Below are 57,671 nucleotides of genomic sequence, written 5' to 3' on the forward strand. Positions count from 1 at the left end.
CAATTAATTGTGAAATAGTTTGAGTCATATACGCTCCCTTTACATAAGCCGCATTAGATCACAAAATTAACGGAATTGGTATTAGATAGAGCCGCTGCATTAATTTTCAGCGGCTTTTTCGCGTCTGCAATATAATAATATTATCAACTCCATGGACGTTCGCCGCTGACGAAGTCAGTGCTAGAGTAGAGTCGAAGTCACGGAAAGAGCGACTTAGCCATTGTTAGACGCCTATTTAGAATAAAGCCTCAGTCGAAAAACTGGGGCTTTTTTCGTTTGTGCGCTAAAAATATAATAAGCTCAGGATCGTCGTTGCTAGCGGAGTACAAAAGACAAGATTAATCGTCAACGACGTAGTCGTTACGAGAGCAAGCTTGCAGCCACGCAAAGAACGACTTAGCCATTGCCAATCACCTATTTAGGATAGCGCCCCTGCAGAAATGCTGGGGCGTTTTTCGTATGTGCGATAAAAGTTTCCTCGTCACAGAATGGTAACCGTCAACCTTTTCTCAATATTTTTAAAGCGCAACTTGCCTAAGGATCGTTATGTACTAGACTCAACTAAGGTTACGGTTCTTAATTTTAAAATATCAAGATAAGAAAATAACTGCTGTTGTACGTTAATTATTGGAAGCATGTAAAAGGATTTAATAATGTCTCGTTCGTTTTCTTTATATCTCGATATTATTCGGTTCTTGGCTGCGTTACTTGTCTTTTTGTATCACTCTAATCAAGATTTTCAGTTGTCGAATCCCCTCTTTCATATGGGGCATGAAGCTGTTGTGATATTTTTTGTTATGTCAGGTTTTATCATTGCATTTTGTCGTGATGTTAAAGAAAAACATATCTCAGAATTTATAGTAAATAGGGCATCAAGAATTTATTCAGTGGTATTGCCTGCAATCATACTGACATTGGCTGCAGACTTATTGGGTAATCAAATTGCCCCTGAGTTATATGGCGATCATTATGACTTAATCGCGGTTCGCATATTATCTAGCTTAGCCTTTACCAATGAACTCTGGGTCGTCTCGATCCAATCGTTGAGCAATGTACCATACTGGTCGATAAATTATGAGGTTTGGTATTACGTTATGTTTGCGGTAGTTTTTTATTCGCGCTCATGGGGCGTAGCAATGCTAGTCTGCATCTTGTTTGTGGTTGGGCCTAAAATTGCGATGTTAGCACCTTGTTGGTGGATTGGGGTTTGGCTGTATCGAAAGAACCCTCTTGGTAATTGTTCACTAACATTAAACTCCATTATTTTTATCTGTTCTGTTTTGGCTTTTAGTTTATTTATTAGTTATGGAATTTCTAGTGTTGGCTGGAATATGTTTGAAAGTTGGCTACCGCCCGAGTTGTTTCTCGAATTTGCTTTTTCGCGCAATTTTTTAAGTGATTATTTATTAACGATGATTATTGTTGCTAATTTCGCATCAGCTAGAATTTTGTTTGCTAGTTTTGAGATTACTGAAAATAAAATCACCAGATTAATTAGGCATTTGGCTAACTTCACATTCACGCTGTATTTATTGCACCAACCCTTGATTGAATTATTTACCGCAGTTTTATCTAAGTTTGAATTAAGCGCAGCAGTTAATCACAGCATTACTGTTATTGGTATATTTATATTAATACTCTTTATTGGTCATCCGATAGAAAACAGCAAAAAGTTCTACCGTAACTATTTTAATAATTTATTGCTAAAGCTGCCAATTTTTAATCGAGGTGAGCTGTCATGAATAAAACCAAAGTATTTATTACGATAGATGTTGAAGCGTCGATCGCTGGTTGTTTTAGTGACCCGTCAAGATATAAACCATTACTAACACAGCCCGTTTATGGCTATAAAAATAGTGAGAGCCATGGTTTGGGTTTTATCCTGGCAACGTTAGCCAAACATCAACTAAAGGCTACGTTTTTCACTGAGTCGTTGCAAAGCCGTTACTTTGGCTACGATTCTATGAGCGACGTGGTTGAAAAAATACAATCCTACCAGCAGGATATCCAACTGCATGTACATCCGTGTTGGACTAATTTTGATAATGGTACTGTTGTTTCAACAAAGTACAACGACCACTCGAGCGGAAGGTCGGCACACGAAATGAACGATATTTTTGCAGAAGCGATTGAGCGGTTTATTAAGCTAGGTGCTGATAGGCCGGTAGCAGTTAGAACGGGCAGTTTCTCATGTGATATTGAAACCTTTAAATCATTAGCGAAACTCAAAATACCGTTATCTTCAAATGTTGCTATGGGAATTTCGCCACCGGCATCGGTTAAGCTGCAAAACTACCATGGCTTTCATGAGATAGAAGGTGTGATTGATCTGCCATTGACCACTTTTAACTCTTATTCGGTTCGCGGTAAACCGGTGCCTCGTAGTATGGCCGTTACAGCCTGTTCTGCCAAAGAAATCATAACAATCTTAAATCAGGCTCATCAGCAGCAATTAGATAGCGTGTGCATCTTAACTCATCCGTTTGAATTTTTTAAAATCAGCAATTTTCAGTATCATAATATTTGCAGCAATAAATTAACCCAGCAACGTTTTAAAACAATCTGTCAATTTTTGGCGAATAACACAGAGCGCTTTGTCACCACTGATTTCAAGCAGTTAGCGAATTCTAAAATTAATGTCACGCAACACCCAGTATCGTTACAGGGCAGTTACCCACAAGCATTAACTCGGGCTGGGGCAAATTTTTGCTACGACAGCCTAAAAACTGTTATTTAAATGGAGTCATCATTGAAGTCAATTATAGTGCTAAGTGTAAATACACCGATTGGTTTAACTATCTTGAGAGATTTGGCTGAGCACGGTTACCGAACCATTGGTATCGGTGCCAATGGTTGCATTGGGCATGCTTCAAAGCATTGTCACCAAAGTGAGATTAGAGCATCAACCAAGGAGTTACTAATAGAGCAATTAGTATCACTATCTGAAACATACCCACTGTCTTGCTTAATTGCAATTAGCGAGTCAGACATTGCGCTATTAAATGAGAGCCGGGCTACGCTTGAGCCTAAATTAAAGCTGTTGATCCCACAATCACGCCAAATGGACATTGTGTTAGATAAAGCGTCGACGATAACCTACGCTAAAAGCGTAGGTATCGATTGTCCTAAAACATGGCTGATAAAAGAGCTAAATGAGCTTGATGATATTGCAGCGGAACTAACCTTCCCATTGGTATTAAAGTGGGCTAATCCGTTACAAGTTCAGACTAAGCTGCAACAACAAGGTTTAACTCTTCATAAATTATTGTATGCGCTTAACTATCAACAGCTGTTCGAATTGCTTGCGCCCTATCAGAGCATCGGGTGCTTCCCTCTGATCCAGGCCTATTGTCATGGCGTTGGGCTTGGCCAGTTCTTTTTATGTAAAGATGGTGAGGTTCATCTTGAGTTTCAGCATATTAGAGAACATGAATGGCCGCCTGAAGGTGGCACATCAACGCGGTGCCGTTCGGTAGAGCTATCGCAGCATCAAGCTTGCCTTGAGCAATCAAAAGCATTATTAAAGAAAATTAATTGGCAAGGAGTTGCAATGGTTGAGTATCGATTTTGTGCTAAGCGCCAACAATATATTTTGATGGAAATTAACGGCCGATTTTGGGGAAGTTTAGCGCTGTCATATTACAGCGGTGTTGGTTTTGCGTCTGGCTTAGTTAAATTGTTTGGTGATAATAAATCGGTGCAACAAACTAACTATCGATTAGTGAGCGCGATATACATGATCCCTGAAGTAAAAAGACTGCTGCGAATTTCATTTCAGAAAAAAGCAATTAACGACCCCGTTTTTAAATCTTCGGCCAGCCAAAGTTTATGGTCGCTAATAACCAGTTACTGTAGTTTTAAATGTCATTACTTTGTGTTTAACTGGCAGGATCCTCGCCCCTTCTGGCAAGATATGCGCAACGTATTACGAAAAATAGCACAAGCCAAATAGCTTAAGAAGAACGAGCATTTGCAAAGAGAGTGACGACTTGATTGACCGCTGAGTCAATACGATTAAAACAACTATTGAAATAGGCTTCGCTGTGGGTAAAGGGGTCGTAAATTAACGCGCTACTCGGAGAAGAAAATAAGCCAAGTAAGCTCACTTGAACATCGGAATGTTCTAATACTGATGTGATTTTATCGAGGTGGCGATCCTCCATTACCAAAAACAAATCCCCTGAACTGACAATAAAATCAGTTAAATCTGTGGTTAAATGCTGTGAAAGGTCAACTCCCCGTACCATAGCCACTTTAGCTGCGACCTCATTAGCTGCTTGCCCTGTTGTAGTAGCGTAACCAAGCGAGGCAACTTTGTCTGTGTTCTGCAGGGCTAAATAATGGGCATAAGACGAACGACAAATATTGCCTTGGCAAACAAAAACCAATCGTTTGACCTTGGACCAATCTAGATCTTTTTGTGCCTGATAATAGCCTAATTTATTTTTTACGTTATCTAGATGTGAACGAATAAAACCTCGGTAGGTTCCGTAGTTATTGCTAAACATAATTTATACCTCCAATGTATCAATTAATAATAGCTGGGCTTTTGATAAATGCTGTGATTTGGTTGCTCAATTCCTGTTATTAAAAATTAGGTTTAAACACCAGCGAATTATGATCCTTAATTCGTTAAAATAGACGAGTTAAGGATCTTTTTAATAATCATTAACCCGTCTGTTGGCATTGTTACTATTTAGCGAAAACTACGGTCTTTTTATCGTGGACAAATATTCGATGTTCAATGTGATAACGAACCGCGCGTGACAAAGTCAGGCATTCAATATCACGCCCAGTTGCCGCGAGATCTTTTGGATAACAACAATGATCCACGGTTTCGACGCCTTGGGTAATGATTGGCCCTTCATCAAGATCGTCACTGACGTAATGAGCGGTGGCCCCGACGAGCTTAACGCCCTTATCATACGCTTGATAATAAGGCCGTGCGCCTTTAAAGCCTGGTAATAATGAGTGATGAATATTAATCGCCCAGCCCGATAACTTTTGACACATCTCGCTTGATAATACCTGCATGTAACGCGCTAATATCACCAAGTCAGCGCCAGATTTTTCAATGATTTCCCACGTCTGAGCTTCTTGTTGCGGTTTAGTTTCTTTGCAGATTGGCAGGTGGTGATAAGGTAAACCATGCCACGTTGCTAGCTCTTCTAGATCTGGGTGATTAGAAATGATCGCCATGATCTCAATGTCTAGATCTCCGGTTCGATAACGATAAAGTAGATCATTGAGGCAATGATCATGTTTCGAGACCATGATCACCACTTTAGTTTTGTTGGCTTTAGCGCAGAGCTGCCAGTCCATTTCAAAAGCGGCAGCCTTGTCTTTAAATGTGGCAATAAAATTGGCACGATCAAACTGCTGTGCTTGATCTGGTCTAAATTCTATCCGAATGAAAAAACGATCTTTGTCGGTATCATCAAATGAATGAATTTCGTTAATGTAGCAACCTTGCTGATAAAGGAAACTGGTCACAACATCGACCGTACCTGGTTTGCTTGGACAGCTCGCGGTAATGATCTGCGTTTGTAAATTGGTGGTGGACATATAGTTCTCCGAAAACCGCCAATCAGAAGGCTGATTGGCGGTGTTAATATGGCAGGGCTTGTTTAGCTAAGTTTAGTTTAGCTTTATGATTTCGCGATAGTCAGGCCATATTCTAAGCTAGCTTGCTGGATCCATAACCAAATATAATCAGAAAAACTGCGACGGATCACCAGTTGAAACTCTAACTCACCGGTACGTTTGATAATAGCGCCAGATTGGGCGAATGTCGTGCCAATGACCTTGCCAATTGGGAAACTAGCTAAATGCATGTCATAACCCGTCGATTTTTTCATTAGGTTAATCACATCTTTACCGGCTAAATTGACAATGGTTTGCGCGCCGCTAATATCGCTGACGGCGAAATGGCCGGTTAAGTTTGATCTTAGCTTTGCTTCAACTTCAGCTTCGGTGCCCGATGCGACAATCACTAACCATTCATCTGGCGCTAGCCACAGAATTTGGGTCTCGCCGCTACTAGCGCTTTCGCACGGGTTTACTGGCAAAGCCAATCCCAGTGTTTGCTCTATGCCTGCGACAAAAGCAGGATCTTGAGCATTGCCACGTAAATTTAGGTGACCTAATAATTTGATCTCTTTAAGGATCACTCCACCGTTGCTGGTGTAGGCGGCTAGATTTTCGAGGTCGCCATGGTGCAATGGTGACTGTGCTAAGCTCGGATCATTGATGACATCACTAATAATGGAATTAGACATTTTGACGATCTCCTTTTGGATCATAAAACACCGGGCTGCAAATCTCGGCCTCAGCAGTAGTGCCATCGGCTAGCGGTAAATAAACCGTTTGACCTTGGCGGTTAATGCCGCCTTTCACTACTGCTAATGCGATTGAATAACCCAAGCAAGCACTGTAATAACTAGAGTTGACATGGCCAACCATAGTCATTGGGATCGGTTGATCCTTTTCGAATACGATTTGCGATCCTTCTGGCAATACAAATTTAGGATCTTTCGATTTTAAGCCAACCATTTGTTTGCGATCATCTCGCTGATTATCGAAACGGGTCCATGATCGTTTACCAATATAGCTAAACTCTTTCTTTTTACCAACGACCCAGTTCATGTCTAAATCTTGCGGTGTGACCGAGCCATCAGTATCTTGACCGACAATGATAAAGCCTTTTTCTGCACGTAAAATATGCATGGTTTCAGTGCCGTACGGGGTAATGTTAAATTCTTTACCTGCATCCATCACTGCTTGCCACGTGTGCATGCCAAAGTTAGCCTGAACGTTAATTTCAAACGAGAGCTCACCGGTAAATGAAATCCGGAAGATCCGCGCTTTAACCCCTGCGACAGTTGCATTGATCCAATCCATATATTTAAAGGCGTCGTTGCTAACGTCTTGCTGACAAATTTTCTCTAAAACCTTGCGGCTGTTCGGGCCCGAGATGGTCATGGTCGACCATTGGTCTGTCACGGTTGAAAAGTACACTTCAAGTTCTGGCCATTCGGTTTGATGCCATAACTCTAACCACTGCAATACGCCTGCTGCGCCGCCAGTGGTGGTAGTCATGATAAAACGGTTATCATCAAGACAAGCGGTTACCCCGTCATCAAACACCATGCCGTCTTCTTTACACATCACGCCATAACGACATTTACCAACGGCAAGTTTGCTCCACGGATTGGTATAAACCCGGTTAAGGAATTCACGGGCATCTTTACCTTGGATATCAATTTTACCCAAGGTTGACGCATCTAAAATACCGACACTGTTACGGGTGGCTACACACTCACGCTCTAATGCTTGTTGCATGCTTTCGCCTACATGTGGGAAATACCACGGGCGTTTCCATTGGCCAACGTCTTCGAACTCTGCGCCATTGTCTAAATGCCATTGATGCATTGCGCTAAAGCGCGCCGGATCAAACAAGTGCTTAACATCTGCACCAGCAAGGGCGCCAAAGGTCGTTGGTGTGTACATTGGACGGAAAATGGTGGTGCCGGTTTCTGGAATCGTTTTGCCCAAAGATTTAGCGGTAATGGCCATGCCGTTAATGTTGCCAAGCTTGCCTTGGTCAGTACCAAAACCTAATGCGGTATAACGCTTAACGTGCTCAATCGACTCAAAACCTTCACGGTTAGCCAGTTCAATGCCAGCAGCGGTGACATCATTTTGATAATCAACAAACTGCTTGGGCGCACGGCTGGTCGGTTTGGTGTGCGGAATATGGAATAGCGCCATTGCTGCAGACTCAACCGGATCTTGGGTTTGTGGCAAGGTGCCGCTGTAATGGCCGTTGCCAAAACTTGCTTTTTGGGCGGCAGTTGCCCCGGTAGAAAAGCCTGTTGCAAGTACTTTAGCCAGCGCATAATCGCCGACCAAACCACCGCAAACGTGCTGTTTTTGCACTGTTTCGCCAGGCACAAAGCCGTTAACATCATCGCGCCATACCGGGCGACTGCCAGTATGTGATGACAAGTGAATCACTGGGCTCCAACCACCTGAGCTAGCGACGGTATCACATTTAAGTAATGCAACTGGGCCAGTGACTTGGTCACCTTGAGTGTTGAGCCTGGCAATGTCGACTCCACTGACGCGCTTGCTGCCTTTAACTTCGATAATGCCATGACCAAACTTAATGGTGATGCCACGATCTATTGCTTGTTTGACTAAATCGCCGTCAGCGCTGCTACGTGTGTCGATAATCGCAACCACTTTACGGCCGGTATCATGCCAATCAATCGCCGTTTTGTAGGCGTTATCGTTAGTAGTCATTAACACTAATTCAGTGCCTGGTACTACCGAGTAACGGTTAATGTAGGTTGAAACAGCATTGGCTAACATACAGCCCGGCACATCATTATTGCCAAAGACTAATGGTCGCTCGTGCGAACCAGTCGCTAAAATTACTTGCTTAGCACGTACTTTATGAACGCGTTGACGGGTGCCAGCAACGTGCTCACCAAGGTGATCGGTGCGGCGTTCGTTAATGCCTAAATAGTTATGATCGTAATAACCAAACACCGTACTGCGCGGCAATAACATCACGTTGTCTAAACTGGCTAATTCACTGACGACTTCGTTAACCCACTGGGTCGGCACTTGTTCGCCAATAGCTTGTTTTGAGCATAATAAGTGGCCCCCGAACTCGTTTTGTTCGTCACTGATAATGACACGGGCGCCAGTACGGGCTGCTGCTAAGGCTGCCGCAAGACCTGCTGGGCCGCCGCCAACAATCATGACATCACAGTGGTGATGCATTTTGTCGTATGTGTCAGGATCTGGTTGTTGCGGGCTGCAGCCCAAACCAGCGCCTTTACGGATTAATTTTTCGTAAGACATCCACAGTGATTGCGGATACATAAAGGTTTTGTAGTAAAAACCCGGTGGCATCACGGCACCGCCAACTTTGCCAATCGCCGACATCATGTCGAAATCTACATTGGGCCAGCCATTGGTTGAAGTCGCGGTTAGGCCTTGATACAACTCGGTTTGGGTTGCGCGTGGATTTGGCACTGTCGTTGCCTGGTTAGAACCAACCTGAAAAATAGCATTAGGCTCTTGCGCATCAGCACTGATGATGCCACGTGGGCGGCTGTATTTAAAACTACGGCCGATAACATCAACGCCATTGGCTAACAGGGCTGAAGCGACGGTGTCGCCTTCAAAACCTTGGTACTGCTTGCCATTAAAGGAGAATGTCAGGCTGTTGGCGCGGTTAATTCGCTCGTTGCTGGCATTAATACGATTGACTTGGCTCATTTTTCGCCCTCACTAGTGAAACTTGGCTGTTGGCCAATTTTATAGGATTCGAGAATTTGGTAAGTGGCGGTATTACGGGTCACATTAAAAAACTTGCGACAGCCGGTCGCATGTAGCCATAACTCGTGATGGAGGCCGCGTGGATTTTTACGGAAAAATAAATACTCGGCCCACTGAGCATCGCTGAGCTCTTCAGGGTTTAACGGCCGCTTGATATGCGCCTGACCAGCCGGGGCAAATTCTTCTTCTTCGCGATCTTCTTCGCAATAGGGACAATGGATAAGCAACATAAGATATATTCCCTTTAGTGTGCGACGCCGGCTGCGCCGTGCTCGTCGATAAGTTGGCCAGAGGTAAAGCGGTCGATAGTAAACGGCTTGGCTAGTGGATGTGGTTCGTCATGAGCAATAGTGTGTGCAAAGACATGACCAGCCCCTGGCGTTGCTTTAAAGCCACCAGTGCCCCAGCCGCAGTTAAAGTACAAACCTTTGATATGCGTTTTTGAAATAATCGGGCAGGCGTCTGGACACGTATCAACAATGCCACCCCAAGCGCGATTTAAACGAACGCGGCTAAAGATTGGGAACATTTCAACTATCGCGGCAATAGTGTGTTCAACCACATGGAACGAACCACGTTGGCCGTATCCGACATAACCATCAATGCCAGCGCCGATAACTAAATCGCCTTTGTCAGATTGACTGACGTAACCGTGCACGTGATTAGACATGACTACCGTATCTAAAATTGGCTTAAGTGGCTCAGACACCATCGCTTGCAGTGGGTGAGATTCAAGCGGTAATTCCATACCAACCATTTTGGCGATAACCGTTGAATTACCAGCGGCAACACAGGCAACTTTGGTTGCTGAAATATAACCACGGTTGGTTTCAACCCCAATCACAGCACCATCTTTTTGACGAATACCAGTCACTTCAGTTTGCTGTAATAAATCAACGCCTAAGGCGCTGGCAGCACGGGCATAACCCCACGCGACAGCATCGTGACGCGCTGTACCTGCACGGGCTTGCCATGATGCGCCCATGACTGGGTAACGCGCGTTTTTAGAACAATCTAAAATCGGCACCATTTCTTGAACTTGAGCATTGCTTAATACCTCGCCGTCGATGCCATTAAGGCGATTGGCATTAACTCGGCGCTCGATGTCACGCATGTCTTGCAAGGTGTGGCCTAAGTTAAGCACGCCGCGCTGACTGAACATGAGGTTGTAGTTTAATTCTTGGGCCAATCCTTCCCACATTTTAAGTGAGTGCTCGTACAAGTGTGAGGCTTCGTCCCACAGGTAGTTAGAACGAACAATGGTGGTGTTACGGGCGGTATTACCGCCGCCAAGGTAGCCTTTTTCAACCACTGCAATGTTGGTCATGCCATGTTCTTTTGCTAAATAATAAGCCGTTGCTAAGCCATGGCCACCACCACCAATGATGATGATGTCATAGTGTTTTTTCGCAACCGGATTGGTCCAAACGCGTTGCCAGTTTTCATGAAAACTTAATGAATGTTTTAACAGGCCGAACCCTGAATATTGTTGCATGGTCATACCTTCTTTATCGTGCCTAGCTCGAGGCTATTGTGCTGAAAAATGACTAAATTAATCGGCGCAGCCAATGCATGCGCCAGCGCCGTAAATTATTTAACTGTAAACAGGGTTGGCATCACATAAGCCGAGTACCTTGCTTTTCACTTGCTCGATGACTTGCTCGTTGTTGATGTCATCCAGCACATCACAAATCCAACCTGTTAGTTGCGATACTTCGTCAAGTCCAAAACCTCGACTGGTGATTGCTGGTGTGCCAATACGCAGGCCACTGGTCACAAATGGTGATTGCGGATCGTTAGGCACTGAATTTTTATTAACCGTGATATTGGCGCGACCAAGCGCCGCGTCAGCATCTTTACCGGTGATGCCTTTGTCGATTAAGTCGAGTAAAAATAAGTGATTATCAGTACCGCCAGATACTACTTTATAACCACGTAGTTGAAATACTGAGGCCATTTCACGTGCATTAGCGATAACTTGTGCTTGGTAGGTGACATAGTCAGGGCTCATTGCTTCTTTAAATGAAATCGCTTTAGCGGCAATAACATGCATTAACGGGCCACCTTGGCCAGCGGGGAATACCGCTGAATTTAATTGCTTAGCCAGCGCTTCGTCTCTTGCCAAAATTAAACCGCCGCGGGGACCGCGTAAAGTCTTATGAGTAGTGGTAGTAACAACATCGGCAATAGGCACCGGGTTCGGGTAAAGACCTGCAGCGACTAATCCAGCGACATGGGCCATATCAACAAATAACCACGCGCCAATGCTGTCGGCGATGTCACGAAAACGCTGCCAGTCAACAACTCGTGAGTAGGCCGAGAATCCGGCAATAATCATTTTAGGTTGGTGCTCTTGAGCGAGTTGTGCCACTTGATCGTAGTCGATTTCGCCAGTGCTTTCGTTTAGGCCGTACTGCACCGAGTTATAAATTTTACCCGAGAAGCTGACTTTAGAGCCGTGGGTTAAGTGACCACCGTGAGCCAAGCTCATGCCCAACACTGTTTCGCCGGGCTTAAGCAGCGCCATAAAGACTGCTGCATTGGCTTGCGAGCCAGAGTGAGGTTGGACGTTAGCGTACTTGGCGCCGAATAACTCTTTGGCACGGTCGATCGCCAATTGTTCAATAGTATCGACATGTTCACAGCCACCGTAATAACGTTTTCCTGGATAACCTTCAGCATATTTATTGGTTAACTGGGTGCCTTGCGCCTGCATTACCCGGGCGCTGGTATAGTTTTCTGAGGCAATCAGCTCAACATGATCTTGCTGGCGGCGATCTTCACGTTGAATCGCTTGCCAAATTTGATCATCGAAACCTGCTATCTGGTCATTCTTATAAAACATATCTACTATCTCCGCCGTTAGCCCTGTTAATTGAGTAGGCCAGCCGTTAATTTTTTAGTGATAAGGAGTTATCCCTGATGTACCAAGATACTAGCTTGCGATCTGGCGGTAAATAGTTCCGCCAGCGCCATAATCAAGACTATTTACGACATTGAAATAGCGCTATTTTGTCGTTAATAACCCGAAATCAGTAAGGCTAGTGGAGGCTTATTAGAAATAAATTTGTCGATGATCTGATTGTTTTAGGTTGAAAGTCGGTCGCTGTTGCATTTACAGACTAAACTCTATGGGCATTTATCGTGTGCATGTGAACTTATTTTAGAAATTAAACAGCGCCGCTTTATCTAATTAAATCGGTTATAAAATACAGAGATTAAGCATTCTCAATCCTAGGTACAGTAGTATTTAAAATAGGTAGATAAAACTTTGGTCAGTATTGTTTAAGGTTTGTTTATGGACATCTTCAGTCAGTTACCATCGGTTCGTCGCTTGATGAAAAAGCAAAATTCGAAGCATTTTATAATTATTGCTTTGTTGTGTTTTTTTGCACTGTGGTGGCAAGCAACTACTTGGTATGACACATACTTGGTCGAGCAGGAACGCGTGGAGATTAGCCATCAGCTGAGTCAACACGCCAGTGAATTGTCGCAAGTCATTCACAGTCGCTTTGCCCTGCTGCAAGGGTTAGCATCCTTTGTCGAAACAGACATCGTTCCGCAGGCAAAGATAACGCCGGCAGCTAAGAAGCGGCTGGATACTTTTTTGTCGGGATTGTTTATCACTGGCTCAGGAATTCGTAATTTTGCTGTCGCGCCCAATGGTGTAATAGAGTACATCTCCCCGCTAAATGGTAATAAAGAAGCCTTTGGTTATGACTTATTAAATGATCCTAGCCCCAGTGGTGGCATTGTTTCACGCAGGGCAATTGAGCAGCGTTCTATGGCATTAACGGCCCCGATAACTCTTCGTCAGGGGGGGGTGGGTTTAATTGGACGTCAAGCAATCTACCATAAGCAAGAAACGTGGGGCATCGTCAGTATGGTGCTGGATGTCAAATCGCTACTACGAGATGCAGGCACCCTCGACGCATCAGCACTCGGGCATATTGCGTTACGCGATCTCCGTGGTAATACATTCTTTGGAAGTGAGCAAGTTTTTACTCGGCACACAATTTCTCAACGGATTAAGCTTCCTGAGGGCTACTGGGAGCTGGGGGTCGATCCTTTATTTAAAAAGGAACAATCAAGCAAACAACTTAACGTGTTCAAGATTTCGCTGGCCGCATTTTTTTTATTGGTAACCGGTTTATTTTTTGCTTTTCAGCCAAGAAATTCAAATTTTATTAAACAGCCTGCTTTTCAAGGCGAGGTGGTACAGTCTGAAATCACAAAAGATGGTGGGCCTCCTGCGTGGTTACCACCGGCATTAACGGCCGCTGGGATTATTTGCGCCATAATAGCGTTTTATTTTTTTATGCAACGAAATGATCTTAGTACACAGCAACAAAAGTTAGATAATGCAATGGTGACATTAACAAATACCTTGCAGCGCCGCCTTAAATCACATATTACCTTCCTTAACCTTACGAGCGCACAAATTGCGTTTCAGCACCTGAGTACACCTGCTTTTCAGTCACTAAGTTCCCGTTATATTACCGACCATTCTGGTTTGGCTAAAATTATCTGGGTGAGCCGTGAATTTACAATTCTTGCTATGGCTCCGTATAAACATAATGAATCACTTATTGGAGCCGTTTTGTCGCATTCAGAAGCTAAACGTATTTCTGAGCAGATTAGTCAGCTGAAACAAGTTGTTTATAGCAATAAATACGTTAATGAGCGAGGTGAATCTGTTTTTGAAGTCTATGTACCAATAATCAATGAAAACCAGCTAATGGGTACGTTAGTTGGTGTTTATAGGATTGATACATTACTTGATGGTTTGGTGTCAGAATCACTTCATAGCGCCTATAAAGTTGAGCTATTAAACAGCCAAGGGAAAGTGCTTTATACCGATAATCAAGAAGGAAAAACGCTGCTCACGCAAACAACGGTAGTCAGTCCATTGCAGTCGGATATTTTATTAAGGCTGGGCAGTTATGAGAAAAATTCAAGTCAAAGTATGGTGTTATTATTATTATTATCGATGCTGCTTGCGATGGGGGTGACGATAAGTTTGTGGTTGCAATACCGCCAGAGCTGCAAATACTGGCAGACAGGAAAATCATTGCATGCAAGCCAGCAACACTTTCGTGCGATAGCTCATGGTGCGCCGATGGCTATTGTGATTTCTAGGCCTCGTGATGGCATTATTTTGTATGCTAACGCCCAGGCACAAACATTATTTCAACCTGATTTGTCATCGTCTAATTACGACAGGGCGATAGGTTATTGTGTTAATCGTAAAGATTATCGGAATATGCAAAGAGAGATGATTCGTAATGGTTACCTTGAAAATATTGAATTGGAATTGAAAAAAGGTGACCAAACGATATTTTGGGGGGGCGTATCGGCCAAGCGAGTGAGTTATGGTCAGGACACCGCCATTATTATTAGCGTGAATGATTTAACTGAGCGAAAAAAATATGAGGATCAATTATTTAATCAGGCAAACTTTGATTTATTAACCGGATTACCAAATCGAGGGTTAGCCTTTGAGCGTCTCGAAAGAGCGTTAATTAAAGCGCGTCGAGAAGGTGGCTACTTGGCATTGATGATGCTAGATCTTGATCATTTTAAACAGATTAATGACAACTTTGGTCATGATGCTGGCGATTATTTACTAAAAGAAATTACCAAGCGAATGACTGGATGCATTAGAGCCGGTGACACCGTAGCGCGTATTGGCGGTGATGAGTTTAGTTTATTGCTGCCTGAACTTGGCGACGCGATGGAAGCTGAGTTGATCGCAGAAAAAATAATTGCAGCCTGCGCAGCGCCAGTGCTTTTTTGTCAGTATGAAATGGCGGTGGGTGTTAGCATCGGGATTGCCATTTATCCTGACGATGGTGAGAATCACACCGTTCTATTCAAACATGCCGATATAGCAATGTACAAATGTAAAAATGAAGGCCGTAATAGCTTTCGTTTTTATACCGACAGAATGAATGATCAGGCCTTGCTACAACTTAAAATTGAACAAGAGTTACGTCAGGTTCTCGCACGAAAAGAACTCTACCTTGAATATCAGCCATTAATTAATGTCACTACCAATAACGTTGCTGGGGTTGAAGCATTGCTCCGTTGGGTTAATCCAACCTTGGGGCAGGTTAGTCCGCAAGACTTTATTCCGATCGCCGAACGCATCGGTCTTATCAATGAGATTGGTCAGTGGGTGCTAGAAACAGCTTGCGCTCAAATTAAGCAATGGCAAAATAAACCTGGCATGCCATTGTATGTCGCAGTAAATGTGTCGGCCAGGCAATTGCGCGATGCTGATTTAGTGCAGATTGTTGCGGATGTTTTAGCCAAGTTCAATTTAGAACCCGCCGCGTTAGAGCTGGAAATTACCGAAAGTGTGTTGCTGGGAAATACCGAAAAAAATAGCAAGACCTTGAAACAGCTCCACCAGATGGGACTCAGTTTAGCGATTGATCATTTCGGTATTGGTTATTCGTCACTGAAGTATATTAGACGCTCGCAGTTTGATACGCTTAAAATAGATAGTTCATTTGTTGAAAGTGTCCCTGATGAATTGGCAGCGACTCAATTGGTTAATGCTATGATTTCGATGGCCAATAATTTGGGGTTAAATGTCGTGGTCGAGGGAGTTGAAAATAAACAGCAACTTGATTTTGTAAGCCACAGTCAGTTGGTGCAAGGGTTTTATTTAGCTAAACCAATGTCGGCCGAGAAAATAGAAGCATTTGTTAAGGCTAATCTGGCGTCTGACACCGATCAGTGACAACGACCATCAGCTGGTGGCCGTTGCTATTACAGCTTAATCAGATATATGCCTAGTATTCGACGACAACATCGCCAATAGGTACGCTGCAGCAGGTAAGAATAAATCCGGCTGCGACATCTTCATCGGTGATACCACCATTATGCGACATTTCCACTTCACCGTGGGTTTTTTGCACTTTACAAGTACCACAAATCCCCATACCACAGGCTTTAGGTATATGTAGTCCAACCCTAGATGCTGCGACATGTACTGTTTCACCGGGATTGATTTTAACCGACTTACCCGTGGTGCTAAACTCAACAGAGACCATTGAGTCTGGATCTAGTACGATATTAGCCGCAACTTCTGCTTGTTGTTCAGCGTCTTGTTGCGCTTCTTCTGGTGGCGCGCCAAAGCTTTCTTCATAGTAGTTTGCCATGTCAAAACCAAGGCTTTTTAACATCTTTTTGACGGCGACCATATACGGCGTTGGACCACAACAATAAACAGTGCGCTCCATAAAGTCGGGCGCAATAATTCTTAACTTATCTTCATCGAGGAAGCCGCTGAACCCACTCCAACTTTGGCCAATCTCATAACGTTCACATATAAGATTGAGGTTGAAATTGGTAATTCTTGAGTCCATATATTCAAGTTCGCGGCCAAAAATAATATCACTTGGTGTGCGCGCACTATGGGCAAAAACAATGTCGACATTACCATTGGTATCGAACCACCAACGGGCCATTGACATTACAGGGGTAATGCCCACCCCGCCTGAGAGCAATAACACTTTTTCGCTCGTTATATCAATACAGTTAAATACTCCGACCGGACCGTGAACCGCCAGATGATCACCTTGGCTCAGGTTGTCATGCAGCCAGTTCGATACTAACCCGCCAGGAACACGTTTGACGGTAATCGAAAAACTGTATGGCACTGACGGCGAAGAAGAAATGGTATAACTTCGCATTATTTGCTCGCCTTCGATCTCCAATTCAAAGGTAACAAATTGACCGGGCTTGAAAAAATGCATCACAGGCTCGGTTGATGTAAAGCAATAGGTGCGCACATCGGTGGTTTCATCAATGACTTTTACGCACTCAACATTGTGCCGGCCATTTATCCATGTTTGGGTGTTGATGTCTTGTAAATTACTACTCATAAGGATCCCGTGATTCAGCTCTTTTATCAGTATCAAATATCCGGCACTTAGTGGCCAACTACTTAGCTGAAAACGACACGTTATTAGTTGTTTAAACCAATGAGGAAAAAATTGGCAAAATAGTTTGTGAATTGATCCGGATCAATTTCTGATGCGGTACTCGCCGTTTGGTCGGAATTGACAAATAACACGGTCGCTTTTAGATAAATTGAAGCAGACGCTGAGCGGCAAAATGATAACAATCACCGAGCCATCGATTTTTCGTTATTAATTGAATTGGCCAAGCTTAAAAACGACATCCAGTGACAGACACTGGTTTACGAAAGGAATTAGTCATGGCATGCATTAGCGAACTACAAAACATAAATATTAGTGCGGCTGAAACATTGGCACAGTCAGTTGCTCAGCAGTTAGAAGCCCACCCTGTTTCTTATTCATTACCGCAGCCATTTTATAATGATCAGGCGTATTTTGAACTAGAAATGGAACAAATATTTTATAAAGAATGGCTGTTCGCAGGCATTACTTGTGAAATCCCTGATAATGGTAGTTTTATTACGCTGCAAGTAGGCGACAATCCAATTACGATTATTCGGGATCAAAACGGTGAAGTGAGAGCATTCCACAATGTTTGTCGCCACCGCGGGTCTAAACTGTGCTTGGTTAAGCAGGGCAAGGTGCCTAAATTAGTTTGTCCTTATCATCAGTGGACTTATGAACTCGATGGCAACCTGTTGTTCGCGGGCACCGAAATGGGCGATCAGTTTGATAAGGCTGATTTTGGTTTACACAGTGTCCATTGCCGCACCGCTGGTGGCTATATTTACATTTCACTTTGTGACAATCCAACTAATATTGATGGTTTCTTTGATGACTTAACTAAGTATCTTGAACCCTATGATTTAGATAATGCCAAAGTTGCAGTTGAAAGCACGTTAGTTGAAGACGCGAATTGGAAGCTCGTGATTGAAAATAATCGTGAATGTTATCATTGCAATGGTGCACACCCTGAGCTGCTAAATTCACTATTGGAATGGGATGATACTGAAGACCCACGCGCCAGTGAGCAATTTAAAGCGCAAGTCGCCGCAAAGCAGGCTACTTGGGAAGCCGAAGGCATTCCATATAAGCATGTTGCCCATGGCCATGGTTTGCGTAATCGGATAGTTCGGATGCCGTTGTTGGAAGGCACAGTCTCGATGACTATTGATGGCAAAGCGGCTTGTAAAAAATTAATGGGCCGGATCAAAAATCCTGATATGGGCTCAATGCGAATTTTGCACCTGCCAAACTCATGGAGTCACGCCATGGGCGATCATCTCATTGCGTTTCAGGTCGTACCATTGGGGCCACAAAAAACCCAAGTGACGACCAAATGGTTAGTTCATAAAGATGCGGTCGAAGGCGTAGATTATAATGTCGAGCAAATGCGCCGCGTGTGGGATGCAACCAATGCTCAAGATCGGACCTTGGCCGAAAACAATCAAAAAGGCATTAACTCGATGGCTTATCAGCCTGGGCCTTATTCGCAGACTTATGAATTTGGTGTAGTTAACTTTATTGATTGGTTTAGCGATACGATGCAAAAAAACATCGCGAATTAATCCTTATCAGACAAAAATATCATTCAAAAGCGCTAATTAGCGCTTTTTTATGGCATAATTGGCGCCGATGTCGGTATTTTCCAGCTTTCTTCAGCTTAAGTTAGTCAATATCAGCCCAATAATGACATTTTCATCTTAGTGATTTAAACAAATGATAGATTTAGCGTGGTATGCCTGCGGCTGTGGGTCGTTACGTTATTTATTGTCTATGTATAATTGCAGAGATGCACAAGATTGTCAGCAATCTCTACGTCGGCGCACATATATTATTCCCATCTGTTTTTCTTCATAAAAACGATCACTAAATTATTGTTATTGGTAAAGTTAGGCTCAAATGTTAGTCGGTTGAGGTCCTACCGATGTCGCATATAGATAGCTTGATATGGCACATCTCTGTCTAAATAGTAGGCGCGTTGTGGGTTGTTCACGAGTGAAGAACAAGCGCAATTTATACCAATTACATTAAATTTATGATCTTGTTGTGCGTGGATAAAATTAATTCAGACAAGGCGCTCGATTGAGTAATAGCTAGCTATTAGGAATGAGAGCAACGCCCTATTAATGGGTTTTATCAAGCACAGGTGGTCACTTAATTAATGGGATTGGTATTAGTGGTTATTTACACTAATAGCTGAGCAAAACGTAATGAAAGAATCAGGTTAGTAATTTTATCGCGTTAAAGCTACTAACTAGGTTCTTTGTTTTATAATAACAAATAGAAAAGGCGGTTTTTTCATGACAGCAAATCATGGTTGGTTAAAGGGGATGAATCCCGTAACAACCCTATTTTCAATGGCAATAATTACTGCGTTCGTATTGGCCGGTGTATTTTATACCGAACAATCGGCGACGTTCTTTAATGCTGTTTCAGGTTGGATACTGGATTATCTCAAGTGGTATTACATTGGCATTGTAGCGATATTTTTGTTTTTTTGTATTTGGCTAGCGTTTAGTCGGTACGGGAATTTACGATTGGGCGATGATGACTCGCGTCCCGAATATAGCAATTTCTCGTGGTTTTCGATGTTATTTAGTGCCGGTATGGGCATTGGATTAGTATTTTGGTCGATTGCTGAGCCGATTTATCACTTTCAGAGCAACCCGTTTATTACTGAGGGTTTAACTCCAGAAGCTGCACAAATGGCGATGCGTTTAACGTTTTTCCATTGGGGTCTGCACCCATGGGCCATTTATGTCGTGGTTGGTTTGTCGTTATCGTATTTTTGTTACCGTAAAAAACTGCCATTAACCATTCGTTCTGCATTATACCCGCTAATTGGCGATAAAATGTATGGTCCTATTGGCCATGCCGTCGATATTCTTGCGGTATTTGGTACCGTATTTGGGGTGGCTACGTCGTTAGGTCTTGGTGTTACTCAAATGAATACCGGTCTTAATACGATGTTTGGCATGGAAGTATCACTGAATAATCAAATGATGCTGATTTTCGTTATTTCGGCGATTGCGACTCTTTCAGTAGTATCTGGTGTTGGGCGTGGGGTTAAAATCCTGTCTGAAGTCAACATGTGGTTAACTATCGGTATTTTAGTATTCTTATTATGCTTTGGCCCGACCCGTTATTTACTGGGCAGCTTGTTACAAAATACCGGTGATTATCTTGGTAATGTATTAGCGCTTAGTACGTGGACTGATTCTAACGAAAATAGCAAATGGCAAACGTGGTGGACCGCATTTTATTGGGGCTGGTGGATGGCTTGGGCACCTTTTGTCGGCATGTTTATCGCTCGCATCTCTAAAGGCCGAACTATTCGTGAGTTTATCGTTGGCGTTTTACTGGTACCGACCTTCCTTGGTTTTATCTGGTTAACGTTGTTTGGCAGCACCGCAATTTATATTGAGCTGTTTCATCAGGTGACTAACCAAGCCGGTGAATTAGTAGCGGCGGCAGGTCAAGCAGGCATTATCGATGCAGTTAAAGCCGATGTAACGTCAGCGCTTTATGTCACGCTAGATAAACTAGACGCTGGTGTTTTTGGCACCGCAGCTGCATTTTTAGCGACCTTGTTAATAGCGACTTACTTTGTGACATCGTCAGATTCTGGCACCTTAGTGGTGACTACAATTTTATCGATGGGCAATGAAAACCCACCAACCGCTCATCGTGTGATGTGGGGTATGGGCGAAGGTGCTGTGGCAGCAATCTTGTTAATGGTTGGCGGGCTTAAAGCATTGCAAACGGCCTCGATCACGGCGGCCTTACCATTCTCGTTCGTGATGATTATCATGATGTGGGGTTTGGTAAAGTCATTACGTCAAGAAAAAATCGAGCCTTGTGTTAAGCATACTGCTGAAACTGCGACTAGCTAGGTTATAACAAACTTATTATTTAATGTTGTAATAGCACGGTCAGCAAAACGCCAGTGATTATAAATCACTGGCGTTTTTTATTGCCGCAATTAACGCACAGCACAGATTAATTAATTAGTATAATGAACAGCCAACCACAGGGTTTCAATGCCGGGCTCGGTCCATGCTACTCGGTGTTTTTGATGCGGGGTAATGATTAAGTGATCCCCTGGTTTTAATGTCACCGAGGTTTGATTGTCAAACTCGATAATCGCTTGACCTTTAAGCACAGCAACCCATTCGTGGTGCGCTTGATCATACCAGCCAGTCTCTGGCGAACGGTGGCCTTTAGAGACAATTCGTTCAATCTTAACTGACTCACCTTGTGCTAGTACCTCAAAAAATTCGCTGCTTAAATCAGTCGTTGTTAGCTCGAATAGATTGGCCATTTTAGGTTAACTCTAGTGGGGAGGTATTGATAAAAATAGCGGATAAAATGGCAAAGGGAAAGCTGATAGTTGAAAGTGATATTTAACCTGAGTTCTGGATAAGAACGGCTAAGCCATTAGCAACATGCCACGCAGAGGCGCGAGGCATGGGCACGTTGATTTAGTTGTAATCGAGCTAGCTTAGTGAACCAACTGCTTAGCTGCTTGCTTAACGAGTGGCTCAATCTCAAAGGTATCGAGTTCAATGGCTTCGAACAGTTGTTGGCGCATACTGGGGGCCCAAAACTTTTGAATATGGCTGGCGATTTCAATAATACATTGCTGTTGTTCTTTGCCATGGGCTAGGTTGATGGCTATTTGATTGGCCATAAAAACAATTGAATTTAATCTGCTATCGGACATTGCTCTTTCTCACTCATTGCTATCAGGTGCTGGTTAGGCCCAGTTGTTAACTAAGGTTGTGAAATAAGGTTCTTAGCTCAAGTTCTTAATTAAGTGGTTAAATGGTTAAGTATAAAAAGTATGGCGGCCATCGCGGGCAAACCCTACTAGGGTTAGGCCATGTTGCTCTGCTAAGGATATCGCCAAACTAGTGGGTGCTGATACCGCCACTAACATGCTGATCCCGGCTGACTTTGCCTTGATCACCATTTCATAACTGGCACGACTAGAAATCAGCGCAAAACCCATAGCAAGATCGGTAATTGGTGCTGCACTTGTTAGCAAGCAGCCAACTAGTTTATCTAAGGCGTTATGACGACCAACATCTTCTTTGGCCACCATAATATTGCCTTGCAGATCGCACCATGCAGCGCCATGAACAGCGCCCGTTAGTTGCTGTAATGGCTGATACTGTTGCAGCTGGGCAACCGCCCGTTGAATAGCCTGATCGCTCACTTTAATTTTAGCGCTGTTGTCAGGTTCTGCATTGTCTAGAGATCGATTGTCTGGTGCTAGATAGTCTTGCGCTATTACGGCCTTCGATGTCCGCGCTTGCATCGCTTGTTGCAGCGACTCTGCGCCGCACAAACCACAGCCTGTGCGTCCGGTCAGGTTGCGGCGTTGCTGCTTAAGGTGCCACATAGCCCGTGACGAAATACTAATATTAACTTCGATGCCCAGTGGCTGTGAGCAAATATCAATGTGTGAAATTTCCTGTGCGCTATTAATAATGCCTTCGCTAAGGCTAAAGCCGAGTGCTAGCTCAGCTAAGTCAGCCGGGGTAGCCATCATTACCACATGAGAAATACCGTTATAGACTAAGGCAACCGCTGTTTCTTGAGCAATGTCATTAGGCTGCTGAGTTATTTCGCCACCAGACCATTGCCAAACCTGATGGCTTAAACTGGTCGCAGTAGGCTGCTTTTCATTGTCTGCTGCCATATTTAAACTCGTTTGATCTAAAGCGGCTAATGCCGAAGTTAATCCCATGTTAAGCACCTAAGGTTTGGTTATTGTCGCTTGCTCAAGCAAGTGTTGCTGGCGCTTGGAAAAGTGCTGATAGTCAGCTTGCCATTGCGACGGTTCACTCACCTTGGTTGCTTCAACCGCGGTAACCTTGTATTCAGGACAATTAGTCGCCCAATCGGAATTATCCGTCGTTACCACATTAGCACCACTCATCGGGTGATGGAAAGTCGTGTAGACCACACCAGGCTGCATCCGCTCGCTAATTTTTGCGCGCAGGGCAGTGGTGCCAGCGCGGCTGGCAATGCCAACCCAGTCGCCGTCGTTAATGCCGCGATCTTGAGCGTCGGTCGGGTGAATTTCAAATTTGTCTTCACCATGCCACACTTGGTTTTGGGTCCGCCTGGTTTGGGCGCCAACATTATATTGACTCAAAATTCGGCCGGTGGTTAATAACAGCGGAAAGCGTTTATTGACTTTTTCTGGGGTCGCAATATATTCGGTAATCGCAAAGCTACCGGCCTTACCGACAAAATCTTTGGTATGCATAATCGGCGTGCCAAGTGGCGATTGTTCGTTACACGGCCACTGAATACTGCCCAGCTCTTCTAAGCGATCATAATTAACACCATGGAAACTTGGGGTTAAGCGGGCAATTTCATCCATGATCTCACTCGGATGCTCATAATTCATTTCATAACCAAGCGCTTTAGCCAGTGCAATAGTCACTTGCCAATCTTCTTTACCTGCAAGTGCTGGCATCAGCTTTCTAACGCGTGAAATGCGGCGTTCGGCATTGGTAAAGGTGCCATTTTTTTCCATAAATGATGAGCCGGGTAAAAATACATGAGCGTACTTAGCGGTTTCATTAAGGAAAATATCCTGCACGATAATGCATTCCATTGAGGTTAGGGCTTTTTGAACATGCTGGGTATTGGGATCTGACTGGGCAATATCTTCGCCCTGACAATACAAACCTTTAAAGTTGCCATGAATCGCGCTTTCAAACATGTTAGGAATTCGTAAACCTGGCTCATGATCTAAGGTCACTTGCCATTCTTGCTCGAATAACGCGCGAGTCTCATTATCGCTAACGTGACGGTAGCCTGGTAGTTCATGGGGGAAAGACCCCATGTCACAAGCTCCTTGCACGTTGTTTTGGCCGCGCAATGGGTTAACCCCCACACCATCACGGCCAAGATTGCCCGTGACCAACGCTAAGTTGGCAATCGCCATCACCGAAGACGACCCTTGTGAATGTTCGGTCACGCCCAAGCCATAATAGATTGCGCCGTTGCCTGCCGTGGCGTAAAGGCGGGCTGCCGCCCGTAACTCCTGCGCATCAACGCCGGTAATCTCGGCGGTATTTTCTGGTGCGTGGCGTGGATCGCTAATATGGCTATGCCATTGCTGGAAAGCTTTATCGTCGCAACGATCGGCGATAAAGTCCTTGTCTTCGAGTCCTTCACTAACAATGACATGGGCTAAAGCATTTAGCAGCGCAACGTTAGTACCTGGGCGAAGTTTAAGGTGATGTTGCGCCTTAACATGGGGGCCATCGACCAAATCGATCGATCGAGGATCGACCACAATTAACTTGGCCCCTTGACGCAAACGCTTCTTGAGCAATGAACCAAATACCGGGTGAGCATCGGTCGGGTTAGCACCGATAACGAAAATGACATCAGCAGCCATCACCGAGTCGAAGGTTTGCGTGCCAGCTGACTCATTAAGGGTCGCTTTAAGGCCGTAACCCGTTGGTGAGTGACAAACGCGGGCGCAGGTATCAACGTTGTTATTACCAAAAGCGGCGCGAACCAGCTTTTGTACCAAATAAGTTTCTTCATTGGTACAGCGCGAAGACGTAATTGCGCCGATGCTGTCACGGCCATGATGCAGCTGAATGCTTTTAAGGCGGTTGGCGGCAAAGGCAAGTGCGGCTTCCCAGCTGACTTGTTGCCATGGCTGGTCAATGCTGTCGCGGATCATCGGGCTGGTAATACGATCTTTATGGGTGGCATAACCAAAAGCGAAGCGGCCTTTGACACATGAATGGCCTTGGTTTGCTTGACCGTTTTTGTCTGGCACCATTCTTAAGACCTTGTCGCCTTTCATGTCGGCTCTAAATGAGCAGCCAACGCCACAGTAAGCACAAGTAGTAACGATGCTATGATCAGGTTGGCCTTGATCGATCACCGACTTTTCCATCAGGGTCGAGGTTGGGCATGCCTGAACACAGGCGCCACAAGAAACACAATCTGAATCAATAAATTTGTCATTTTGACCAGCTGATATTTTTGAATCAAAACCACGGCCATCAACGGTAAGGGCAAAAGTGCCCTGAACTTCTTCACAAGCCCTGACACAGCGCGAGCAAACAATGCATTTCGACGCGTCGAAGCTGAAATAAGGGTTAGAATCATCGGTCGGGGCATCGAGATGATTTTCGCCATCGAAACCATAACGAACCTCACGTAAACCAACGGTCCCTGCCATGTCTTGCAGCTCACAGTCACCATTAGCTGGACAGGTTAAACAGTCGAGCGGGTGATCTGAAATATAAAGCTCCATGATGTTACGGCGTAATTTAGCCAGATCATTATTTTGCGTTACAACCTTCATGCCTTCACGCACAGGAGTGGTACATGAAGCTGGCATGCCGCGCATACCTTCAATGCTAACCGCGCACAGGCGACAGGATCCATAGGGTTCTAAGTTGTCACTGGCACAGAGTTTAGGAATATTGATGTCGACTAATGCCGCAGCGCGCATCACTGAAGTACCTTCGGCGACTGTTACTTTAACGCCATCGACTACGATACTGACCTGAACGTCGGAAAATTTTTCCGGGGTGCCAAGATCGCGGGTACTCATATTGCGAGTGCTGTCTGTTTTAGGATCAAAATATTGGATCATTTTACGGCGCCTCTGTGCTTGACGGTTGTTGCTCTGCTGGCTGAGAGTCGGTTAGGCTGAAATCGCTCGGGAAAAATTTAAGCGCGCTGCGTACCGGAAACGGGGTCATGCCGCCCATGGCGCATAAGGAGCCAAATTCCATGGTGTCACATAAATCATTCAGCAGTTCGAGGTGGGCTGGGCGTTGCTCGTCATCTGCCGCGAGCAGTTTGTCGATCACTTCAACGCCACGGGTTGAGCCAATGCGACAAGGGGTACATTTACCGCATGACTCGGCGACACAAAACTCCATTGCAAAACGCGCTTGCGCGGCCATGTCGACGCTGTCGTCGAAAATGACAATGCCGCCGTGACCTAACACGGCGCCAATTGCAGAAAATGCTTCATAATCAAGCGGGGTATCCCACTGATGTTGTGGCAAATAAGCGCCAAGAGGGCCGCCAACCTGAATACTGCGCATTGGTCGTTTAGTTTTGGTGCCCTTACCATAACGTGCGATTAATTCTTTTAAACTGATGCCAAAGGCCAGTTCAACCAAGCCACCCTGAGCGACGTTGCCAGCTAGCTGAATTGGTAAGGTGCCGCGTGAGCGGCCAATGCCGTAATCGCGATAGGCTTCGCCACCATAACTTAAAATATAAGGTACCGAGGCCAAAGAAATAACGTTGTTTACTATGGTTGGTCGACCAAATAATCCTTCAATGGCTGGCAAGGGCGGTTTGGCCCGCACTAAGCCGCGTTTGCCCTCAAGGCTTTCAAGCAACGAGGTTTCTTCACCACAAATATAAGCGCCGGCCCCGAGTCGCACTTCCAAATTGAAATTAAAATCATGGCCGCAAATATTGTCACCGACAAAACCAGCCGCTTGAGCATTGGCAATAGCTTGATTAAGGATCTTATGCGCTTGCGGATATTCGCTGCGCAAATAGATGTAACCTTGATTGGCGCCAACCGCTAGGCCAGCAATGATCATGCCTTCGATTAATACGAAAGGATCACCTTCCATTAACATTCTATCGGCAAAGGTGCCCGAGTCACCTTCATCGGCATTACACACAATATATTTTTGCTGCGGCACTTCGTCTAACACTGTTTGCCATTTGATCCCAGTCGGAAACGCTGCGCCACCACGGCCGCGCAATCCTGATGTTTTTACTTGATCAACAATTTGCTGTGGTGATTTCTCCAGCGCCTGTTGCAGTCCGACAAAACCACCGTTGGCCTGATAATCGGCAACATCGATGGGATCGATAACCCCAACCCGGGCAAAGGTTAAGCGTTGCTGCTCTTTAAGCCACGGGATTTGTTCGGTTAAGCCAAGACATAACGGGTGGTTGGTCACATCGTTAAAAGCTTGAGCGTTAAGAATTTCGCTGACATCAGCGGGTTTGACTGGGCCATAAGCGACTCGACCTTGTGGTGTTTCAACTTCTAACAATGGTTCTAGCCAAAACATGCCGCGCGAACCATTACGTACTAAGGTTGCCGCTAACTCGGGTTGTAACTTTAGTTGGCGGCTCACTTGGTCGGCGATCAAGTCGCTGCCTTTAGAGCGGGCGGTGGTATCGAGAGAAACATACACTCGTTTACTAAGTAGGTGCTTACTTGAGTTACTTGAGTTACTTGAGTTACTTGAGTTAGTTGAGCTGGTGGCTTGATTAGGACTCATGATAGTTCCAACGCGTAAGTAGATAATGAATCGACAATGGTTAAAAATTTCTCACCATCAACTTCGCCATGAATATCGTCGCCAATTCTAATCGCCGGAGAACAAGCACAATTGCCAAGGCAATAAACTGGCTCGAGGCTGTAACGTTGATCTTTAGTGGTTTGATGATAGTCGATGCCGAGTTTTTGCTTAACCTGCTGTTCGAGTGCTCGTGACCCCATCGCCTGACAAGATTCTCCGCGGCACACTTCAATAATATGAACCCCTGGTTTACTAGTTCTAAAGTGGTGATAAAAACTAATGACGCCATGTACTTCTGCACGCGACAAATTGAGCGCAGTCGCGATTTGATTAATGGCTACTTCTGGTAGGTAACCGATTTTATCCTGAATACCATGCAGTATCGGCAACATCGCTCCTGGCAATGTCTGATTTTGTTTTATTATGGCGATGATCTGTTGGCGATCCTCGTTGCTAATACTCATAGTAATCCTCACACTCTTTGACTTAACTTTGGTATTTACCCTTAGCCTGCAATGATCGGTGATTTATTTTGATATCGCATACCCAATAAAGACAGTCTCTTATCTGATTAAGACATCGGTATAATATTTGACCATTGCGATAAGTTAAATTATTGTTACAAAGTGTCGTTTATTGATACGTCGCTGTCGTTAATTGGAAGCACCAAAAACAGTTTACTTTTATTGTTGTCACAAGTTAATTGTGGGTATTATTAGGGAGAATAAGGTCTTGCAATAAACGTTTGAAAAATCACGATTAATCCAAAATATATTGGGTAGTCTACTTATTAGATAAAGAATCAGGAATGACCCAGTATTTGGGTCGTATAACCCGATCTAAGCCAGAGTCGAGGTGTGTGATGTCTCCACAACAATTTGTTAGCAATAATGCCGAACCATCCTGTTTTCATATTGGTTTTTTACTCCAGCCAAATTTTACCATGTTGGCGCTTTCATCAGCGATTGAGCCCCTGCGAATGGCAAATCAGCTATCGGGTAAAACACTCTATCGCTGGACCACCATTAGCGAAGACGGTCGCAGCGTTACCGCCAGTGACGGTTTAACGCTGTCGGTCGACAGCTCCATTGGTTATTTTGACAAATATGATAGCGTGATGGTTTGTGGCGGCGTTGGCATTAAAAACACGGTCACACGCAATACCTTGAGTTGGCTTTGTCAATTGTCACGTTGTCACATTCCGCTTGGTGGCATTTGCACTGGCAGTTATTTACTGGCTAAAGCCGGTTTATTAGATGGCTACCATTGTACTATTCATTGGGAACAATTAGCGGGCTGGCAAGAAGAGTTCCCGTATATCCATAGTAGTAATCAACTGTTTATTAATGATCGCGATCGCATGACGTGTTCCGGTGGCACAGCCCCGATGGACATGATGTTGCAAGTGATCCGTAAAGCGCATGGCAAAGATTTATCGGCTGCGATATCTGACATGTTCACCCACGAGCACATGAGAGACGAGTCGGATCAACAGCGGGTGCCATTGCAACATGTAGTAGGTGCTACTCAATCAAAATTACAAGATGTTGTTGGTTTAATGGAAGCGAACATTGAAGAAATCTTGTGCCTCGATGAATTGGCGCAGTATGTCAGTTTGTCGCGCCGACAGCTGGAGCGTTTGTTCCAGAAATATCTCCATTGCTCACCATATCGTTATTACTTGCAGTTGCGGTTAACTAGAGCGCGCCAATTGCTTAAGCAAACTAACATGTCGATTATTGAAGTGGCTATTGCTTGCGGTTTTGTGTCAACGCCACATTTTAGTAAATGTTATCGCAATTCTTTTAATCTGCCGCCGCGTGATGAGCGCAACAATGCTTATGGCGATAACTTGCTGCCAGGGGCAATGGGTGAATCGAGTTTTGGCTCTGCGCCAGTAGCGCGTCATTAATTTCTAGCGGTAGGCCTACGTTCGTTAGGCCTACTCTCATTTCTACCTCTGCTAAACCTCTACAATAAAATCAGTCTGTTATAAAGATTAGCTGATGATAATAATCCGCTAACTGCTTTACCACTGTGACTAATTTTATGACCTGTTACTAAGGGATTACGACATTTACGACCACCACGACGTTTTTGGCAATATACGTGTCGTATTCACCCAAACTGCCTAAATTAGCGGTGCTAGACTGATTTTAGTTTAAATATCCCTGTGGCCATAACTTCGTTTGTTAGCGAATTTAATGGTCAATAAAGTGCTTGATGAATGAGGTCAGTGAATGAATAGCCAACTAATGGACAACGCGCAAGCGTTACATCGCAGTTCAACAATTATCGATGGTTTGGTGATCGCCAAATGGAACCGTGACCTGTTTGAAGACATGGCCCGCGGCGGCTTAACTGCAGCCAACTGTACTGTGTCGGTCTGGGAAGGTTTTCAGGCAACCATTGATAATATTGCCCAATTTAACCAATTTTATCGTGATAACAGCGATTTAATTATGCCGGTTCATACCACCGCCGATATCGCCCGCGCTAAAGAACTGGGTAAAACAGGGATCATTTTAGGCTTTCAAAATGCGAATGCCTTTGAAGATCAAATCGGTTATGTCGAGATCTTTAAAAAGCTTGGGGTTGGCGTGGTGCAAATGGCTTACAACACCCAGAATTTAGTGGGCACTGGCTGTTATGAACGTGATGGTGGTTTGTCGGGGTTTGGGCGTGAAATAGTCGCCGAAATGAATAATGTTGGCGTGATGTGTGATCTATCGCATGTTGGCCCAACAACCTCAACAGAAGTTATTTTAGCCTCAGAGAAGCCAGTCTGTTATTCACACTGTTTACCTTATGGCTTAAAAGAGCATCCGCGTAATAAGAAAGATCAAGAGCTACGATTTATCGCTGAACACGGCGGTTTTATTGGCGTTACCATGTTTGCACCTTTCTTAAGAAATGGCATTAATTCAACGGTGCATGATTATGTTGAAGCGATAGATTACGTGATTAACCTGGCAGGTGAAGACTGTGTTGGCATTGGTACTGATTTTACCCAAGGCCATGATCAGGCATTTTTCGACATGCTGACTCACGATAAAGGTTATGCCCGCCGGTTAACTGATTTTGGCACAATTATTAACCCAGAAGGCATTCGGACCTTGGGTGAATTTCCTAATCTGACCTATGCGATGCTAGAAGCTGGCTGGTCAGAATCTAAAGTTAAAAAAATTATGGGCGAGAACTGGGTTCGTGTCCTAAAAGATGTCTGGGGAGAATAGACAATGACAACAGCTACAACTACAAAATCACACAGCCCTGCGCGCTCACATAGTCCTGAAATGCCGATTGAAGTCGACAGTGAAACAGGCGTATGGACCACCGACGCCTTGCCAATGCTTTATGTGCCACGCCATTTCTTTGTCAATAACCACATCGGCATTGAAGAAGAACTTGGCGCCGAACGCTATGCCCAAGTTTTATATAAAGCTGGTTACAAGTCAGCGTATTACTGGTGTGAAAAAGAAGCCCAAGAACATGGTATTAGCGGCGCTGAAGTGTTTGAACATTACATGAAACGATTGTCACAACGTGGCTGGGGTTTCTTTATTACCGAACAACTTGATCTCGAAAAAGGCACCGCACGAATTCGCTTAGAAAACTCAGCATTCGTTTATCAATACGGTCAGGTTAATCGCAAGGTCGATTACATGTTTACCGGTTGGTTTGCTGGCGCGATGGATCAAATTGCTGACAGCCTGGGTTTCGACGTCAAAACAGTGGCAGAGCAAACACAGTGCGCGGCAGAAGACGGCTGTGATTTTGGCATATTCGAAGTTAAGCCTTTGTAATATAAGCTTTGTAATTCATAAAAATAATAAAAAATAGCAATGAGTTAATCAGCGATGGGCTGTAGTGAGCCCATGGTTTATAACAATAATAAGCACATCAGGAGCTCGTCATGGCGCAGTTTGACGCATTATTTAAGCCATTAAAAATCAATAATCTGACCATTCGTAATCGCGTGGTTAGTACGGCGCACGCCGAAGTTTATGCAACCGAAGGCGGCATGACAACCGAACGTTACATTAAATACTACGAAGAAAAAGCCAAAGGTGGTGTTGGCCTTTCAATTTGTGGCGGCTCGAGTGTGGTGTCTATCGACAGCCCGCAGGGCTGGTGGAAATCGGTCAATTTATCAACCGACCGGATTATTCCGCATTTTCAAAATTTAGCCGACGCGGTGCACAAGCACGGCGGAAAAATTATGATCCAAATTACCCACATGGGGCGGCGTTCTCGATGGGATGGCGGCAACTGGAGCACCTTGGTCAGCCCAAGTGGTATTCGCGAGCCAGTTCACCGCGCGACCTGTAAAACGATTGAAATTGAAGAAATGTACCGAATTATTGGTGACTACGCCAAAGCGGCGGGTCGGGCCAAAGCGGGTGGTCTTGACGGCATTGAATTGTCGGCAGTACACCAGCATTTAATCGATCAGTTCTGGAGCCCACGGGTTAACCAGCGTGATGACGAATGGGGCGGTAGTTTTGAAAACCGGATGCGTTTTGGCATGGAAGTGCTTAAAGCGGTTCGTGAAGAAGTTGGGCGCGATTTTGTGGTTGGTTTGCGAATTTGTGGCGATGAGTTCCACCCTGATGGTCTTAACCATGACGACATGAAAAAAATTGCAGCTTATTACGACGAAACAGGCTTAATTGATTTCTTTAGTGTGATTGGCTCGGGTTGTGATACTCACAATACGCTAGCCAACGTTATTCCGAACATGAGTTATCCACCTGAACCATTTTTGCATTTAGCGGCTGGGATCAAAGAAGTGGTAAACGTGCCAGTAATGCACGCACAAAATATTAAAGATCCTACCCAAGCTCAGCGTATTTTAGAGAGTGGTTATGTTGATTTTGTTGGCATGACTCGTGCGCATATCGCCGATCCTCATTTGATCGCTAAGATCAAACTCAATCAGGTAGATCAAATTAAGCAGTGCGTTGGTGCCAACTATTGCATCGATCGCCAGTACCAAGGGTTGGATGTGTTATGCATTCAAAACGCGGCAACCTCGCGTGAATCAACCATGCCGCACATCATTGGGAAAACCACGGGAGTGATCCGTAAAGTGGTGATCGTTGGTGGTGGTCCGGCGGGCATGGAAGCGGCTCGGGTGTGTGCTGAACGTGGCCATGAAGTGATTTTAATTGAAAAGAATCCAGAGCTTGGTGGCCAAATTACCATTGCCTCTAAAGCGCCACAGCGTGACCAAATTGCCGGGATTACCCGTTGGTTCGCGATGGAACTAAACCGTTTGGGCATTGATTTACGCCTAGATACCGCGGCCGATGAAGCAATGATCCGTGACTTGCGGCCCGATGTCGTTATTTTAGCCGTCGGCGGCCAACCATTTTTAGCGCAAAATCCCCATTGGGGCGCTGAAGAAGGCCTAGTCGTTAGCACTTGGGATATCTTGAGTGGCAAAGTCGCACCGGGTAAAAATGTGCTGGTTTATGACACCATCTGTGAATTTAGCGGCCTGTCGGCGGCTGATTTCTTGGCCCAAAATGGCTCGTTGGTTGAAATGGTTACTGATGATATCAAGCCAGGCGCTGCGGTTGGTGGCACCACATTCCCGACTTACTATCGCAGCCTGTATCAAAAAGATGTGATCATGACTTCAGACATGTTGCTGGAAAAAGTTTATCGCGAAGGTGACAAGTTAGTCGCAGTACTCGAGAACGAATATACCGGTCAGCAAGAAGAGCGCGTGGTTGATCAGGTTGTGATCGAAAATGGGGTGCGTCCTGACGAGCAAATATACCTGCAGCTTAAACAAGATTCACGCAACAAAGGTCAGATCGATATTGAAGCCTTATATGCAGCGCAGCCACAACCAGCGCTGAGTGAAGCGAGCGACGGCTATTTGTTGTATCGCATTGGTGATTGCGTATCACAACGTAATACGCATGCTGCGATCTACGATGCGTTGCGTTTGTGTAAGGATTTTTAAACCTGAGCCCTTTGGATATTCAATCCAGAACTAGGCAGGTTAATACCAATCACCTTTTTAATGTAATTGGTATTAATACTTGGTGTTGCTACGTCATGTAGCAACACCCGTTCGATATTAATAATTAGGATTTGCTATGTCCTCTTCCGAATTTCTTGGCCAATTTATCCCAGTACTTATTGCGCTTGCATTATTGCTGACGATTGTTGGTGCGTTGCGCCGAGCAGCACTGTGGCGACAGGGGCAGCCATCACCAGTATATTGGGCTGGTTTGTTGGCCATTCCGCGTCGTTATCTTACTGATTTACACCATGTCGTCGCACGCGATAAATACATGTCTAATACTCACGTGGCGACCGCTGGTGGCTTTGTATTGTCATCAATTTTAATCATCTTGGTTTATTTGTTTAAAGTGGAGCTGCAACTGCTGAGCTGGGCGCTATTGTTGTCGTCATTGCTGATGTTTGTTGGCAGTATTTTTGTGATGATCCGCCGTCGCAATCCACCCCCTAATTTGTCGTTGGGAAAATGGCAGCGTTTGCCAAAAAGCATCATGGCTTTTGCCGCGACATTTTTTGTCCTGACTCTGCCAGCTACTGGTATTTTACCGAGCGACAGTGGCAGTTGGTTGCTGACCTTGGTATTAGTCGCCGGCATTATCTGGGGTATTGGCGAAATGTTTTTCGGCATGACCTGGGGCGGGCCAATGAAGCACGCTTTTGCTGGCGCGCTTCATCTAGGTTTGCATCGTCGTCAAGAACGTTTTGGCGGTGGCCGTTCAACGGGATTAAAGGCTATTGATTTATCCGCAGCCAAATTAGGGGTCGAAAAACCCGAAGACTTTAAATGGAATCAGTTACTGGGTTTTGATGCCTGCGTTGAATGTGGCCGTTGTGAAAAAGCGTGTCCTGCTTTCGCAGCTGGCCAGCCACTTAATCCTAAAAAACTGATCCAAGACATGGTGGTTGGTTTGGCTGGTGGCACCGATGCTAACTTTGCTGGTAGTCCTTATCCGGGTATTGAAGTAGGCACTCATAAAGGCGGTGCGATCATTCCGATCGTCAATAGCTTGGTTGAGCCTGAAACATTATGGTCTTGTACGACCTGTCGTGCCTGCGTGGAGGAGTGTCCGATGATGATCGAACATGTTGATGCTATTGTCGATATGCGCCGATTCGAAACCTTAGAAAAAGGCCAAACTCCGGGCAAGGGCAGTGAAATTCTGGAAAACTTTAGCGCGACTGATAATCCCAATGGTTTTGCACCATCGAGTAGAATGCACTGGGCGGCGGATCAAAACTTAACGGTATTTGGTCAAGGCTCTTCTTCACAAGAGATAGTGATGCAAGCAGATGTCTTGTTGTGGGTGGGTGAAGCAGCTTTTGATATGCGTAATCAGCGAACTTTGCGGGCGATGATCAAACTGCTACGCGCCGCTAAGGTCAATTTTGCGGTACTTGGTGATAGTGAATGTGACAGTGGTGATCTAGCCCGTCGTTTAGGTGACGAAGCAACCTTTCAGCGCCTAGCTAAAACCAATATTGCGACGATGGCGGCATTTGAATTTAATTCGATCATCACAGCCGATCCTCATGCATTTCATTGTCTTAAAAATGAATATAAAGAATTTGGTGGTGATTATCAGGTGTTCCATCACACGGGTTTCTTTGCTGAATTAGTCAAAGAAGGCAAGTTACAGCTTGATCCAGCTAAGGATCTATCGCTGACTTATCATGATCCTTGTTACCTTGGGCGTTATAACGGCGAGTATGATGCGCCGCGTTATTTGCTGGAACAAATGGGGATCAAGATCAAAGAAATGGATCGTAGCCAGTCAACCGCACGTTGTTGTGGCGGTGGGGGCGGCGCACCCGTGACCGATATTCCTGGCAAGCAGCGGATCCCTGATATGCGAATGGAAGACGCCAAAGCAACCAGCGCAGAAATTGTTGCGGTTGCTTGTCCACAGTGTAGCTTAATGTTGGAAGGCGTAGTTGAGCCACGACCACAGGTTAAGGACATTGCCGAGCTATTACTCGACGCGTTAATTGAGCGACCGCTGGTCGCCCCGGTCAAAAACTTGGCTAAGGAGCTTGTCTAATGAGTGAACTATTTAGACGCGATCCGCGTGCCCAATGGATTGCTCGTAATCGATTGCACCCACTGCATCAAGCAACAGCAGCCGGGCCTGTTTACGGCCCGAGCGGTTTATTACGCAAAAATGTCCATGGTTTAGGGTTTATTGGTCCTAATGGTCTTAAACGTATTGATCGTTCTGGCAACTCAAGTGGCGACGCTAGCGGTCGCCGCGGCAGTGGGCCAGCACAAGCGGCCGTGGTATTGCCGTTGCATCAGGTGAGTAAGCCAGACTTTACGATTGTAGTGGCACTAGATCTGGTTTCTGGTCGTCTTAATGGTCACGACAAAGATACCCTTGGTTTAGCCCAGCAATTGGCCAATCACAATGGTGCTAATGGTGTGGTGATAGCCGTCGCTTTTGGTGAATTAAAGGATGATAACCTTGATCATGCGGGAGTAGATCGCTTGATCCACTTAAGCGGCAATCAGTATTACGATTATGATCCTGAGCAGCGCTGTCGTGATCTTGGTGTTATTGTTAAGCAATTTAATCCGCAGCATATTCTATTGCCCGACAGCATCAATGGTGGCGGCGATCTCGGTCGCCGTTTGGCCGCTAAGCTCAAACTTCGCCCTGCTTGTGGGGTTTGGAAGTTAGACCACGACAACATTGTTTGTCGTGGCAGTGCGGGCAAGACCGACATCACTCGTGCATTATCTCGCTTGTTATTAGTGATGGAAGAATGTAGCGAACCGGTCAGTGAAACGCGTCATGAGCAACTAGCGCTGACGGTTGAATCTAACAAGGCTAAATCATTGATCGTTGATCACGGCAATGTTGAGGTTGATCCTAATGCGATCCCACTCGGTGAAGCAGGCTTTATTTTATCGGGTGGTAACGGCATTGCCGATTGGCCCGGCTTTCATCAGGCGGCTGCAACCTTGGGCGCAACTGAAGGCGCGAGCCGTGTGGCAGTCGATGACGGCTTTATGCCGCGCACCCGCCAAGTTGGGGCAACAGGCAGCTGGGTTACAGCACAGGTTTATATTGCGGTGGGTATCTCTGGCGCAATCCAGCACATGCAGGGCATAGGTCAATGTGACAAGGTGGTCGCGATTAATACCGATGAGGGTTGTGACATGGTTAAACGTGCCGATTTGAGCGCAATTGGCGACAGTAGCGAAATATTAGCGAGTTTGGTCGATTTAGTCTTGCAGCATAAAGCGGGAGAAAATAAAGATGTCGCTTAATCATGAACTATCTATTGTTACGCTGGTTTCGGTCGGTGAGCATCCAGCATCAGGGCGAGCGCGCCGCGCCGAGCAAGATGCTCGCGCTGTAGAGCTTGGGTTGAAATTAGTCGGTGACAAACTGCAAACAATCTACGCGGGTTCGGCTAGTGATAAGCAGGCTACAAGCGCGTTACGCAGTTATCTTGGCATGGGCTTGAGTGAAGTAATCTTACTGGATTTACCAGAGCAAGCTGATGCAGCAATTGGCTTGGTTGAGCATTTCAAAAGTAGCCAGTGCCCTGACATTATCTTAACAGGGGTACGAGCTGAAAGCGGAGAATCGTCGGGCATGATGCCGTATTTACTCGCTGAGCAATTAGGCATGACGGTGATAAGTTCGATTGCAGATATCTTGTCGATTGATGTTAACGCTAAGCAAGCCGAAATATTACAAGCCTTACCTCGTGGTCAACGCCGCAAGGTTAAGGTCAGTTTACCGCTGGTTGCTAGCGTTGATATGGCAGCAAGCGAACCGCGTCAAAGTGCCTTTGGTCCTGCTATGCGTGGTCAAATCAATGCTGAAACTAGCCACAGCGAAGACGATATCGAGCGCTTGCAATGGCAGACGGCACCCGCTAAAAAACGACCTAAGCGCCTTAAGATCGTAAAAGCCAAAACGGCAGCCGATCGTTTTAAAGCAGCCACAGCAAAAGCCGCTGGCGGCGGTGGCAAAGTGGTTCATGGCACACAAGAGTCGGCGCAGGCTATTTTCGATTTGCTCAAAGAAGAGGGTATGCTGTAACTGGCGATATTTTGTGCTGCACAAGGTTGCAGCACTATTGTTGCTTTAGGGTTGCGGTAACGTTGTGATTTGGGCTATTTTGTTGCGAAATGACCTGCCTTTTCGTTGCTTTTGTCCTTGGTTACCGTTTGTTAACATGTTGAGGTTAAATATTCGCCTTAACTTGTCACTTCGCGCCGCTTGTAACATTTTTGCAACTAGATGTTATTTAATCTGTTGGCTCTATATTTGTACGATTTTTAAATGTATTAGACGTGAATAAATAACTTGTTGCAAACGATAACTATTGCCATTATCATCCCGTTTTATTTTTAATGTATAATTGATATGAAACCATTTCGTCTTTCGCTGCTCGCGGTTGCTTGTAGCTCAGTACTCTTACCCTCAAGCTTGTTTGCGGCGCAGCAAACCCAAGAAATGCTAGTACCAGTCGAAGCTAGTAAAGCGGTAGCAGAAACAGCTTCTGCAAACGAAGAAGTCGATAATGTCACTGTGTACGGCAGACAAAACCAAGTGGTGATGAATTCAGGCTTAGCGACCAAATCTGACATGTCGCTGATGGAAACGCCTGCAGCAGTGGTTATCGTTGATGAAAAGCTGATCAGTGTGCAAGGTGTTAATGATCTTCAAGATCTTATTCGTAATATCAGTGGCGTTACTCAAGCAGGTAATAACTACGGAATAGGTGATAACTTAATGATCCGCGGTTTGGGTGCTAACTATACGACTGATGGGATGTATGGTGGTGCCGGTCTTAGCAACACGTTTAACCCAACACGTTCATTGACCAATGTTGAGTCAATGGAAGTACTGAAAGGACCTGCCACTGGCCTTTATGGTATGGGCAGTGCTGGTGGCGTGATCAATTTAATTGAAAAAAAACCACAATTTGAAAAGCACCATGAATTAGAGCTTGAACTTGGCCAGTGGGATAGCCGTGCGTTAAGTTTCGATAGCACTGGTGGTCTAACCGAAAAATTGGCTTATCGTACCGTCGTTAAATCAGCGCGTAGTGACGGTTATCGCAACATTGGTACCGACCGAGATGAGATTTATAGCTCGCTTAAATATCTGCTCGGCGAACGTCAAAGTTTAACGGTGTCGGCAGCCTACATTAAGGATTCTATTGCGGTGGATTCTATCGGCCACCCTATTCGGATTTTTAATAGCGCATCTGTTGGCGATAAAACAGCGGGCCAAGTCGGCTGGCAAGATCTGATTAACGATCCTGGCGGCAATGGCATCGTGTTAACCGACGCACAGCGCCAAGAGCTGAGCGACTCACTTGCCGCTAATGATGGCTTAACGCCGTTTTCTTTTGGCAGTGCAGGCATTATTTCGCCCATTGCTAAAGATAACTCGGGTAAAGAGTTAAGGTTTAAGATTGCTCATGAAATTGAAATTAATGATAATTTATCCTTAAATCAACAGCTGCAGTTACGTAATTATGAGTCAGGTTTTACCCGTCAAACGGGGGCTTATAACTATGTGTATTGGAACCGTCAAGGTACCATTAATGCCGATCCGCGTGCCCCTTTAGTTGAAAACGGAGTGTTGTACCCGTTTGCGGCGCGCCGTCAAGAATACCGTAAAGTTTCTGCAGACGAGAAATCATGGCAATATTTTGCTGATCTACGTTATGACTTCGAGTTCGCTGGCATTGATAATGAATTGCTCGTTAACGCCAACTTTGAACAACGCGAAGTGCGCTTTCAGCAATACTCAATTTATGACGCTGATAAAGTGATTAAAGATGAAAGCGGCAATGTGATCTATCAAGGTCAGCATCCTTACATTTATGATCTTCGCAATCCGAACTGGGGTTCCGGCTCGTTCGAAGATTACGATCCGTTATTGACCAGTAATTACAACAAAAAAGTCAGTGCATGGGGCGTTGGTTTACAACACGTCGGTTACTTTGAAAATGGCTTCACGACCCGAGTTGGTATCGCATTTAATGAGATAAAGCAACAGTATGAACATTTAGGTGTCGATGCACGCTATCGAGCCAGTGCGGCGGCGCCAACACCAGAAGTTGATACAACAGATAACGGCACAACCTATAACTTAGGTATGACCTACATGCCAATTGACGATCTGGCGTTATTTGTTAACTACTCTAAAGGCCGCACAGCTTATGGCGTGTTAAGTAGTGTCAAAGGCGATGGTAGCGACAGAGAAGACTCTGAGTCAGTAAGTACTGATCTCGGTGTTCGTTATAAAGCTTTTGATGACCAAGTATTAAGCTCGTTAGTATTGTTTAAGAGCGCCCGTACTAATTTACGTTATAGCAACCCTGACTTTGACCAAGGTGTGACTGGACCTGAGGTTGCACAGTATTTTTACAATGGCAAAGACGAAACAACAGGTGTTGAACTTGATATTAACGCTCACTTGAGTGAGCGTTGGTTGCTCAACGTCAATGGTACTTACCAAGATGCTCGTAATAAGCAAGACCCAACCAGCAGCAGCTTTGATACTCGTCAAAAAGGTGTGCCTTATGTAACGGCTAGCACCTGGTTAACCTATGGTGCCCAGTTCTTAGCGCTACCTAACCCGATTGATATTAGTTTTGGCGTGAAATATGTCGATAAACGAAGCACCAACTCAACCAGCTTCGGCATTCCTGACGGTCATGTAGCAAGTTATACAGTTTATGACTCGGCGATTGGCTATCAAGCTGACAACTGGAAGTTACGGTTAAATCTTAATAACTTGCTTAACGAAGTCTATTACAATAAAGCGATGTTCCTGGGTGGTATGCCAGGCGAAGAGCGTAATGTTAAGTTGACCTTTAACTACCAATTATAACAAGTGTCTAGATAAGCGCTAAAGCCAATGCTTAAGGGCTATAGCAGTTAACAAACGCAGCCAAATGGCTGCGTTTTTGTTTATTGATCAGTGTGAAGGGCTGGCTCATAAACAATCAGTTGATTCATACCGTTTTGCTTAGCTTGTTGCAGCGCGATATCAGCATTTTTAATAATTGAAGCCGCTGAACTGTCGGACTGCCAATGAGTGCAGCAACCGATACTCACCGTAATGTTACCAACATCTTGAGAGTGGCTTGATTGGATATGACTACAGATTTTAATCGCAATACTTGTTAATTTTTCTTGATCAATCGTTGGGTAAATAATTAGAAACTCGTCGCTCGCCCACCGACCAATAATGTTGCTTTGGTTGATGCCTTTTTGCAGTAACAGCGCTAGTCTTTTTAGAATGTTATCGTCGACTTAGTAGTCGAAGTTATCATTGACCAAGATTGAAATAGTCACGACAAGCCAAGCAACGGCTTCAAGTTGATCGTTGTAATAAATAGGGCTAATCGCTGATACCATCCAGCCTAAACCTGCGGGATTTAGATAAGCTTTGGTCCAAACCGTATTGCGCTCAGGATTGTGATTTTGATCGGCAAAGTAGCAAAAATTGTTATCCTTTAGCACTATATCTGGACCAAATTGCGACGGTACATCCGTAATAAAGGAATAAGTTCGATTCATATCGTCGTTTGTGTTCAAGTAGGCTTGCGTGACTATGCTATTGGTATCAACAATACTTTTAAGTAAGGGATCTAGTGGTTCGCTACAGCTAGCTTTGGTATCTATTTTGGTGATTTTGAACAACAGAGGCTCGGCCCACCATTATTAAGATTTATTAGCCTTGCTATAACTCGTTCAGTTGTTGATTGCTCAGTTCCATTAACAGGGAATTTAATGCCATTAATTGGCTTTTCAATAGCTCTAATTACTGCTGTGATTCTGAATCTTGTTGATTTTGTAATTGCTGGATTTGCTGCATGATTTCGCGTATTTGTTGGTTAAGTTCGTCAATAATGTCTGCAATCGAGTTGGTTGAGTCGGTTTCTGTTACTGAAAGGTTGTTTTTCGCTTGATGCTCGGTGAGCTCGCGACCATAAGCATGGCGTTGCGCTTGCGATATTTTTTATTGCCCTTGCCCTTGGGCAGATATGGTAAGGACTGTTGATGCTGTCTCTGGTGAGGTTGGTGCGCTTACTTTAGTAACCGGAACCGGGGTGATATTGCCGTTATTATCTCTGCTAGCATTATGATTTATTGGTGCCGTATTAATGTCGACAAACTTTCCTATTGAATTCATTACGCTCTCTATTTAATTGTCGACAACTCAAGCAATTACTTTAGCATGCCAGATCCTGATTTTTGATGACTTAGCTCAATAGGTCCGAGCTGATATTTATTTAAAATTTGCTGATATCTTTCCGTCGTGATCAGCTTTTTTATTTCAATTGAAAATTGCTTAGCCAGTTGCTTGGCGGCAGGCTTCGCTTTTGAAAATGCGAAAAAAGCCGGAGCGACATCAATCTGCGGGTTAATAAAGTCAATTTTATCGAATATTTCAGCGTGTTTAGCATGCATACTTATAACGGATTTATTGGCGACCGCCAAATCTATTCTTGCTCGAAGTAACATTCTAAGTAGCTGAGACTCATCGACAGCTAACTGTTTATTTAGCTCTTGAGCATTGTCATAGGCGGCGCCATGTGAGGAACCTCTAACATTGCCAAACTTATAATGCTTCAACTTGCTAAGATCACCGTCAAACTCAATGGCAGCGCCTCTTTTGCTTACCAAATAACTGCTGTCATATATATGGGGAATATCAGTGTAGATGACGTCTGCTTGCCTCGCTGGCGTTTTGAAATATAGAATGACCATATCTATATTACCTTGACGTAAATATAGTTGAATGCGTGACCAAGGATACTGCTCAAACACTAATGTGTGGCCTAAGTTGGCTGCAATATGTTGAGCTATTTCGATAACAGCACCGCGCATCACACCATCTTGTTCGAAGTAATACGGCGGGTAGTAAATGTTGCCGATCCCGACTTTAAGCTCTTTTGCTTGCACTATTAACGACGATGTCACTAGCACGCTGCACGAGAGCAATAACGCGAATAATTTTGTTGAGACCATACTCTCTCCTTTATCAGCATAAAATATGTGACATTAAACCTGTGTCATTGTAGTTAATGAACTGCGTATCAGCAAAATGGCTAGCACTTAATCTGAAAACATTTCGAAATATATTCGATGGCAGAGGGGAAAGAGTTAAGTCAGCTTAGTACATATTAGTAGTGGCAATGAAGTGAGCGATTTTGTAACGAGCATAAACGGACTAAATCAATGATTCTTTGGTTAGTCCGTAAATGTCAGGTGTTTAGCAAAATTTGGTGGAATTAATGCAGTACTTGAGGTTCTTCGTTTAACCACGCTGCGGTTGCCTCTAACGCTTCGAGACAGTTTTCACAAATAGGATAATGTTCGCTAAAATCGAGCAATGGACTAAGAGTTACCGTTAAGGCGTGCATTAACTTGGTACGAAATGACGGAGATAAAGAGTCATTTTGTAGCGAGGTTAGCGGCCATTGGTGCGCCATGGTCAGGTAGCGTAGAGCCGCCTTGTGTTGATCTTGCACTTCAAATAAAGCAGACAACTTATGCAGGCTATTAATCCACGCCATCATTAATTGAAAGTCTTCGCGATCATTAGCCCATTCCTGCTCGATTAAATCGATCGCATTAAAATAATATTGTTCGGCATCAAGCCAGCGATATTGCTGACTGCATGCATCGCCATTGTTAATAAAATCTTGCCACATCAGCGGATAGACCTACGAAAGTTAATAGTTAGCCTATTTGTAACTGATAATCATTATCAAGTAAAGTGGTTTTTTATAATCAAATGGTAGCACTCGATAATGGTTGTAATTGATAATCATTATCATTAAAATGGTGCGTTTATCAATTCACTGGTGGAAAATATCTTATGATCAAACGTACAACAATGACTGCTACAGTACTGACGCTATTGGCTTGTAGTTCATGGCTTAATGCGGCTGAGTTTACCGTAAAAATGCTTACTTCTGGTGCTAATGGCCAGATAATGGTAATGGAACCTGCTTATCTTAAAATAGCGCCAGGCGACACCGTAAATTTTGTGCCAGCAGATCCTAGTCATAATGCGCAATCGGTATCAATTCCGGCGGGGGCAAGTTCGTTTGCTACGCCTATGGGCAAAGAGGGCAAGGTTACTTTCGGCAAGGAAGGCGTTTATGTCTACAAATGTTTACCACATGTAACGCTTGGCATGGTGGGCGTTATTCAGGTTGGCAAGGCGGTTAATCTTGAGCAAACAAAGCAATTTCTAACTGGGTTTAAGTCAACGATCGCGATGAATAAAGAGCGAGTTGATCAATATATTGCACAGGTTAAATAGCAAGTTGATTAAGAGATCTCATTAAGTAATAACGAGATCTAATCTTAATGATCTGGACATGATCAGGGCATGATCTAAAGATAAGATCATCAAAAAGATGATCTGGCTATCTTGCGGTAGCCAGATCATCTAATAATCTGAGAGCCAGATGTTATCGTTAAGCGACCATACCGTGAGGATCGATCACAAACTTTTTAGCCGCGCCATGATCAAATGCATCATAACCTTCTGGTGCGCCATCAAGTGAAATAACCTGAACATTAACCGCTTTGGCAATGTCGATTTTATCCCACAAAATAGCCTGCATCAGATTGCGATGATACTTCATCACCGGACACTGACCCGTGACCATATAATGAGACTTAGCCCAACCAAGACCAAAATTCATGCTTAGCTGACCAGTTTTAGCCGCTTCTGTTGCTGCACCGGGATCGCCAGTAACATACAAGCCAGGAATACCAATGCCACCCCCGGCACGAGTCACTTCCATCATGGTATTAAGCACAATGGCAGGTTGCTCTTTATGATGGCTACAGCCATGGCTGTGAGCTTCAAAACCAACACAATCGACACCGCAATCGACCTCTGGCGTGCCGAGGATCTGTTCGATCATTTCGTGAACCGGAGTATCTTGACGTAAATCGATGGTTTCACAACCAAAGCTGCGTGCCTGAGCTAGGCGATCAGGGTTCATGTCGCCAACAATCACACAAGCCGCGCCTAATAATTGAGCTGAAGCTGCTGATGCCAGACCCACTGGTCCTGCGCCAGCGATATAAACCGTTGAACCTGGTTTAACGCCAGCACTAACCGCGCCGTGATAACCGGTCGGGAAAATGTCAGATAACATGGTAAGATCTTTTATTTTTTCTAATGCTTGATCTTTATCTGGAAATTTAAGCAGATTAAAGTCGGCATAAGGCACCATCACATATTCTGATTGCCCACCAACCCAGCCGCCCATATCAACATAACCAAAGGCAGCGCCAGCGCGACCAGGGTTTACATTAAGACAAATGCCCGTCATGCCTTCTTTACAATTGCGACAACGGCCACAAGCGATATTAAATGGTACAGACACAATGTCGCCCACTTCTAAATATTCTACATCACGACCTTTTTCGATCACCATGCCAGTAATTTCATGGCCGAGCACTAAACCCGGTTCAGCGGTCGTACGGCCGCGTACCATGTGCTGGTCACTACCACAAATATTGGTGGTAACAACTTTTAAGATCACACCATGCTGGCAAGATCTATTGCCAATAGCGAGTTTAGGGTAGGCAATATTTTGTATTTCAACACTGCCAGGGCCGGTATAAACCACGCCACGGTTTCCATGATTTGAACACATATTCAAGCTCTCTTATTATCGCAATGGCATTGCCTACGTGATAGTACGTTGCCATTGATATTTTAGATGAATTATTGCCAGTAACACGACGGTGGATACGGCAATTTCGAGGTCCTAAACCACCTGTTTTGTAGCGGGTTTGTTCCTGCAAATTTAACAGCTGGTTAACTATCAGATTAACGTGTTGCGAGTTTATTAGGCATGCCTATTCAAGACATCTGCATGCCTTAAAATGACAAACGGGTGTTTTAATTTAGAGAGAGGTATTAAAGTTAGTGAGTTATTAAATGTTTTGTGGCTGGCTTTAATAATCTAAAGTCAGCCACTTTGTAATGGTGTCGCTTGGCACCATTAATTGATCAAACGTTGCCCGTTTTAAGGCTGTTTGGAGTTAATTCAGCCAGCTGCTCTTGCGCTTGGCGCTGGGCGTCTGCCAGCTCGATATCAGATATCTTGGGCGAGAATCGTCCTAACGCAGCATAAATCAAGCCGATGATTGGTGATAACCAACAGGCGAATGCCAATGGAATATAAAGTAAGTTCTCGATATTACCTTCAGCTATACCAAGCCCCAGTGAGGTGATAACAATAGCGCCGCCTGCATTCCATGGAATTAATGGTGAAATTAGAGTGCCACCTTCTTCAACAGCGCGAGAAAGGTTAAGTTTTGAATAACCTTGTTTAACATAAGTTGGTGCGAACATCCGGGCCGGCAGAGCAATTGACAGGTAAGGGTCGCCAGCAATTAAGTTGGTCGCAACCGCGGTTCCTGTAGCAGCAGCTTGCAGGCCAAAGAATGAATTGACCCGACGTAGCATCGTTTCAACAATGGTATCTAAACAGTGAGTTCGCTCTAGCGCGCCGCCAAAACCTAAGGAAATTATCACTAAGGTGATAACCCAAGTCATTGATTGAATGCCACCACGATTTAACAAGCTGTCGATTTCGCTGACGCCAGTTTCAATTTTGTAACCGGACTGCATATAGTTGAATACATCATGCAATGAAGCGTCTTGCGCTAGCATCGCCATAATTGCGCCAACCGCCACACCGGCAAATAATGATGGTAATGCCGGCATTCTTTTTAGCGCCAAGGCAATAACTAGTAATGGCGGTAGCAATAACATCCATGACAGAGTGAAGTTACTCTCTAAACCAGTGGTGATCGCTGCAATTTTAGAAAAGTCGACTTGGGTTGAACCAATGATGTTAAAACCGACGAACAAGTAAATAACTAACGCTATCAGCATTGCCGGCACGGTCGTTGGCATCATATTGCGAATGTGGTCAAACAGGTTGACCCCCGTTACTGCTGGTGCCAAGTTTGTGGTGTCTGAAAGTGGCGATATTTTATCACCAAAAAAAGCACCGGATACTATGGCACCTGCGGTCCAGTACATTGGAATATCAAAACCGGCGCCAATGCCCATTAAGGCTAAACCAACGGTACCGACGGTGCCCCAAGAGGTGCCGAGCGAGACCGAAACTACAGCACAAAGGATCATGCCAGCCGCTAGGAATAATTCTGGCGTTAGCACTTTTAGGCCGTAATAAATCAATACTGGCACAGTACCGCTGGCAATCCAAACCCCAACGATCATGCCGACCGTGATTAAAATAGCGATTGAAGGTAGCCCAACTTTGATCACGTGCATCACACCGCTTTCGATGTCGTCCCAACGATAACCGCGAAACCAACCTAAGGTTGCGGTGATGGCCAAACCAATCGCTAGTGGGATGTGCGGGGTAAAGTCTCCGAAATAAAACAGTTGGACTGCGAGTACTACAAGCGTCAGAGCAATGGGCAATATAGCCATGCCGAAACTGGGTTTTAAATTTTTGTTATTATTCATTGTTTAGCTCCAGTTAAACCTAGGGAAATAATTTACGGGATCAAAACACCTTAATTTCGGCTCACTAACTTGAGGTGTTTTTTTAGCCTGCGCTCAAAACACTAACTGTTAGATGTAAATCAGCGATTAACAACTTGTAACAATATGTAAATGGGAGATGGTTGTTTTTACGGCTGTACAAGGAAGGTAATCAAGCCTTTTCAAGTTGTTTGAACTTGTGCTAAGTTGGCGCCTAAATATTGTCGATAGCTCATAATGTTAAACCAGATGCTAAGACTGAAAATGCGACAGTGAGGGGATAATCATGCAGACAGATGCGACTATTTTAGTGGTTGATGATGATCAGCTGACCCGACAGTGCTTGGGAAGTTATTTTGAAAACGCAGGTTACCGGGTTTTTTATGCCCAAACTGCAGAGCAAGCCGAGCAGCTATTAGCGCGTGAATCGGTTGAGCTTATCTTGCTTGATATTCGGATGCCGGGTAAGGATGGCCTGACTCTGACCCGTGAGTTACGAGTAACTAGCGAGGTCGGTATTATTTTAGTCACAGGGAGCCAGGATGAGGTTGATCGCTTAATTGGGTTAGAGTGCGGTGCTGATGAATATGTGACCAAGCCTTTTAATCCGCGTGAAATTTTAGCTCGGGTTAAAAACCTAGTGCGGCGAGTTAGGTTGTGCCGTCAAATTCAATTACAAGATCATAAATCGGGCAGGATCACAGCGTTTGATCGCTGGCAACTTAATCCGCTATTACGACAGTTAATAGATCAAAAAAATAATCAAGTGCAATTGACTGAGGGAGAATTTCAATTGCTCAAGACTTTAATGGATCACGGAGGCAAGATCATGAGCCGTGATCAAATTCTTGATCAAATTCGTAATCGCGAATGGGTACCAAATGATCGAACCGTTGATGTCTTAATTGGTCGCTTACGCCGAAAGCTCGGCGATGATCCTGCTAGCCCGCGTTTGATCTTAACCGTACATGGGGCAGGATATTTATTTACATCTAAGCTGGTTGATGTCAGATGAAATACATCGCTGTGTTATGGCTGTGTGGAGTCTTTTTTAGTAGTCAGGCTCGTGAATTAATCGCCTGCGGTCATCCCGATTATCCGCCAGTATCTTGGGCCGAAAATAATCGATTAGTCGGTGTGGCTCCAACGGTAGTTCGTCAGTTATTTAAAGAGCTTGGTTATGAGGTAAAACTTCAAGCATTAGGCAATTGGAAGCGGTGCTTGTTGGAAGTAAGCAAGGGCCGAGCAGACATTGTAGTAGCGGCTTATCATATAAAAAGTCGCGAACCATTTTTAGATTTTAGCACGCAACCTATTATGGCTGATCCAATCGGGATCTTTGTTAATAGCGACAAAATCAGCCACTATCAATCACAAGTCGATCTTAAAGGCAAAACCACTGGTTTATTATTGGGCGATAGTTTTGGCGATCAATTTGATCGTTTTATCAAGCAGCACACCAAGATCGAATATGTTTCTCAAGGGCAACAAAACTTTGAGAAATTGGCACTGGCCAGAATCGACTTTATGCCCATAGGCATTAGTACTGGCGCGTTGCAAAGTCAAAAGCTCGGCTATCAACAACAAATTAGTTTGGCCCCTTTAACGATAAATACAGAACATTATTTTCTGGCGTTGGGGCGAGGCAGTAAATTGAGTCAGCATTTACCCTACCTCAATCGGCGTTTGAGTGAGCTTGAAGCGAGTGGCGAAATTAAGCGACTAATAACTAAATTTAGTCAGCGCTATCTTAAGCTTGAGCATCAATCTGAGGTTAACATTGAAGCGAACTAAAGCCACTAAGCTGCGTCATTTAACCCAGTACGCTAAAGAGCATCCGCTGGGTTATCGGATGATGTTATATGTCACCTTATCGAGCTGTATTTTTATTGTGTTATCGACCGCTTTGCAGGTCGTGGTCGATTATCGCCGCGAAATGCGCAATATCGATCATCAGCTACAGCTAGTGCGTAGCAGTTATTTGGCTAGCTTGTCGCGCAGTTTATGGGATCTTGATCAAGGGCAGCTTAATTTGCAGTTAAAGGGCATTAAAGCAATGCCAGATATTGCCTATCTTGAATTAGAGGATCATAGCGCGCAGCGAACAATACGTCTGCCGCAGCAGTTTACATTGGCAGATCAACAAGTGAGGATCCATCGCTTTGATCTTAGCGTGATCAAAGGAAATGGCACACCGCGACATTTGGGGCGACTGGCAATCGCGACTGATTTGTCTGCGATCTATAGTCGAGTGTGGCGCACAGGTTTTAGTATTTTATTTAATCAAACGTTGCTCGTATTAATGATCATGGTGGTGATCATGATCATTTTGCAGCGTCAGATCACCCGCCACCTTGAAGGAATGGCGCGCTATAGCCGCGAGATCGGGGCTGGTGAGTTCGAAGCGCCATTGGTATTACAGCGCAGTAAGCCAAGCAAACCCGACGAATTAGATCAGTTAGCAGCGGCGCTTAATGATATGCGATTGGCGATTGGCCAAGACATAGATCGGCGAGATCAAGAGCAGCAGGCGCTACGCTATAACCGTGATCAACTCCAGCAAATGGTTGATGTGCGCACATTAAGCCTGCAACAAGCCAAAGAAGCTGCCGAGCAAGCCAATAATGCTAAGTCACAGTTTTTGTCGACCATGAGCCATGAAATACGCACGCCGATGAATGGCATGCTTGGCATGATCCAATTGCTAAGCAATGACCAAATGAGCACGCTGCAACAACAACGAATTGATATATTGCACGACTCGACCCAAGCCTTGCTTGAAACCTTTGATCATGTGTTGCGTTATGGTCAGTTAGAGGAGGGCGGTTATGTCTGCGTGAAATCGTACTTTTCGCTCCAGCAACTACTCGATAGTGTAGTGGGGCTGATGTTATCTAAAGCGCAGCAAAAGAACTTAAATTTGCGGCTTGAGTTTTCGCAATCATTGCTTTCGTATTATGGCGCGGCAGGCAGCTTGCGCCAAATTTTGACTAATTTGTTAGCCAATGCGATTAAGTTTAGTGAGCAGGGTGAAATCGTCTTGCAAGTCGAGGTGCTTGAAACAACGGCGCAAACACAGCAGTTGTGTTTTTCGGTCAAAGATAACGGTATTGGCATTGAGCCTGAGTTGTGCCAACAAATATTTGAGCGATTTGTGCAGGCCGACGAGTCAATTACGCGCCGTTTTGGTGGCACCGGATTAGGTTTGTCTATTTGTCGTCAGTTGAGCGAGGCAATGGGCGCACGCATTGGGGTAGAAAGTAGCCCCGGTCAAGGCAGTTGTTTTTGGTTGCAGGCCAATTTTCAGCTGGCTAACGCCAGTGATGTACTTGCCAATAATCCGCTGCCGCAGCTGCCCGATCTTAATATCTTGTTAGTTGAAGATGTGGAAATTAATCAGCAAGTGGTTAAGGGCTTGCTTGAACAGCACAGCTTAACCTTGGTTGAGGATGGTGCAAGCGCTATCAAGTTAGCCTGCCTACAACGTTTTGATATTATTTTGATGGATATGCACCTGCCCGGATTAAGTGGTCTTGATGTTAGCCGACATATTTGGCAACACCGACAAAGTCACAATCGCGCGACCCCGATTATTGCCTTAACGGCGAGTGTCCGTCCTGCCGATATTGAGCGTTATCTTAACGCCGGATTGCAAGGTGTCGTTGCAAAGCCGGTTCAGCGCGATGTATTGCTAACTGTGTTGCAAGACGCGCTTTCGCAGCGCCCTGCTAATGAACTAAATGAGCAACCGCTGATTGAGGCTAAACCGTCATTTGCCTTGTCCGATCCAGCGACTTTGGCAATGCATATTGAATTTCTTGGTGAGAAGAAACTTAACCAGTTAATGCAGAGCTTTGTGGTGACAATGCAAGATACTTGGCCCGATTTACAGCATCAGGTTCGCCAAGGCGACCGCCATCAAGTGCTAGAGCTAGCCCATAAATTGGCTGGGTGTTGTGACATGTTAGGTTTTGCGCGAGCAAGTTTGCAATTACGGCAATTAGAGCAAGCTGCAGCATCGACTAGCTTTGAATTGTTAGAGCAACAGTTAGAACAACAGATAGAACAACAGCTAGAACAACAGATAGTATCGCTGCAATCAGTTATCGCCCAAAGTATTGAGTTCGCTCAAGCCTATTGCGACTAAACCCTATCGCTAACTTTGATCTTATACATTAAGACGATACAATTGATAATAATGAAATCAACCGCACAAATTTAAGCTTAAAGTCGCGCTTGATCGGGCTAATTAATAGATTGGAATATATGGAACATAAACTACAAGAATTGGCGCAGCGCTTTTTAGGCCAGTCAATTGCAGGGCATTTCGCCGCTGATAATCAGCGCTTTAACCAATTTAGTATCGACGCTGGTGGCTTGCTGCTCGATTATTCAAAGCAGAACCTCAACGCGGAGGTGATATCACAATTAGTTGACTGGGCTAATGAGCGTGGCTTGACGAGCAAAATTAATGCGATGTTTAATGGCGAAAAAATTAATAATACTGAAGATCGCGCAGTTTTACATACTATTTTGCGGGCGCCAGCAGCAACTCAACTTGAGGTATTAGGAGGTGAACTCGCTGCTGAAGTACAGCAAACAGATCGTAAGATGGCGCAAATCGTTAAGCAGTTATTGGCAGGTGAGCGCTGTGGTTTTAGCGGCAAGGTCTTTACTGATGTGATAGCTGTTGGCATTGGTGGTTCATATTACGGGCCTAAAGTTTGCCATGAAGCATTAAAGCCCTATCATCAGTCGCAACTTAACGTTCATTACCTAGCTAATGTCGACGGTACGGCAGTCGCTGGTAAGTTAGCGCAACTTAATCCTGAAACGACCCTAGTGGTGGTTATTTCAAAAACCTTTACCACCCAAGAAACCATGCTTAATGCCAAAGCGTTAACAACTTGGCTAAAACAGGCGGGTTGTAATGAGGCACAGTTGGCGTTGCATTTAATTGCAGTGTCGGCAGCGCCGCTTAAGGCGCAAGCGTTTGGCGTGGCGCCTGACAATATTTTACCGATGTGGGACTGGGTTGGCGGCCGATTCTCGTTATGGTCGGCAGTTGGTTTTCCATTAGCTTGTGCGATAGGTTATGACAATTTTGAGCAATTGCGTGCCGGTGCTTATGAGATTGACCAGCATTTATTAACCGCGCCGTTAAGCCAAAATATGCCAGTGCTATTGGCGTTAATCGGCATTTGGAACTGCAGCTTTATGGGGTATAACAGCTTGGCTGTTTTGCCTTATGACCACTTATTGCGTGATTTCCCCGGCTATTTACAGCAAGTCGATATGGAAAGCAGCGGTAAGCGGGTTGATGTCGACGGTAACGAGATAACGCTGGCGGTTGCCCCTATTGTATTTGGTCAAGAAGGCACCAACGGTCAGCATGCATTTATGCAGTTAATGCATCAAAGTCATCAAGTGATCCCGGTTGAATTTATGGTGGCGCTGCAGGGGCAAAGTCATTACACCGAGCATCACCAAGTATTGGTCGCCAATTGCTTTGCCCAAAGCGAAGCCTTAATGCAAGGTAAAACGGTGAGCCAAGCTTATGCTGAGTGCTTGGCCGAAGGAAAAAGTGAACAGCAGGCGCGTGCATTAGCACCACATAAAATGATGCCGGGCAATTCACCCAGCTCGACCCTTGTTTATGAAAAGCTAAGCCCTAAAGTACTGGGCAGTATCATGGCGTTGTATGAGCACAAGATATTTGTGCAGGGTGCAATGTGGAACCTTAACTCGTTTGATCAGTGGGGCGTTGAATTGGGTAAATGTCTTGGTAATTCAGTGATGGCGGTCTTTAACGGCGCTACTAACGAGCAGCTTTCAGGCTCGACTCAGGCCTTGATTGAGCGCTTTAAACACGCTGAACTTAAGTCGTAACTATCTTCGTTATCTCCTAGCTCTGCACTGCTCGCCGCGCTAAAATAAGCCTTTTATTGCGCGGCGATAATATTCCCCTATACTTTTAATCATACCAATCGCATTTTTTATATCAGGGAGTGATTTATGTTAGTTCCAGTAATTATGGCTGGAGGTTCTGGTACTCGGCTGTGGCCGTTATCACGTCAGCACTTTCCAAAGCAATTCTTACCCTTAGTCAATGAATCCACCATGCTGCAAACCACCCTAAGTCGTTTAGAAGGTTTACCGATTGAGCGCTCAATTACCATTTGCAATGAGCAGCATCGCTTTATCGTCGCAGAGCAGTTAAGACGCACCGGTGAGTTAGGCACGATAATTTTGGAGCCGGCAGCTAAAAATACCGCACCGGCGTTGGCACTGGCGGCGTTAAGCGCTCAAAGCAGCGGCGAAGATCCAGTTTTGTTGGTATTAGCTGCTGACCATGTAATCGAAGATGAAGCGGCGTTTCAGAACGCGGTGAGCCGAGCGCTGGTATTTGCCCAGCAAGACAAATTAGTCACCTTTGGCATAGTGCCAGTCGAAGCGCATACCGGTTATGGTTATATCAAACAAGGAAGCAGCCTCGACAATGGCGCCTATCAAGTTGATAGTTTTATTGAAAAACCCGACGCACAAACAGCGCAACAATATCTCGAGTCTGGGCAGTATCTTTGGAATAGCGGCATGTTTTTATTTAAAGCCAGCCGTTATCTCGAAGCCTTGGGGCGTTTCCGTCCCGATATTTTAAGCGCTTGTCAGCAATCTATCGCGACCCTTGAGCCTGATTTAGACTTTGTGCGGGTCGACCCAATTGCCTTTGCAAAATGTCCTGCCGAATCGATTGATTATGCAGTAATGGAGCCATTAGCATCGCTTGGCGATGATGTGGTGGTAATGCCGCTCGATGCCGGCTGGAATGATGTTGGCAGTTGGTCTTCATTGTGGAAATTGGCAGAAAAAGACTCAGCAGGCAATCACTTGCACGGTGATGTTATCGCCCACGATACGAATAACAGCTATGTGCGGGCGCAAAATCGCTTAGTGGCGACGATTGGCATCGATAACTTAGTGGTCGTAGATACACCAGACGCGCTTTTAGTGGCGAGCCTTGATCGGGTGCAAGACGTAAAAATCATTGTTGAGCAATTAAAACAACAGCGCCGCACCGAGGCGACCACGCATCGTGAAGTGTATCGGCCGTGGGGAAAATATGACTCGATTGATAGTGGTGAGCGCCATCAAGTGAAACACATTACGGTAAAGCCCGGGGGTAAATTGTCGGTGCAAATGCACCATCATCGGGCTGAGCACTGGATTATTGTTAGCGGCACGGCGTTAGTAACCAATGGTGATAACGAAATATTATTAACTGAAAACCAGTCGACCTATATTCCAATTGGGGTTAAACATGCGCTGGAAAACCCAGGTAAAATTGCGCTAGAGCTAATCGAAGTGCAATCGGGCGCTTATTTAGGCGAAGACGATATAGTGCGTTTTGAAGATATCTATGGCCGTGTGAACAAGAAAAACCTTTAATCACTTAACATCGCAGGAGGCGATAATGACCACCGAACTAAGCTGTTTTAAAGCCTATGATATTCGCGGTAAGTTAGGCAGTGAGCTTAACGAAGATATCGCGTATCGGATTGGCCGCGCCTATGGTCAGTTTCTTAACCCGACCACGGTAGTTGTTGGTGGTGACATTCGGCTAAGTTCAGATGCATTAAAGCAGGCACTGGCTAATGGTTTGTTAGACTCAGGGGTCGACGTGATAGATCTTGGCATGACCGGGACCGAAGAAATTTATTTTGCGACCCAAAATTTAGCAGTCGATGGTGGCATTGAAGTCACAGCCAGTCATAACCCGCGTGACTATAATGGCATGAAATTAGTGCGTGATAACGGCAAACCTATTAGTGGCGATAGCGGCTTGAACGAGATAAAGCAGCTGGTGGCACTTAATCAGTTTACCCCAGTGACTAAGCGTGGTCGCTTAAGCCGTGGTGACAACCTAGCACCTTATATTGATCACTTAATGAGTTATATTAAGCCGCAAAATATTCGACGCTTAAAATTAGTGGTTAATGCGGGCAATGGCGCGGCGGGCCATGTAATTGATGCAATTGAAGCACAGTTTAAACAGCTTGGCATTGAGGTTGAATTTATTAAGGTTCATCACCAGCCCGATGGTCATTTCCCCAACGGTATTCCCAACCCCTTGTTAATTGAAAATCGCGCAGCCACTAGCGAGGCAGTGATTAAACATGGTGCCGACATGGGCATTGCGTGGGATGGCGATTTTGACCGTTGTTTTTTGTTTGACGAGCAAGGGCAGTTTATTGAAGGGTATTATATTGTTGGTTTGTTGGGAGAAGCGTTTTTGAGCCACAATGGCGGCGCTAAAATTATTCATGATCCACGGCTCACCTGGAACACGATAGACTTAGTTGAACAGGCGGGCGGTCAGGCGATTATTTGTAAAACGGGTCATGCCTTTATTAAAGAGCGGATGCGCCAAGAAGATGCGGTCTATGGCGGTGAAATGAGTGCCCATCATTATTTTCGCGATTTCGGTTATTGCGATTCAGGCATGATCCCTTGGTTGTTAATTACTGAAATGTTGTCGCTAAAAAATCAATCGCTATCGCAATTAGTGGCGCAGCGCATTGCGTTGTTTCCGGCGTCGGGAGAAATTAATAGCACCTTGGCCGAGCCGCAGGTTGCGATTGCTCGAGTTAAAGCACGGTTTGATGCAGGAGCCGTCAAGGTTGAACACATTGACGGCTTGAGCATTGAACATCTAAATTGGCGCTTTAATTTACGCAGCTCCAATACCGAACCTGTGGTGCGGCTTAATGTTGAATCGCGCGGCGATGTCGCATTGATGCAACAAAAGACCCGCGAAATTTTAGCGTTGTTAACGAATTAGTCAGTCGCTAGTTTGGCGCTGTTGCCGTTTTTTGTTATTAAAGAACATTGCGATGGTACCAGCGCTAACAATGATTGCGGCGCCCGCATACCATTGGTTAGTCGGGTATTCTTGCCACCAAATAGCACCAACTAATGCGGCGAACAAAATTGAACTGTAACTTAATAAGCCGATAGTCGTTGCTGGTGCGATAGTAAATGCCTTAGTTAGCATCAATTGTGCCGCGACCGCGCCAAACCCTAAGACCAATAACAGCCCTAAACTGGCTAAGCTAATCGGTTGCCACGCCAGTGGTAATAACAAGCCGCTGATAATAAATGACAAAAATGAGAAGTAGAATACGATACGTTGACTCGACTCAGTGGCGGTCATTTTACTTATAGTCGCTTTAGATACCGCCACTAACATTGCGCCGATAATAATCATCACAACTAATCCAGTACTAATGCCCGCATTAGCGCCTTGCTCATTACTTTTGGCGTACAAACATAATAAAACCCCGACAAACCCTAAGATAACCGAACAGATCCCCGCTTTGCTTTGCGGCTGCTTTAACCACAGGGCGGCCAACACCGGAATAAAAAAGGGTGCCAGCATTAGCACCATCGCGGCGTTGACTAAATCGGTATGAGTGATGGCATAAAAGTAGATAAACATCGCACTTAATCCGGCAGTGGCCCTGAGCAGGTGCAGTTGTATTTTTTCGGTGCGCACTGCGCTGAGTCTTTTTCTAAACAACCATGGTAATAGCGGCAGCAGTGAAAATAAATTGCGAAAGAAGATCATTTGAATTTGGCTGACCTCGGCACTGAGATATTTCACGAGTGCACTCAGGCCTGCAAAGATCATTTCTGAGGCTAGCACTAATATTACGCCGTATAACAGGTGGATTTGTCGCATCTGGATTCTTTTGGATTGATGAAGGCGTTATTATCTAATATCAATGGCTATCTCGCTAGAGTGTGCATAAAATATGTCGAGAAATTATTGAAGCGGAAATGAGATGCAACAGTTTGATATTGTCATTGTCGGTGGTGGCATGGTCGGTGGCGCGCTAGCGTGTGCATTAGCCCCTTTAGGGTTAACGATTGCGCTGGTGGAACAACACACCCCAACTCCTTACCAAAAAGAACAGCCGATGGATCTGCGGGTTTCGGCGATAAGCGCAGCTTCAGAACAGTTACTGACTCAAGTGGGTGCTTGGCAACATCTTAGCGAGATGCGCACTTGCCCTTACCGTTTTTTAGAAACGTGGGAAACAGACAATAGTCATTTGCTGTTTGACAGTGCCACGATGTCGCGTGACCATTTAGGTCACATTATTGAAAACAGATTAATTCAATTGGCCTTATGGCAACAGCTAGCAACCTTTGACAATGTGACTATCTTAGCTGGGCAGACAATTACTGATATTGAGCCGTGCAGCGATGGTTATGCGTTAACGATTGGCGAGCAGCAGCTCAGTTGCAACTTGTTGGTTGGCGCTGATGGCGCCAATTCGTTAGTACGTCAAAAGGCTAATATCGGCATAACAGCATGGGATTACCGCCAACATGCGATGTTAATCAATATTACAACGGCATGTGAGCAGCAAGATATTACGTGGCAGCAATTCACAACTAATGGCCCGCGTGCC

Annotated in this window: 44 protein-coding genes (1 of these 44 running past the window's edge); 22 read left to right on the plus strand and 22 right to left on the minus strand. The window is 44.9% G+C overall.

Translation table 11 applies throughout. The annotated features are described in order from the left end of the window. The first annotated feature begins 653 nt into the window (after positions 1–653). The 3 genes from HRU23_00750 to HRU23_00760 are packed head-to-tail and all read left to right on the plus strand — an operon-like array spanning position 654 to position 3,952. Positions 654–1,742, plus strand: a complete 1,089-nt coding sequence (locus tag HRU23_00750) for an acyltransferase (protein ID NRA52656.1) — start codon at positions 654–656, stop codon at positions 1,740–1,742. Beyond that, complete coding sequence (locus HRU23_00755; GenBank protein NRA52657.1) at positions 1,739–2,737, plus strand: hypothetical protein; 999 nt, start codon at positions 1,739–1,741, stop codon at positions 2,735–2,737. Before HRU23_00750 ends, HRU23_00755 begins: the two co-directional genes overlap by 4 nt. Positions 2,738–2,749: 12 nt before the next feature. Next, positions 2,750–3,952, plus strand: a complete 1,203-nt coding sequence (locus tag HRU23_00760; protein NRA52658.1) for a carboxylate--amine ligase — start codon at positions 2,750–2,752, stop codon at positions 3,950–3,952. 1 nt (position 3,953) lies between these two features. Here the strand turns inward: HRU23_00760 and HRU23_00765 are convergent, their stop codons facing one another. From HRU23_00765 to HRU23_00795, 7 genes are all read right to left on the minus strand, one after another. Further along, on the minus strand, positions 3,954–4,508 hold the full coding sequence (locus tag HRU23_00765; protein ID NRA52659.1) for a hypothetical protein: 555 nt from the start codon (positions 4,506–4,508) through the stop codon (positions 3,954–3,956). A gap of 184 nt (positions 4,509–4,692) precedes the next feature. Beyond that, positions 4,693–5,565 carry a formyltetrahydrofolate deformylase gene (gene purU, locus HRU23_00770; protein ID NRA52660.1) on the minus strand — a complete coding sequence of 291 codons (873 nt, stop codon included), beginning with the start codon at positions 5,563–5,565 and terminating at the stop codon, positions 4,693–4,695. A gap of 83 nt (positions 5,566–5,648) precedes the next feature. Then, positions 5,649–6,278 (minus strand): sarcosine oxidase subunit gamma, encoded by a 630-nt coding sequence (locus tag HRU23_00775; protein ID NRA52661.1) that lies wholly within the window; start codon positions 6,276–6,278, stop codon positions 5,649–5,651. Then, positions 6,271–9,291, minus strand: coding sequence for a sarcosine oxidase subunit alpha family protein (locus tag HRU23_00780; GenBank protein NRA52662.1), 3,021 nt, complete (start codon positions 9,289–9,291; stop codon positions 6,271–6,273). Before HRU23_00780 ends, HRU23_00775 begins: the two co-directional genes overlap by 8 nt. Further along, positions 9,288–9,581, minus strand: coding sequence for a sarcosine oxidase subunit delta (locus HRU23_00785; GenBank protein NRA52663.1), 294 nt, complete (start codon positions 9,579–9,581; stop codon positions 9,288–9,290). Before HRU23_00785 ends, HRU23_00780 begins: the two co-directional genes overlap by 4 nt. Positions 9,582–9,595: 14 nt before the next feature. Continuing rightward, positions 9,596–10,846, minus strand: coding sequence for a sarcosine oxidase subunit beta family protein (locus HRU23_00790; protein NRA52664.1), 1,251 nt, complete (start codon positions 10,844–10,846; stop codon positions 9,596–9,598). A gap of 99 nt (positions 10,847–10,945) precedes the next feature. Then, positions 10,946–12,196 (minus strand): serine hydroxymethyltransferase, encoded by a 1,251-nt coding sequence (locus HRU23_00795; protein NRA52665.1) that lies wholly within the window; start codon positions 12,194–12,196, stop codon positions 10,946–10,948. A gap of 453 nt (positions 12,197–12,649) precedes the next feature. Here HRU23_00795 and HRU23_00800 point away from each other — a divergent pair, with 453 nt between their 5' ends. Further along, positions 12,650–16,099 (plus strand): EAL domain-containing protein, encoded by a 3,450-nt coding sequence (locus HRU23_00800; GenBank protein ID NRA52666.1) that lies wholly within the window; start codon positions 12,650–12,652, stop codon positions 16,097–16,099. Between the two features lie 52 nt (positions 16,100–16,151). On the opposite strand, the gene HRU23_00805 is transcribed toward HRU23_00800, so the two are convergent. Next, positions 16,152–17,246, minus strand: a complete 1,095-nt coding sequence (locus HRU23_00805; GenBank protein ID NRA52667.1) for a hybrid-cluster NAD(P)-dependent oxidoreductase — start codon at positions 17,244–17,246, stop codon at positions 16,152–16,154. Between the two features lie 335 nt (positions 17,247–17,581). Between HRU23_00805 and HRU23_00810 the strand changes: the two genes are divergently transcribed. Together HRU23_00810 and HRU23_00815 are read left to right on the plus strand one after the other, a co-directional pair. Beyond that, positions 17,582–18,850, plus strand: a complete 1,269-nt coding sequence (locus tag HRU23_00810) for an aromatic ring-hydroxylating dioxygenase subunit alpha (protein NRA52668.1) — start codon at positions 17,582–17,584, stop codon at positions 18,848–18,850. A 735-nt stretch (positions 18,851–19,585) separates the two neighbouring features. Continuing rightward, positions 19,586–21,178 (plus strand): BCCT family transporter, encoded by a 1,593-nt coding sequence (locus HRU23_00815; protein NRA52669.1) that lies wholly within the window; start codon positions 19,586–19,588, stop codon positions 21,176–21,178. Between the two features lie 110 nt (positions 21,179–21,288). Here the strand turns inward: HRU23_00815 and HRU23_00820 are convergent, their stop codons facing one another. From HRU23_00820 to HRU23_00845, 6 genes are all read right to left on the minus strand, one after another. After that, positions 21,289–21,606, minus strand: coding sequence for a cupin domain-containing protein (locus HRU23_00820; GenBank protein ID NRA52670.1), 318 nt, complete (start codon positions 21,604–21,606; stop codon positions 21,289–21,291). Positions 21,607–21,786: 180 nt separating this feature from the next. Further along, complete coding sequence (locus HRU23_00825) at positions 21,787–22,008, minus strand: formate dehydrogenase subunit delta (GenBank protein NRA52671.1); 222 nt, start codon at positions 22,006–22,008, stop codon at positions 21,787–21,789. A gap of 105 nt (positions 22,009–22,113) precedes the next feature. Beyond that, positions 22,114–22,989, minus strand: coding sequence for a formate dehydrogenase accessory sulfurtransferase FdhD (locus HRU23_00830; GenBank protein ID NRA52672.1), 876 nt, complete (start codon positions 22,987–22,989; stop codon positions 22,114–22,116). 57 nt (positions 22,990–23,046) lie between these two features. Next, positions 23,047–25,929 (minus strand): formate dehydrogenase subunit alpha, encoded by a 2,883-nt coding sequence (gene fdhF, locus HRU23_00835; protein ID NRA52673.1) that lies wholly within the window; start codon positions 25,927–25,929, stop codon positions 23,047–23,049. Between the two features lies 1 nt (position 25,930). Beyond that, complete coding sequence (locus HRU23_00840; GenBank protein ID NRA52674.1) at positions 25,931–27,598, minus strand: formate dehydrogenase; 1,668 nt, start codon at positions 27,596–27,598, stop codon at positions 25,931–25,933. Next, positions 27,595–28,083, minus strand: a complete 489-nt coding sequence (locus HRU23_00845) for a formate dehydrogenase subunit gamma (protein ID NRA52675.1) — start codon at positions 28,081–28,083, stop codon at positions 27,595–27,597. The genes HRU23_00840 and HRU23_00845 overlap by 4 nt, the downstream gene beginning before the upstream one ends. A 398-nt stretch (positions 28,084–28,481) precedes the next feature. Between HRU23_00845 and HRU23_00850 the strand changes: the two genes are divergently transcribed. The 8 genes from HRU23_00850 (at position 28,482) to HRU23_00885 (ending at position 40,521) form a co-directional block, all read left to right on the plus strand. Further along, positions 28,482–29,531: a GlxA family transcriptional regulator gene (locus HRU23_00850; protein ID NRA52676.1), complete on the plus strand. Its 1,050-nt coding sequence runs from the start codon at positions 28,482–28,484 to the stop codon at positions 29,529–29,531. Positions 29,532–29,874: 343 nt separating this feature from the next. Further along, entirely contained in the window at positions 29,875–30,855 is a 981-nt protein-coding gene (locus tag HRU23_00855; protein NRA52677.1) for a membrane dipeptidase, read from the plus strand. Positions 30,856–30,858: 3 nt separating this feature from the next. Beyond that, complete coding sequence (locus tag HRU23_00860; GenBank protein NRA52678.1) at positions 30,859–31,425, plus strand: hydrocarbon binding protein; 567 nt, start codon at positions 30,859–30,861, stop codon at positions 31,423–31,425. Between the two features lie 110 nt (positions 31,426–31,535). Further along, positions 31,536–33,596 (plus strand): dimethylglycine demethylation protein DgcA, encoded by a 2,061-nt coding sequence (gene dgcA, locus HRU23_00865; protein NRA52679.1) that lies wholly within the window; start codon positions 31,536–31,538, stop codon positions 33,594–33,596. A 136-nt stretch (positions 33,597–33,732) separates the two neighbouring features. Beyond that, entirely contained in the window at positions 33,733–35,697 is a 1,965-nt protein-coding gene (locus HRU23_00870; GenBank protein NRA52680.1) for a (Fe-S)-binding protein, read from the plus strand. After that, complete coding sequence (locus HRU23_00875; protein ID NRA52681.1) at positions 35,697–36,926, plus strand: electron transfer flavoprotein subunit alpha/FixB family protein; 1,230 nt, start codon at positions 35,697–35,699, stop codon at positions 36,924–36,926. The genes HRU23_00870 and HRU23_00875 overlap by 1 nt, the downstream gene beginning before the upstream one ends. Then, complete coding sequence (locus tag HRU23_00880) at positions 36,916–37,710, plus strand: electron transfer flavoprotein subunit beta (protein ID NRA52682.1); 795 nt, start codon at positions 36,916–36,918, stop codon at positions 37,708–37,710. The genes HRU23_00875 and HRU23_00880 overlap by 11 nt, the downstream gene beginning before the upstream one ends. Before the next feature lie 327 nt (positions 37,711–38,037). Next, positions 38,038–40,521, plus strand: a complete 2,484-nt coding sequence (locus HRU23_00885; protein NRA52683.1) for a TonB-dependent receptor — start codon at positions 38,038–38,040, stop codon at positions 40,519–40,521. Positions 40,522–40,601: 80 nt separating this feature from the next. Here HRU23_00885 and HRU23_00890 read toward each other — a convergent pair whose 3' ends face one another. From HRU23_00890 to HRU23_00910, 5 genes are all read right to left on the minus strand, one after another. After that, on the minus strand, positions 40,602–40,934 hold the full coding sequence (locus tag HRU23_00890) for a GGDEF domain-containing protein (GenBank protein ID NRA52684.1): 333 nt from the start codon (positions 40,932–40,934) through the stop codon (positions 40,602–40,604). A 12-nt stretch (positions 40,935–40,946) separates the two neighbouring features. After that, positions 40,947–41,336 carry a hypothetical protein gene (locus HRU23_00895; GenBank protein NRA52685.1) on the minus strand — a complete coding sequence of 130 codons (390 nt, stop codon included), beginning with the start codon at positions 41,334–41,336 and terminating at the stop codon, positions 40,947–40,949. A gap of 319 nt (positions 41,337–41,655) precedes the next feature. Continuing rightward, a complete protein-coding gene (locus HRU23_00900; protein ID NRA52686.1) occupies positions 41,656–41,829 on the minus strand; it encodes a hypothetical protein in 174 nt (57 codons plus the stop codon). Between the two features lie 35 nt (positions 41,830–41,864). Next, positions 41,865–42,668, minus strand: a complete 804-nt coding sequence (locus HRU23_00905; GenBank protein NRA52687.1) for a transporter substrate-binding domain-containing protein — start codon at positions 42,666–42,668, stop codon at positions 41,865–41,867. Positions 42,669–42,931: 263 nt separating this feature from the next. Beyond that, positions 42,932–43,354, minus strand: coding sequence for a hypothetical protein (locus tag HRU23_00910; GenBank protein ID NRA52688.1), 423 nt, complete (start codon positions 43,352–43,354; stop codon positions 42,932–42,934). Positions 43,355–43,608: 254 nt separating this feature from the next. On the opposite strand from HRU23_00910, the gene HRU23_00915 reads away from it, so the two are divergent. Beyond that, entirely contained in the window at positions 43,609–43,971 is a 363-nt protein-coding gene (locus tag HRU23_00915; GenBank protein NRA52689.1) for a pseudoazurin, read from the plus strand. Positions 43,972–44,128: 157 nt separating this feature from the next. Here HRU23_00915 and fdhA read toward each other — a convergent pair whose 3' ends face one another. Next, entirely contained in the window at positions 44,129–45,325 is a 1,197-nt protein-coding gene (gene fdhA / locus HRU23_00920; protein ID NRA52690.1) for a formaldehyde dehydrogenase, glutathione-independent, read from the minus strand. Positions 45,326–45,684: 359 nt separating this feature from the next. Next, entirely contained in the window at positions 45,685–47,178 is a 1,494-nt protein-coding gene (gene nhaC, locus HRU23_00925; protein NRA52691.1) for a Na+/H+ antiporter NhaC, read from the minus strand. 304 nt (positions 47,179–47,482) lie between these two features. Between nhaC and HRU23_00930 the strand changes: the two genes are divergently transcribed. The 6 genes from HRU23_00930 (at position 47,483) to HRU23_00955 (ending at position 56,035) form a co-directional block, all read left to right on the plus strand. Then, complete coding sequence (locus tag HRU23_00930) at positions 47,483–48,211, plus strand: response regulator (GenBank protein NRA52692.1); 729 nt, start codon at positions 47,483–47,485, stop codon at positions 48,209–48,211. Further along, positions 48,208–48,990 carry a transporter substrate-binding domain-containing protein gene (locus HRU23_00935; protein ID NRA52693.1) on the plus strand — a complete coding sequence of 261 codons (783 nt, stop codon included), beginning with the start codon at positions 48,208–48,210 and terminating at the stop codon, positions 48,988–48,990. The genes HRU23_00930 and HRU23_00935 overlap by 4 nt, the downstream gene beginning before the upstream one ends. A 58-nt stretch (positions 48,991–49,048) precedes the next feature. Further along, complete coding sequence (locus HRU23_00940) at positions 49,049–51,343, plus strand: response regulator (protein NRA52694.1); 2,295 nt, start codon at positions 49,049–49,051, stop codon at positions 51,341–51,343. Between the two features lie 119 nt (positions 51,344–51,462). After that, positions 51,463–53,085 carry a glucose-6-phosphate isomerase gene (gene pgi / locus HRU23_00945; GenBank protein NRA52695.1) on the plus strand — a complete coding sequence of 541 codons (1,623 nt, stop codon included), beginning with the start codon at positions 51,463–51,465 and terminating at the stop codon, positions 53,083–53,085. 126 nt (positions 53,086–53,211) lie between these two features. Next, on the plus strand, positions 53,212–54,642 hold the full coding sequence (locus HRU23_00950) for a mannose-1-phosphate guanylyltransferase/mannose-6-phosphate isomerase (GenBank protein ID NRA52696.1): 1,431 nt from the start codon (positions 53,212–53,214) through the stop codon (positions 54,640–54,642). Positions 54,643–54,667: 25 nt separating this feature from the next. Further along, the gene (locus HRU23_00955; GenBank protein ID NRA52697.1) at positions 54,668–56,035 is read left to right on the plus strand and encodes a phosphomannomutase CpsG; all 1,368 of its coding nucleotides are present in this window, start codon (positions 54,668–54,670) and stop codon (positions 56,033–56,035) included. Here HRU23_00955 and HRU23_00960 read toward each other — a convergent pair whose 3' ends face one another. Beyond that, positions 56,036–56,935 carry a DMT family transporter gene (locus HRU23_00960; GenBank protein ID NRA52698.1) on the minus strand — a complete coding sequence of 300 codons (900 nt, stop codon included), beginning with the start codon at positions 56,933–56,935 and terminating at the stop codon, positions 56,036–56,038. Positions 56,936–57,038: 103 nt separating this feature from the next. Between HRU23_00960 and HRU23_00965 the strand changes: the two genes are divergently transcribed. Continuing rightward, positions 57,039–57,671, plus strand: partial view of an FAD-dependent monooxygenase gene (locus tag HRU23_00965; GenBank protein NRA52699.1) — the 5' portion only. Its footprint extends 534 nt past the window's final position; the window shows 633 of its 1,167 coding nt (coding positions 1–633); it begins with the start codon at positions 57,039–57,041; its stop codon lies off the right edge, out of view.

The organism is Gammaproteobacteria bacterium (assembly GCA_013214945.1).
Taxonomy (GTDB): domain Bacteria; phylum Pseudomonadota; class Gammaproteobacteria; order Enterobacterales; family Psychrobiaceae; genus Psychrobium.

Coding starts and splice junctions, on each gene's coding strand:
- HRU23_00830 (NRA52672.1), bottom strand. CDS start 22,989: ATGGCAGCAGACAATGAAAAGCAGCCTACTGCGACCAGTTTAAGCCAT.
- HRU23_00855 (NRA52677.1), top strand. CDS start 29,875: ATGGACAACGCGCAAGCGTTACATCGCAGTTCAACAATTATCGATGGT.
- HRU23_00815 (NRA52669.1), top strand. CDS start 19,586: ATGACAGCAAATCATGGTTGGTTAAAGGGGATGAATCCCGTAACAACC.
- nhaC (NRA52691.1), bottom strand. CDS start 47,178: ATGAATAATAACAAAAATTTAAAACCCAGTTTCGGCATGGCTATATTG.
- HRU23_00785 (NRA52663.1), bottom strand. CDS start 9,581: ATGTTGCTTATCCATTGTCCCTATTGCGAAGAAGATCGCGAAGAAGAA.
- HRU23_00930 (NRA52692.1), top strand. CDS start 47,483: ATGCAGACAGATGCGACTATTTTAGTGGTTGATGATGATCAGCTGACC.
- HRU23_00805 (NRA52667.1), bottom strand. CDS start 17,246: ATGAGTAGTAATTTACAAGACATCAACACCCAAACATGGATAAATGGC.
- HRU23_00850 (NRA52676.1), top strand. CDS start 28,482: ATGTCTCCACAACAATTTGTTAGCAATAATGCCGAACCATCCTGTTTT.
- HRU23_00795 (NRA52665.1), bottom strand. CDS start 12,196: ATGTTTTATAAGAATGACCAGATAGCAGGTTTCGATGATCAAATTTGG.
- HRU23_00900 (NRA52686.1), bottom strand. CDS start 41,829: ATGAATTCAATAGGAAAGTTTGTCGACATTAATACGGCACCAATAAAT.
- HRU23_00955 (NRA52697.1), top strand. CDS start 54,668: ATGACCACCGAACTAAGCTGTTTTAAAGCCTATGATATTCGCGGTAAG.
- HRU23_00870 (NRA52680.1), top strand. CDS start 33,733: ATGTCCTCTTCCGAATTTCTTGGCCAATTTATCCCAGTACTTATTGCG.
- purU (NRA52660.1), bottom strand. CDS start 5,565: ATGTCCACCACCAATTTACAAACGCAGATCATTACCGCGAGCTGTCCA.
- HRU23_00800 (NRA52666.1), top strand. CDS start 12,650: ATGGACATCTTCAGTCAGTTACCATCGGTTCGTCGCTTGATGAAAAAG.
- fdhA (NRA52690.1), bottom strand. CDS start 45,325: ATGTGTTCAAATCATGGAAACCGTGGCGTGGTTTATACCGGCCCTGGC.
- fdhF (NRA52673.1), bottom strand. CDS start 25,929: ATGATCCAATATTTTGATCCTAAAACAGACAGCACTCGCAATATGAGT.
- HRU23_00775 (NRA52661.1), bottom strand. CDS start 6,278: ATGTCTAATTCCATTATTAGTGATGTCATCAATGATCCGAGCTTAGCA.
- HRU23_00840 (NRA52674.1), bottom strand. CDS start 27,598: ATGAGTCCTAATCAAGCCACCAGCTCAACTAACTCAAGTAACTCAAGT.
- HRU23_00810 (NRA52668.1), top strand. CDS start 17,582: ATGGCATGCATTAGCGAACTACAAAACATAAATATTAGTGCGGCTGAA.
- HRU23_00915 (NRA52689.1), top strand. CDS start 43,609: ATGCTTACTTCTGGTGCTAATGGCCAGATAATGGTAATGGAACCTGCT.
- HRU23_00755 (NRA52657.1), top strand. CDS start 1,739: ATGAATAAAACCAAAGTATTTATTACGATAGATGTTGAAGCGTCGATC.
- HRU23_00825 (NRA52671.1), bottom strand. CDS start 22,008: ATGTCCGATAGCAGATTAAATTCAATTGTTTTTATGGCCAATCAAATA.
- HRU23_00860 (NRA52678.1), top strand. CDS start 30,859: ATGACAACAGCTACAACTACAAAATCACACAGCCCTGCGCGCTCACAT.
- HRU23_00820 (NRA52670.1), bottom strand. CDS start 21,606: ATGGCCAATCTATTCGAGCTAACAACGACTGATTTAAGCAGCGAATTT.
- HRU23_00885 (NRA52683.1), top strand. CDS start 38,038: ATGAAACCATTTCGTCTTTCGCTGCTCGCGGTTGCTTGTAGCTCAGTA.
- HRU23_00950 (NRA52696.1), top strand. CDS start 53,212: ATGTTAGTTCCAGTAATTATGGCTGGAGGTTCTGGTACTCGGCTGTGG.
- HRU23_00765 (NRA52659.1), bottom strand. CDS start 4,508: ATGTTTAGCAATAACTACGGAACCTACCGAGGTTTTATTCGTTCACAT.
- HRU23_00880 (NRA52682.1), top strand. CDS start 36,916: ATGTCGCTTAATCATGAACTATCTATTGTTACGCTGGTTTCGGTCGGT.
- HRU23_00790 (NRA52664.1), bottom strand. CDS start 10,846: ATGCAACAATATTCAGGGTTCGGCCTGTTAAAACATTCATTAAGTTTT.
- HRU23_00905 (NRA52687.1), bottom strand. CDS start 42,668: ATGGTCTCAACAAAATTATTCGCGTTATTGCTCTCGTGCAGCGTGCTA.
- HRU23_00940 (NRA52694.1), top strand. CDS start 49,049: ATGATGTTATATGTCACCTTATCGAGCTGTATTTTTATTGTGTTATCG.
- HRU23_00875 (NRA52681.1), top strand. CDS start 35,697: ATGAGTGAACTATTTAGACGCGATCCGCGTGCCCAATGGATTGCTCGT.
- HRU23_00750 (NRA52656.1), top strand. CDS start 654: ATGTCTCGTTCGTTTTCTTTATATCTCGATATTATTCGGTTCTTGGCT.
- HRU23_00780 (NRA52662.1), bottom strand. CDS start 9,291: ATGAGCCAAGTCAATCGTATTAATGCCAGCAACGAGCGAATTAACCGC.
- HRU23_00960 (NRA52698.1), bottom strand. CDS start 56,935: ATGCGACAAATCCACCTGTTATACGGCGTAATATTAGTGCTAGCCTCA.
- dgcA (NRA52679.1), top strand. CDS start 31,536: ATGGCGCAGTTTGACGCATTATTTAAGCCATTAAAAATCAATAATCTG.
- HRU23_00845 (NRA52675.1), bottom strand. CDS start 28,083: ATGAGTATTAGCAACGAGGATCGCCAACAGATCATCGCCATAATAAAA.
- HRU23_00935 (NRA52693.1), top strand. CDS start 48,208: ATGAAATACATCGCTGTGTTATGGCTGTGTGGAGTCTTTTTTAGTAGT.
- HRU23_00910 (NRA52688.1), bottom strand. CDS start 43,354: ATGTGGCAAGATTTTATTAACAATGGCGATGCATGCAGTCAGCAATAT.
- pgi (NRA52695.1), top strand. CDS start 51,463: ATGGAACATAAACTACAAGAATTGGCGCAGCGCTTTTTAGGCCAGTCA.